The 55,376-nt window shown below is 60.3% G+C and carries 55 protein-coding genes (1 of these 55 running past the window's edge); 18 read left to right on the top strand and 37 right to left on the bottom strand.

Features of this window, described 5'->3' with window-relative positions:
* Positions 1-218: the end of a DUF1989 domain-containing protein gene (locus Q1A52_RS00275; protein WP_300009366.1), read on the top strand. It extends 628 nt beyond the left edge of the window; the window shows 218 of its 846 coding nt (coding positions 629-846); the start codon falls outside the window, past its left edge; it ends in the stop codon at positions 216-218.
* Here Q1A52_RS00275 and deoD read toward each other — a convergent pair whose 3' ends face one another.
* From deoD to Q1A52_RS00255, 4 genes are all read right to left on the bottom strand, one after another.
* Positions 219-923 (bottom strand): purine-nucleoside phosphorylase, encoded by a 705-nt coding sequence (gene deoD / locus Q1A52_RS00270; protein WP_300009363.1) that lies wholly within the window; start codon positions 921-923, stop codon positions 219-221.
* Positions 924-927: 4 nt separating this feature from the next.
* Positions 928-1,263: an H-NS histone family protein gene (locus Q1A52_RS00265; RefSeq protein ID WP_300009360.1), complete on the bottom strand. Its 336-nt coding sequence runs from the start codon at positions 1,261-1,263 to the stop codon at positions 928-930.
* Between the two features lie 88 nt (positions 1,264-1,351).
* Entirely contained in the window at positions 1,352-3,319 is a 1,968-nt protein-coding gene (locus tag Q1A52_RS00260; RefSeq protein ID WP_300009357.1) for a protein meaA, read from the bottom strand.
* 99 nt (positions 3,320-3,418) lie between these two features.
* Positions 3,419-4,012, bottom strand: coding sequence for a GNAT family N-acetyltransferase (locus Q1A52_RS00255; RefSeq protein ID WP_300009354.1), 594 nt, complete (start codon positions 4,010-4,012; stop codon positions 3,419-3,421).
* Between the two features lie 45 nt (positions 4,013-4,057).
* On the opposite strand from Q1A52_RS00255, the gene Q1A52_RS00250 reads away from it, so the two are divergent.
* From Q1A52_RS00250 to Q1A52_RS00225, 6 genes are all read left to right on the top strand, one after another.
* The gene (locus tag Q1A52_RS00250) at positions 4,058-5,425 is read left to right on the top strand and encodes a 1-acyl-sn-glycerol-3-phosphate acyltransferase (protein ID WP_300009350.1); all 1,368 of its coding nucleotides are present in this window, start codon (positions 4,058-4,060) and stop codon (positions 5,423-5,425) included.
* A 147-nt stretch (positions 5,426-5,572) separates the two neighbouring features.
* Positions 5,573-6,853, top strand: a complete 1,281-nt coding sequence (gene ccrA / locus Q1A52_RS00245) for a crotonyl-CoA carboxylase/reductase (protein WP_299781268.1) — start codon at positions 5,573-5,575, stop codon at positions 6,851-6,853.
* 371 nt (positions 6,854-7,224) lie between these two features.
* Positions 7,225-7,944, top strand: coding sequence for a LuxR family transcriptional regulator (locus Q1A52_RS00240; protein WP_300009347.1), 720 nt, complete (start codon positions 7,225-7,227; stop codon positions 7,942-7,944).
* Positions 7,945-8,059: 115 nt separating this feature from the next.
* Entirely contained in the window at positions 8,060-8,698 is a 639-nt protein-coding gene (locus tag Q1A52_RS00235; RefSeq protein WP_300009344.1) for an acyl-homoserine-lactone synthase, read from the top strand.
* A 53-nt stretch (positions 8,699-8,751) separates the two neighbouring features.
* Entirely contained in the window at positions 8,752-10,293 is a 1,542-nt protein-coding gene (locus Q1A52_RS00230) for an ATP-dependent RecD-like DNA helicase (RefSeq protein WP_300009341.1), read from the top strand.
* Positions 10,290-10,991, top strand: coding sequence for an SDR family oxidoreductase (locus Q1A52_RS00225; protein WP_300009338.1), 702 nt, complete (start codon positions 10,290-10,292; stop codon positions 10,989-10,991). The genes Q1A52_RS00230 and Q1A52_RS00225 overlap by 4 nt, the downstream gene beginning before the upstream one ends.
* Positions 10,992-11,079: 88 nt before the next feature.
* On the opposite strand, the gene Q1A52_RS00220 is transcribed toward Q1A52_RS00225, so the two are convergent.
* From Q1A52_RS00220 to Q1A52_RS00170, 11 genes are all read right to left on the bottom strand, one after another.
* Complete coding sequence (locus Q1A52_RS00220; RefSeq protein ID WP_195821764.1) at positions 11,080-11,847, bottom strand: TIGR02186 family protein; 768 nt, start codon at positions 11,845-11,847, stop codon at positions 11,080-11,082.
* 5 nt (positions 11,848-11,852) lie between these two features.
* A complete protein-coding gene (locus tag Q1A52_RS00215) occupies positions 11,853-12,767 on the bottom strand; it encodes a sulfite exporter TauE/SafE family protein (protein WP_300009336.1) in 915 nt (304 codons plus the stop codon).
* Between the two features lie 96 nt (positions 12,768-12,863).
* The gene (locus tag Q1A52_RS00210) at positions 12,864-13,832 is read right to left on the bottom strand and encodes an ABC transporter permease (RefSeq protein WP_195821766.1); all 969 of its coding nucleotides are present in this window, start codon (positions 13,830-13,832) and stop codon (positions 12,864-12,866) included.
* Positions 13,832-14,926: an ABC transporter permease gene (locus Q1A52_RS00205; RefSeq protein WP_195821767.1), complete on the bottom strand. Its 1,095-nt coding sequence runs from the start codon at positions 14,924-14,926 to the stop codon at positions 13,832-13,834. The genes Q1A52_RS00210 and Q1A52_RS00205 overlap by 1 nt, the downstream gene beginning before the upstream one ends.
* 3 nt (positions 14,927-14,929) lie before the next feature.
* Positions 14,930-16,483 (bottom strand): ABC transporter ATP-binding protein, encoded by a 1,554-nt coding sequence (locus tag Q1A52_RS00200; RefSeq protein WP_300009329.1) that lies wholly within the window; start codon positions 16,481-16,483, stop codon positions 14,930-14,932.
* A gap of 3 nt (positions 16,484-16,486) precedes the next feature.
* A complete protein-coding gene (locus tag Q1A52_RS00195) occupies positions 16,487-17,482 on the bottom strand; it encodes a BMP family ABC transporter substrate-binding protein (protein ID WP_300009326.1) in 996 nt (331 codons plus the stop codon).
* A 133-nt stretch (positions 17,483-17,615) separates the two neighbouring features.
* On the bottom strand, positions 17,616-18,053 hold the full coding sequence (locus Q1A52_RS00190; RefSeq protein ID WP_300009323.1) for a GNAT family N-acetyltransferase: 438 nt from the start codon (positions 18,051-18,053) through the stop codon (positions 17,616-17,618).
* Complete coding sequence (tsaB, locus tag Q1A52_RS00185) at positions 18,050-18,667, bottom strand: tRNA (adenosine(37)-N6)-threonylcarbamoyltransferase complex dimerization subunit type 1 TsaB (RefSeq protein ID WP_300009320.1); 618 nt, start codon at positions 18,665-18,667, stop codon at positions 18,050-18,052. Before tsaB ends, Q1A52_RS00190 begins: the two co-directional genes overlap by 4 nt.
* A complete protein-coding gene (locus tag Q1A52_RS00180; RefSeq protein WP_300009317.1) occupies positions 18,667-19,101 on the bottom strand; it encodes a GFA family protein in 435 nt (144 codons plus the stop codon). Before Q1A52_RS00180 ends, tsaB begins: the two co-directional genes overlap by 1 nt.
* 7 nt (positions 19,102-19,108) lie before the next feature.
* Positions 19,109-19,672 (bottom strand): NifU family protein, encoded by a 564-nt coding sequence (locus Q1A52_RS00175; protein ID WP_300009314.1) that lies wholly within the window; start codon positions 19,670-19,672, stop codon positions 19,109-19,111.
* Positions 19,673-19,777: 105 nt separating this feature from the next.
* The gene (locus Q1A52_RS00170; RefSeq protein ID WP_299781295.1) at positions 19,778-20,233 is read right to left on the bottom strand and encodes a universal stress protein; all 456 of its coding nucleotides are present in this window, start codon (positions 20,231-20,233) and stop codon (positions 19,778-19,780) included.
* A 134-nt stretch (positions 20,234-20,367) separates the two neighbouring features.
* On the opposite strand from Q1A52_RS00170, the gene Q1A52_RS00165 reads away from it, so the two are divergent.
* A complete protein-coding gene (locus Q1A52_RS00165; protein ID WP_299781297.1) occupies positions 20,368-20,769 on the top strand; it encodes a BLUF domain-containing protein in 402 nt (133 codons plus the stop codon).
* Here the strand turns inward: Q1A52_RS00165 and Q1A52_RS00160 are convergent.
* Both Q1A52_RS00160 and Q1A52_RS00155 read right to left on the bottom strand, forming a co-directional pair.
* Positions 20,764-21,630, bottom strand: a complete 867-nt coding sequence (locus tag Q1A52_RS00160; RefSeq protein ID WP_300009312.1) for a branched-chain amino acid aminotransferase — start codon at positions 21,628-21,630, stop codon at positions 20,764-20,766. The genes Q1A52_RS00165 and Q1A52_RS00160 overlap by 6 nt on opposite strands.
* A gap of 55 nt (positions 21,631-21,685) precedes the next feature.
* A complete protein-coding gene (locus Q1A52_RS00155) occupies positions 21,686-21,913 on the bottom strand; it encodes a hypothetical protein (RefSeq protein ID WP_299781301.1) in 228 nt (75 codons plus the stop codon).
* 121 nt (positions 21,914-22,034) lie between these two features.
* On the opposite strand from Q1A52_RS00155, the gene Q1A52_RS00150 reads away from it, so the two are divergent.
* Positions 22,035-22,745, top strand: coding sequence for a M48 family metallopeptidase (locus Q1A52_RS00150; protein WP_299781303.1), 711 nt, complete (start codon positions 22,035-22,037; stop codon positions 22,743-22,745).
* On the opposite strand, the gene Q1A52_RS00145 is transcribed toward Q1A52_RS00150, so the two are convergent.
* The 4 genes from Q1A52_RS00145 to rimO all read right to left on the bottom strand — a co-directional run bounded on the left by Q1A52_RS00145 (position 22,746) and on the right by rimO (position 25,351).
* Positions 22,746-23,147, bottom strand: a complete 402-nt coding sequence (locus Q1A52_RS00145) for a thiol-disulfide oxidoreductase DCC family protein (protein WP_300009309.1) — start codon at positions 23,145-23,147, stop codon at positions 22,746-22,748.
* A gap of 53 nt (positions 23,148-23,200) precedes the next feature.
* On the bottom strand, positions 23,201-23,551 hold the full coding sequence (locus Q1A52_RS00140; protein ID WP_300009306.1) for a hypothetical protein: 351 nt from the start codon (positions 23,549-23,551) through the stop codon (positions 23,201-23,203).
* Between the two features lie 87 nt (positions 23,552-23,638).
* Positions 23,639-23,881: a CDGSH iron-sulfur domain-containing protein gene (locus Q1A52_RS00135; RefSeq protein ID WP_300009303.1), complete on the bottom strand. Its 243-nt coding sequence runs from the start codon at positions 23,879-23,881 to the stop codon at positions 23,639-23,641.
* A 96-nt stretch (positions 23,882-23,977) separates the two neighbouring features.
* A complete protein-coding gene (rimO, locus tag Q1A52_RS00130) occupies positions 23,978-25,351 on the bottom strand; it encodes a 30S ribosomal protein S12 methylthiotransferase RimO (protein ID WP_300009300.1) in 1,374 nt (457 codons plus the stop codon).
* A 66-nt stretch (positions 25,352-25,417) separates the two neighbouring features.
* On the opposite strand from rimO, the gene Q1A52_RS00125 reads away from it, so the two are divergent.
* Positions 25,418-27,346 (top strand): AsmA family protein, encoded by a 1,929-nt coding sequence (locus tag Q1A52_RS00125; RefSeq protein ID WP_300009298.1) that lies wholly within the window; start codon positions 25,418-25,420, stop codon positions 27,344-27,346.
* A 156-nt stretch (positions 27,347-27,502) separates the two neighbouring features.
* On the opposite strand, the gene kdsA is transcribed toward Q1A52_RS00125, so the two are convergent.
* From kdsA to Q1A52_RS00100, 5 genes are all read right to left on the bottom strand, one after another.
* Positions 27,503-28,336 (bottom strand): 3-deoxy-8-phosphooctulonate synthase, encoded by an 834-nt coding sequence (gene kdsA, locus Q1A52_RS00120; protein WP_300009295.1) that lies wholly within the window; start codon positions 28,334-28,336, stop codon positions 27,503-27,505.
* Position 28,337: 1 nt separating this feature from the next.
* Positions 28,338-29,993: a capsule biosynthesis protein gene (locus Q1A52_RS00115; RefSeq protein WP_300009292.1), complete on the bottom strand. Its 1,656-nt coding sequence runs from the start codon at positions 29,991-29,993 to the stop codon at positions 28,338-28,340.
* Positions 29,971-30,630: an ABC transporter ATP-binding protein gene (locus Q1A52_RS00110; RefSeq protein WP_299781316.1), complete on the bottom strand. Its 660-nt coding sequence runs from the start codon at positions 30,628-30,630 to the stop codon at positions 29,971-29,973. The genes Q1A52_RS00115 and Q1A52_RS00110 overlap by 23 nt, the downstream gene beginning before the upstream one ends.
* A gap of 346 nt (positions 30,631-30,976) precedes the next feature.
* Positions 30,977-32,005, bottom strand: a complete 1,029-nt coding sequence (locus Q1A52_RS00105; protein WP_300009289.1) for a permease — start codon at positions 32,003-32,005, stop codon at positions 30,977-30,979.
* Complete coding sequence (locus Q1A52_RS00100) at positions 31,998-32,342, bottom strand: helix-turn-helix transcriptional regulator (RefSeq protein WP_299781319.1); 345 nt, start codon at positions 32,340-32,342, stop codon at positions 31,998-32,000. Before Q1A52_RS00100 ends, Q1A52_RS00105 begins: the two co-directional genes overlap by 8 nt.
* A 400-nt stretch (positions 32,343-32,742) precedes the next feature.
* On the opposite strand from Q1A52_RS00100, the gene Q1A52_RS00095 reads away from it, so the two are divergent.
* From Q1A52_RS00095 to Q1A52_RS00080, 4 genes are all read left to right on the top strand, one after another.
* Complete coding sequence (locus Q1A52_RS00095; protein WP_300009286.1) at positions 32,743-33,717, top strand: LysR family transcriptional regulator; 975 nt, start codon at positions 32,743-32,745, stop codon at positions 33,715-33,717.
* A 356-nt stretch (positions 33,718-34,073) separates the two neighbouring features.
* The gene (locus Q1A52_RS00090) at positions 34,074-37,277 is read left to right on the top strand and encodes a CHRD domain-containing protein (RefSeq protein WP_300009283.1); all 3,204 of its coding nucleotides are present in this window, start codon (positions 34,074-34,076) and stop codon (positions 37,275-37,277) included.
* 62 nt (positions 37,278-37,339) lie between these two features.
* Complete coding sequence (locus tag Q1A52_RS00085) at positions 37,340-39,085, top strand: type I secretion system permease/ATPase (protein ID WP_300009280.1); 1,746 nt, start codon at positions 37,340-37,342, stop codon at positions 39,083-39,085.
* Entirely contained in the window at positions 39,082-40,452 is a 1,371-nt protein-coding gene (locus Q1A52_RS00080) for an HlyD family type I secretion periplasmic adaptor subunit (RefSeq protein WP_300009277.1), read from the top strand. The genes Q1A52_RS00085 and Q1A52_RS00080 overlap by 4 nt, the downstream gene beginning before the upstream one ends.
* Before the next feature lie 88 nt (positions 40,453-40,540).
* Here the strand turns inward: Q1A52_RS00080 and Q1A52_RS00075 are convergent, their stop codons facing one another.
* The 5 genes from Q1A52_RS00075 to Q1A52_RS00055 form a co-directional block, all read right to left on the bottom strand.
* Positions 40,541-41,176 carry a LysE family transporter gene (locus Q1A52_RS00075; protein ID WP_300009274.1) on the bottom strand — a complete coding sequence of 212 codons (636 nt, stop codon included), beginning with the start codon at positions 41,174-41,176 and terminating at the stop codon, positions 40,541-40,543.
* 356 nt (positions 41,177-41,532) lie between these two features.
* The gene (locus Q1A52_RS00070; RefSeq protein ID WP_300009272.1) at positions 41,533-43,749 is read right to left on the bottom strand and encodes a PAS-domain containing protein; all 2,217 of its coding nucleotides are present in this window, start codon (positions 43,747-43,749) and stop codon (positions 41,533-41,535) included.
* Positions 43,736-44,938 (bottom strand): FIST N-terminal domain-containing protein, encoded by a 1,203-nt coding sequence (locus tag Q1A52_RS00065; protein ID WP_300009270.1) that lies wholly within the window; start codon positions 44,936-44,938, stop codon positions 43,736-43,738. Before Q1A52_RS00065 ends, Q1A52_RS00070 begins: the two co-directional genes overlap by 14 nt.
* Positions 44,939-44,973: 35 nt before the next feature.
* The gene (locus tag Q1A52_RS00060; RefSeq protein ID WP_300009268.1) at positions 44,974-45,669 is read right to left on the bottom strand and encodes a response regulator transcription factor; all 696 of its coding nucleotides are present in this window, start codon (positions 45,667-45,669) and stop codon (positions 44,974-44,976) included.
* Positions 45,670-45,778: 109 nt separating this feature from the next.
* Complete coding sequence (locus tag Q1A52_RS00055; RefSeq protein WP_300009266.1) at positions 45,779-47,542, bottom strand: PQQ-dependent methanol/ethanol family dehydrogenase; 1,764 nt, start codon at positions 47,540-47,542, stop codon at positions 45,779-45,781.
* A gap of 167 nt (positions 47,543-47,709) precedes the next feature.
* On the opposite strand from Q1A52_RS00055, the gene Q1A52_RS00050 reads away from it, so the two are divergent.
* Positions 47,710-48,231 carry a hypothetical protein gene (locus tag Q1A52_RS00050; protein ID WP_300009264.1) on the top strand — a complete coding sequence of 174 codons (522 nt, stop codon included), beginning with the start codon at positions 47,710-47,712 and terminating at the stop codon, positions 48,229-48,231.
* A gap of 4 nt (positions 48,232-48,235) precedes the next feature.
* On the opposite strand, the gene Q1A52_RS00045 is transcribed toward Q1A52_RS00050, so the two are convergent.
* Genes Q1A52_RS00045 through Q1A52_RS00020 form a run of 6 tightly spaced genes read right to left on the bottom strand, consistent with a single transcriptional unit; the run spans position 48,236 to position 52,918 of the window.
* A complete protein-coding gene (locus Q1A52_RS00045; protein WP_300009262.1) occupies positions 48,236-48,784 on the bottom strand; it encodes a sel1 repeat family protein in 549 nt (182 codons plus the stop codon).
* Between the two features lie 57 nt (positions 48,785-48,841).
* Positions 48,842-49,633, bottom strand: coding sequence for an ABC transporter permease (locus Q1A52_RS00040; protein WP_300009260.1), 792 nt, complete (start codon positions 49,631-49,633; stop codon positions 48,842-48,844).
* A complete protein-coding gene (locus Q1A52_RS00035) occupies positions 49,630-50,346 on the bottom strand; it encodes an ABC transporter ATP-binding protein (protein ID WP_300009258.1) in 717 nt (238 codons plus the stop codon). Before Q1A52_RS00035 ends, Q1A52_RS00040 begins: the two co-directional genes overlap by 4 nt.
* Positions 50,343-50,780 (bottom strand): hypothetical protein, encoded by a 438-nt coding sequence (locus Q1A52_RS00030; protein ID WP_300009256.1) that lies wholly within the window; start codon positions 50,778-50,780, stop codon positions 50,343-50,345. Before Q1A52_RS00030 ends, Q1A52_RS00035 begins: the two co-directional genes overlap by 4 nt.
* A 21-nt stretch (positions 50,781-50,801) precedes the next feature.
* Positions 50,802-51,761, bottom strand: coding sequence for a YVTN family beta-propeller repeat protein (locus Q1A52_RS00025; RefSeq protein ID WP_299410306.1), 960 nt, complete (start codon positions 51,759-51,761; stop codon positions 50,802-50,804).
* Complete coding sequence (locus Q1A52_RS00020; RefSeq protein WP_300009253.1) at positions 51,758-52,918, bottom strand: ABC transporter substrate-binding protein; 1,161 nt, start codon at positions 52,916-52,918, stop codon at positions 51,758-51,760. The genes Q1A52_RS00025 and Q1A52_RS00020 overlap by 4 nt, the downstream gene beginning before the upstream one ends.
* Positions 52,919-53,075: 157 nt before the next feature.
* On the opposite strand from Q1A52_RS00020, the gene pedF reads away from it, so the two are divergent.
* The 3 genes from pedF (at position 53,076) to Q1A52_RS00005 (ending at position 55,284) form a co-directional block, all read left to right on the top strand.
* The gene (gene pedF, locus Q1A52_RS00015; protein ID WP_300009251.1) at positions 53,076-53,777 is read left to right on the top strand and encodes a cytochrome c-550 PedF; all 702 of its coding nucleotides are present in this window, start codon (positions 53,076-53,078) and stop codon (positions 53,775-53,777) included.
* 3 nt (positions 53,778-53,780) lie between these two features.
* Positions 53,781-54,683 carry an ABC transporter substrate-binding protein gene (locus tag Q1A52_RS00010; RefSeq protein ID WP_300009249.1) on the top strand — a complete coding sequence of 301 codons (903 nt, stop codon included), beginning with the start codon at positions 53,781-53,783 and terminating at the stop codon, positions 54,681-54,683.
* 85 nt (positions 54,684-54,768) lie between these two features.
* Positions 54,769-55,284, top strand: coding sequence for a CoxG family protein (locus tag Q1A52_RS00005; RefSeq protein ID WP_300009247.1), 516 nt, complete (start codon positions 54,769-54,771; stop codon positions 55,282-55,284).
* Positions 55,285-55,376 lie beyond the last annotated feature (92 nt).

Here is a 55,376-nt window from a genome sequence, read left to right as displayed (position 1 = left end):
GCCCGGTGCGCCCGGGTGATTTCCTGGAGTTCTTTGCCGAGATTGACCTGCTCGGAAACCTCTCCGCCTGTCCGGGTGGGGACTGCTCGTCCGAGCATTCCAGCGATACCACCTCTTGCCACCCGCTGCTTGTCGAGGTTTTTCGCCCCGCGGAGGGCAGCTTGACCGGATGGCAGTCGCCGGCGGTCAACGGCTATGATCGCAGCCACGGGGCGTGATCAGCTGAACGCAGCCTCAAGCGCGATCTCGACCATGTCTCCAAAGGTCTGCTCTCGATCTTCCGCAGGCAGTGCTTCACCGGTCTGCAGGTGGTCGCTGACCGTCAGGATTGCCAAGGCCCGGCGGCCATGGCGTGCCGCGAGCGTGTAAAGCTCCGCCGCCTCCATCTCGACCCCCAGAATGCCGTGGCGCACCATCTGCTCGTCCAGATCGGGGCGCTCTGCATAGAAGACATCCGAAGAATAGATCCCGCCTACGTGGGTTGTCGTGCCGCGCGTCTTCGCCGCGGCAACGGCAGCAGCCAGCAAGTCGTAGCTGGCTGTTGGCGCAAAATTTACCTCCCTGAAAATTCCGGAGGAGGGCGAGGTGATCGTGGTCGCCGACATGGCGATGATCACGTCACGGACGGACACATGCGGCTGCATCCCGCCGCAGGAGCCGATGCGGATCAGGGTCTGTGCACTATATTGTGAGATCAACTCGTTGGCATAGATCGACAGCGACGGCATGCCCATCCCCGAGCCTTGGATCGTGACCCGGTTCCCTTTGTAGGTGCCGGTGAACCCCAGCATGCCACGAACTTCGTTGACCAACTTGGCATCGTCCAGAAATGTCTCAGCCGCCCATCTTGCACGGTACGGATCGCCCGGCATCAGAACGGTTTCGGCAATATCACCGGGGGCGGCACCGATGTGGATGGTCATGCGCTCAGATTTCCAGCGTCTTGGGATCGACGCCTGCCGCTAGAGCATCCCGGTACCAGCCGGGTTGACGCCCCATGCCACTCCATGTCTGCTTGGGGTCCGCCGGATTGGCATATTTTGGCGCGCGCGCTTTTTTAGGAGCGGCTTTTGCTGTTCGCTTTGGTGCCGGCGCGGAGCCAGTCGTGAGTTCCTCAAGCTTAAACCCGAATTTCGCAGCCGCTGCTTCAGCTGCTTTCTTTGCTTCGCGTCGCTCCTTGTTTTCGATTGTTTTCAATGCTTTATGCGCGTCTTTCACCAGTTTTTCCAACTGTTTACGCGTCATTTTCGACAGGTCTGCCATTGCGCCTCTCCCTTGAATGGTCGGCGATTGATACAACTACGTATTGGCCAGATACAAGTGCGTCTCTTCAAGTGTGTCTTGCTGGACACTATTCCGCTGCGACGGCCTGCGGGTCGGCGAGAGTCACGATGTCCATCATGATGGTATTGAGTTCGAAATCCTTGGGTGTATAGACCCGGGCGACGCCCATGGACCGCAGACGTTCCGCGTCATCATCCGGGATGATGCCGCCAACGATGACGGGCACATGGCCAAGGCCTGCCGCGCGCATCTGGTCCATCAGGTCCTCCACCAATGGGATGTGGCTGCCGGACAGGATGGACAGGCCGACCACATGGGCATTGTCTTCCTGCGCCGCCGCGACGATTTCCGCGGGTGTCAGGCGGATGCCTTCATAGGCGATGTCCATACCGCAATCCCGCGCACGCACGGCGATCTGTTCGGCCCCGTTCGAGTGACCGTCGAGCCCTGGCTTGCCGACAAGAAACTTGAGACGCCGACCAAGTTTGTCGCTCACAACGTCCACCGCCTCGCGCAGATCATCCAGACCCTCGGTCTTGTTCGACCGTGCCCCAGACACACCCGTCGGGCCGCGGTATTCGCCATGCACAGCCCGCATCTGGGCGGCCCATTCGCCGGTTGTCACACCCGCTTTCGCCGCAGCGATGGAGGGGGCCATCACATTGCGCCCGTCGGCAGCAGCCGCGCGCAGATCGGCCAGCGCCTCGTCTACCGCCCGCTCGTCCCGGTCGGCACGCCAGGCGTCCAAGCGCGCGACTTGCTCCGCCTCGACTGCCGGGTCGACCACCATGATGCCGCCGTCGCCTGTCATCAGAGGTGATGGCTCGCCCTGCTGCCACTTGTTTACGCCGACGACGATGGTTTCACCCGCCTCGATCCGGCCCAACCGTTCAGCATTGCTGTCGACCAGCCGCGCTTTCATATAGTCTATGGCTTCGATGGCGCCGCCCATGCCGTCAAGGCTGGCAAGCTCGTGCCGCGCGCCGTCTTTCAACGCCTCAACCTTGGCATCCACCGCCGGGTTGCCCTCAAAAAGATCGTCGAATTCCAGCAGGTCTGTCTCATAGGCCATGATCTGCTGCATGCGCATGGACCACTGCTGGTCCCAAGGGCGCGGCAGGCCAAGCGCCTCGTTCCACGCAGGCAATTGCACGGCGCGGGCGCGGGCCTTTTTGCTGAGCGTCACCGCCAGCATTTCGATGAGAATACGGTAGACGTTGTTCTCAGGCTGCTGTTCGGTCAGGCCCAGCGAGTTCACCTGCACGCCATAGCGGAAGCGGCGGAACTTCGGGTCCTCGACGCCATAACGCTCGCGGCAAATCTCGTCCCAGAGATCCACAAAGGCACGCATCTTGCACATCTCGGTGACGAAGCGGATGCCTGCATTCACGAAGAACGAAATGCGGCCGACCACGGCCGGGAAGTCCTCTGCAGCTACACGCGGTTTCAGCGCATCCAGCACCGCTGTCGCGGTGGCCAGCGCAAAGGCCAGTTCCTGCTCCGGCGTCGCGCCCGCCTCCTGCAAATGGTAGGAACAGACGTTCATTGGGTTCCATTTGGGCACGTTGGTATAGCAATACTCTGCCACATCCGCGATCATCTTCAGGCTGGGCGCGGGCGGGCAGATATAGGTGCCGCGACTCAGATATTCCTTGATCAGGTCGTTCTGCACCGTGCCCTGCAGCTTCGAGACATCGGCGCCCTGTTCTTCGGCCACCGCAATATAGAGCGCCAGCAGCCACGGGGCCGTGGCGTTGATCGTCATGGAGGTGTTCATCTGCTCCAGCGGGATTTGGTCGAAGAGCGTGCGCATGTCGCCCAGATGGCTGACCGGAACACCCACTTTACCCACTTCGCCCCGCGCGAGCACGTGATCGCTGTCATACCCCGTCTGGGTGGGCAGATCGAAGGCCACCGACAGGCCGGTCTGGCCCTTGGCGAGGTTCGACCGATAAAGCGCGTTGGACGCCTGGGCAGTGGAGTGACCCGCATAGGTACGGATCAACCAGGGGCGGTCTTTCTTGGCGTCGGACATGGCAACCTCGTGAATCAGGTAAAGCAATTTTATTACGTCACAAGACTGATACTTGGAATATTATGCCGATGTCAATTCGCTGCATTGCGGCATGATCGGTTATTTTACCGGGTTCTGCCAGAGCATCTGGGTCGCAGACTTGAACCGAAAAACATGGCGAAAGGGTCCGGTGTGCTCAATCCCATGCGGTACAAAGCCTTCCCGCAGATAGAGCGCTCTGGCACGCGGGTTTCTGTCAATCACATCAAGACGCACAGTGGGTTTCCCCATGGCACGGGCCTGTGATTTGACAGCTTCGAGCAGGGCTGTGCCGACACCCAGCCCGCGCGCGCTTTCATGCACACATATGCCGTCCATCAGCAGAACGTCCGGTGCCACGTCCCGTTCCACAACTGACAGCGTCAGGCCGCGCCAAACTGCTCCCCAGGAGCCGTAGACGGCCTGCAAATCCTTGAAGTCGCCGCCAACCAGCGCCCCTTCAGCCGTTTTGAACCCGGCAACACCCAGTATGCGGCCGTCCGATCCGCGTGCGACCAGCGCAAACGCCGGGTCGATCACGGCCCGCAGGAATTGCTGCGCCCGCGCATCTGGTCCCAGCACCCGCCCCAGTTTGAAACCGAAGGCCTGCCAGTAGAGAGCTGCGACGACGGGCCGTTCGCAGGCGTCGAACCCGGTTGATATCTCATATGCCATGCATTTGATATTGTTCTTGCCGTCCTGTCCTGCAAGGGTCGCCCCATGACGCAAGTCGTTGAAATACCGCTGTGGCTGTTTGTGCTGATCGTGCTCTTTGCAGCCGTGACCTTTGCGTCGCATTTTTTGTTTCCCTCTGTCCGCTGGTTTTTCAGGCGGCGGTTGGAGCGCGCGGTCACGCGCTTGAACGAGCGTCTGACCCGACCCATTGAACCCTTCAAGCTGGCGCGGCGGTACGACATGATCCAGCGGTTGATCTACGATCCGGAGGTCACGCGTGAAATCGTCAATCATGCGCGGTCCAACAAGGTGCCTGAAAATGTGGCCTTCGAGCGTGCCCGGGCCTACGCGCGGGAAATTGTGCCAAGCTTCAGCGCCTTTACCTATTTCGGCCTTGGCACACGCATGTCGCGCCTGCTGGTCAATTCGATCTATTCGGTCTGGACCGGGCCCCGCAATGACGAGATAATTCGGTCCATCCCCAAAGATGCGACTGTGGTCTTCATCATGAACCATCGGTCGAACATGGACTATGTCCTGGTGACATACCTCGCTGCGCGGACGTCGGCCCTATCTTACGCGGTAGGGGAATGGGCACGGGTCTGGCCGCTTAGCCGGCTCATTCGGATGATGGGGGCGTACTTTATCCGGCGCAAATCGCGTGGTGCGCTCTATCGCAAGGTCCTGGCGCGCTACGTCCAGATGGCCATCGCCGGTGGGGTGGCACAGGCCATCTTTCCCGAGGGCGGGCTCAGCCTGAATGGACGACTGATGCCGCCGCGCATGGGATTGCTGTCCTACGTGTTGGAAGGGCACGATCCGGAGGGCCGCGATGTGGTCTTTGTGCCCGTGGCAATCAACTACGACCGGGTGCTGGAAGACAGGGTCCTGATCGCGGCGGCAGCCCGGGGTGACCGGCGGTTCGGTGCCCGTATTTCGGTGGTCGTGCGGTTCATCCTGAGCAAGTTCTGGCAGGGCTTGCGGGGACGCGTGACGCGGTTCGGGACAGCCGCCGTTGTCTTTGGCGAGCCAGTCTCTTTGCGTACGTTTGGAGCGGACAAACCGGTGGAAGACCTCGCCCGCAGTCTGATGCAGCGGATCGAGGCCGTGATGCCAGTGCTTGTCGTACCGCTGATCTCACGCGTGCTGGCTAAAAAGGACAAACCGGTTTCTCAGTCGGAAATTGTGAGCTGCGTCAAAGACCTTGTCGAACGGGTAGAGCCATTCATGCCAGAGAAACTGGGCAAAAACCTGGACGCCGCGGTCCACAACGCGCTTGCACAGATGCGCAAGCACGGGGTGGTTAGTGAGGAGGCGCACGGGTGGCGGATCGTTCCGGGTCAGCGTCCTGTCATCGAATACTACGCGAATTCGATTGCACATCGCTTTCAGGCGGATGCGACTGCAGCATAAATGCTGTGACTGCGAGGTCATAAAATTACAAAAATAGACCTCTAGATGTTGCAATGTTGCGTGGCACTGCATATTCAATCTCCCACAAGCCGCGATTCTGCATTGCGGCATCATTAATTTGAGTATGTCGCTAAGCAGGAGGCTTGCATGGCACTGGATACCACCATCGCGCACTACGAGGCGCCGGAAAAAGACCTCTATGAAATGGGTGAAATGCCCCCCATGGGATATGTGCCCAAACAGATGTATGCATGGGCGATCCGCCGGGAACGTCACGGCGAACCCGACAGCGCAATGCTACAGGAGGTCGTGGAGGTCCCGAAGCTCGACAGCCAGGACGTGCTGGTGCTCGTGATGGCTGCCGGGGTCAACTACAACGGCGTCTGGGCCGCTCTGGGCGTGCCGATCAGTCCCTTTGACGGGCACAAGCAGCCTTACCACATCGCCGGGTCGGACGCGTCCGGCATTGTCTGGGCAGTCGGCGACCGGGTCACGCGCTGGAAAGTTGGTGACGAGGTGGTCATTCACTGCAATCAGGACGACGGTGACGATGAAGAATGTAACGGTGGCGATCCCATGTATTCGCCCAGCCAGCGCATCTGGGGCTACGAGACGCCGGATGGATCGTTTTCGCAGTTCACGCGGGTGCAGAGCCAGCAGTTGATGCCGCGGCCCAAGCATCTGACATGGGAAGAAGCCGCCTGCTACACGCTGACGCTGGCGACCGCCTACCGGATGCTGTTCGGACACGAGCCGCACGATCTCAAGCCCGGCCAGAACGTGCTGGTCTGGGGCGCATCGGGGGGGCTGGGGTCCTATGCGATCCAGTTGATCAATACGGCCGGTGCCAACGCCATCGGCGTGATCTCGGATGAAAGCAAACGCGACTTCGTCATGGATCTCGGTGCCAAGGGCGTTCTAAACCGCAAGGATTTCAACTGCTGGGGGCAGTTGCCGACTGTAAATACCCCGGAATACGCGGAGTGGTTCAAGGAAGCGCGCAAGTTCGGCAAGGCGATCTGGGACATCACCGGCAAGGGCGTGAACGTCGATATGGTGTTCGAACACCCGGGCGAGGCAACTTTCCCCGTCTCCACCTTCGTGGTGAAAAAGGGCGGCATGGTCGTGATCTGTGCGGGCACCACCGGGTTCAATCTGACATTTGACGTGCGCTACATGTGGATGCACCAGAAACGCCTGCAGGGCAGCCACTTTGCGCATTTGCAGCAGGCGTCGGCGGCCAACAAGCTGATGCTGGAACGGCGGCTCGATCCCTGCATGTCAGAGGTCTTCACTTGGGCGGACCTGCCGCAGGCGCATATGAAGATGATGCGCAACGAGCACAAACCCGGCAATATGTCCGTCTTGGTGCAGGCGCCGACCACCGGACTGCGTACCTTCGAAGATGCCCTGGAGGCAGGCCGTTAACCTAACATCGAGCCGATTAAACATGACGAACGCCCGCGAATCACGTATAGGTTGCGCGGGCGTTTCTCGTTATAGTTGTGACGCTCTTTAGTATCAATCACTTAGAAATTTCGACCTCGCTATTTCTGGGGAGTTAATAACTGCGAATTTTCAGCAGATGTTCATACATGTTAGAGTTGTGTTAATCTTTCATTAACCTTTAAGAGGCGAGTCTGCTATGCGAAGTGATTGGATTTTGGACGTTCTCACGGACTTGAAAACATTTGCGACAGCAAACGACTTGCCGGTGCTTGCCGAACAGTTGGATGACACCGCAATTGTTGCTCTTGCCGAGATCGCCGCCCTTCACGAAAGGACGCAGGGCACGGCACATGGTAGCGAACACGACGGTGGAGGAAGTCTTGGCGGAGCTGGAGCAGGCGGACACGCTTGAATCCATACAGGACGCCATCCTCAAACTCAGGGAGTATTTTCAGGTCGAGAACATGGTCTACCATTGGGTGGACAGTGCCGGGGAACAATATGGCTACGGCACCTACCCGCTCGAGTGGGCCACAAGATATCAAGAGCAGAACTACATCCGGATCGATCCGGTCATTGCCGGGTGCTACAAGCGCTTTCATCCTGTGGATTGGAAAAAGCTGGACTGGTCCAGCAAGGCTGTGCGCGCCTTTCAGGCAGAGGCGCTGGAGTACGGCATCGGCAATCAGGGCTATTCCATTCCCATCCGGGGGCCTAACGGCCAGTTCGCCCTCTTTACGGTGAATCACACCTGCGACGATGCGGACTGGGAAAAATTTACGGAGGACAACAGGCGCGAACTGATTCTGATCGCGCATTATTTTAACCAAAAGGCGCTTGAGTTCGAACCGAACCGGGCGCCGGAACAATCACAGTCACTGTCTCCCCGTGAAATTGACGCAATGACCCTGCTTGCAATCGGGTACAGCCGGGCGCAAGTGGCTGAAACGCTGTCGATTTCCGAGCATACGCTGCGGGTCTACATCGAGAGCGCGCGCTTCAAACTGGGGGCGTCGAACACCACCCACGCGGTCGCCAGGGCGCTGAGCCGCGGCCTTATTGTCGTGTAAAATCGACGCCTGAAACGGCTTCATCCGTTAACGTGACGCACGCCGTGGTTGGCCAGCGTTAAACATCCTCAAGCTAATCCTTTGCTCATCCCGCGCTCTGACCAAAGGACATAAAATGCTTCGTTACATCTACGCCGATCAGCTTTCCCGCAATAAAAAACTTGCTCAATCCATGTTTCAGGATCGTGCGGATCAGTTCAAAACGCGCCTGGGATGGGAAGTCAGCGTGGACGAACAGGGGTTCGAGCGGGACGAGTATGACGCGATGAACCCTCTCTATGTGATCTGGGAAATGCCCGACGGCACCCACGGCGGGTCCATGCGGTTCCTGCCGACAACGGAACGGACCATGGTCAACGATCACTTCACCCACCTGATGGGTGGGGGTACGATCACCAGCCCGCTCATCTGGGAATGTACGCGCTTTTGCCTGAATCGCGAGGCGCCAAGTCGTGTCGCCGCAGCCCTGATGCTGGGCGGCGGGGAAATCATGAGTGGATTTGGCGTAAAGCACTTTGTCGGGGTCTTTGACGCACGCATGGTGCGCATCTACCGGATGATCGGGTCCTCGCCAGAGGTTCTGGGCAGCGAAGGCAAAGGGCGTGACGTCATCAGCATCGGCTTGTGGGAATTTGCCCCGGAAGCACAGGCCAAGGTCGCTCTGCGTGCTGGCGTGTCGCCGGAACTCTCCCGCCTGTGGTTCGACCGGGCATTCGGACGCGAAGTGGCACGCCAATTGGCCTGCGCGGGCTAAATCCGCTCAGGTGGCATCTGGTCCCTGTCGCGCGGCCCCTGTAGGGTCGCGCCATGACCACACCCGCGCTGACTTTCTCCGACGACCAGGCTGCTGCTTATGATAGCGTGACAGAGGTCCTGCGCGGGTCCGGCATCGATCTGGACGATCAACTTCTGACATCGCCCAAAAGTTCGGTTGCCTCCGTGATGGCCATCACCGGCAAGGCGGGATCGGGCAAAACGCTGCTTTTGGCGGAGCTTTACAAGGCGCTGGAAGGCGCAGGTATCGAGGTCGTCTCGGGCGATTACGAATCCCGCAAACGCCGCGACAAGCGTACGCTGGCCATTCTTGCACCGACCAACAAGGCCGCGAGTGTTCTGCGTCTGCGCGGTGTGCCCGCGACCACGATTCACCGCATCCTTTACACGCCGGTCTACGATCCGGAATATGAACGTATCGCGGAGTGGCTGGCGGCCAATGGAGAGCGTCCTGAGATCGACGGGCTGACCGACGTGGCCCTCGACCGGGCGGCAGCCTTCTATGCCACCAACAAGTCGATTCCCGGCGCTTTGGCGGCGGCGGGTCTGCGGGGGTCGGACTTCATCACCGGCTGGAAGCGGCGGGAAGAGCCGCTGGACATCGGCTTTGTCGATGAATCGTCGATGCTGGACGACAAGCAATTTGAGGATCTCAAGGAGATTTTCCCGACGCTCTTGTTGTTCGGCGATCCTGCTCAGCTTGCGCCGGTCAACCAATCAGGCGCGATGGTGTTCGAGAAACTGCCTGAAAAACGGGTGCTGGCGTTGAACCGCATTCACCGACAGGAGGCGGATAACCCGATCCTTGATCTCGCCCATGCGCTTGGTGATCCCGATCTGGGGTTCGAGCAATTCGAGCGGATGGTGGAGGAGGCGGCAGCACGTGATGAACGGGTGGTCTGGGGCCAGCGGGTCGAGGTCGATCTGATGGCGCGCAGCCCGGTGCTGGTCTGGCGTAATGCCACGCGGATTCGCCTGATCAATGCCTTCCGCCAGGTGCACGGTGCACCAGAGGATGCGTTGCTTGAGGGCGAGCCGCTGATCTGTGACGGTTTGGAATTGCCGTTGAAACATCGCAAGAAGCGGCTTGATCTGGAGGCGCGCGGGCTGATCAAGGGCGCGCAAGTGGTCTATCTGGGGGAGGGGCGCAAACCCGGGTTCAGCCGCCTGCATGTGATGGGGGCGGAAGATCCGCAAGTCTCGGCGGCGTCGATCGTGAAGATCGAAAAGCCGGACGAGGAAGAGCCCTTTATCCCCTTTGCGGCCCGCATGGGCGCGACCTTCCTGCATGGTGCGGCGGTGACCATTCACAAGGCCCAGGGCAGCCAGTGGGACACGGTTCAGGTCTTTGCGCCTGATCTTTATGCCGCTGCACGGATGGGCCGCTCAGAAGCCGGACAGCCCCTGTGGAAACGGCTTGCTTATGTGGCGATCACACGCGCTCAGGAGCGGTTGATCTGGGTGGTCCGCAACCGGTTGTCGATGCCGACGGGGCCGCTGGCGGTCGATGACTTGCGCGCCGTGCCCACTGCGCCATTGGCGCTATCCGAACCGCAACCGGAGGAATTACTATGAAATCGATCATCATCACCGGCGCCAGTTCCGGCATTGGTCACGCAACGGCGGAGATGTTTCTGGAGGCCGGCTGGCGCGTGGGTCTGATTGCGCGGCGCGCGGACCGGCTTGAGGCGCTTGCTGACCGGTTTGAAACCGCGGTGCCGCTGCCTGCCGACGTGACGGATGCACCGGGCATGCAGGCGGCGTTCGATGCATTCGGCCATCTTGATGTGCTCTTCAACAACGCGGGACTTTTTGGACCTTCTGCGACAATCGACGAGGTCGATCTGCAGGACTGGGCCGAGGTGATGCAGGTGAACGTCGGCGGCATGTTCATTGCCGCGAAACTGGCCTTTACACAAATGCGCCGCCAGAAACCGCAGGGCGGGCGGATCATTAACAATGGTTCACTGTCAGCCTACGTGCCGCGCCCGAATTCAGTGTGCTATACCACGACCAAACATGCGGTAACGGGGCTGACCAAAACCCTGTCACTGGATGGGCGGACCTTCGGCATTGCCTGCGGGCAAATCGACATCGGCAATGCGGAAACCGATCTGCTTGCGCAATTGAAAAAGACACAGCCAGGCACGGCGACCATGGACGTTCAGAATGCCGCGCGATCTGTCCTGCATATGGCCGGGATGCCCCCGGAAGCGAATGTGCAATTCATGACCGTCATGGCGACCACAATGCCGTATATCGGGCGAGGGTGACACCAAAGGTGGCCTGAAGCCCACCTTACCTGCCGGAAACAGCGGGTGGACCCAGCAGGTAGGGTGGGCTTCAGGCCACCTTTGGAACTCAGGCGCGGAACATCCTGAAGACTGCGGAAGCAGCCCAGCCTGCGGCAATAGCGATGGCGATGGACATGATCCCGTAAAGCAATGGTTGCCCCCGCGACAACTCAAAGAGCCAGCGTTCCAAACCAACCTTCTGCACGTCGATGGTCGTGTCATAGCTGGAGATCACCTGACCATCGCGCGTCAGGAAAATGCGCGTGACGTAATCGCCCTCGGTCAGTGCAGCCGGCAGGCGGACAGCCGTGCGAAACAATGTCTGTTCGCTGACGGTAACCGCGTCCTCACGCAGTTGGTAGAGATCTGATCGGCTGCGGATGCGGATGAGTGCCTCGGTGAAGCTTTCGGCATCGCTGATGTTCGAGGGCGCACCAACCGAGCGGATGGCGCGCGGCACGGATATTTTGTGACGCAGATCCTCTACATCTTTGAGCACCTCGCGCAACGGGCCGCTGGTCTGCACGGCGTAGAAGCTGGGCGCCCGATCCACTTCGACGGCATCCGTATTCACCCAGATCCCCAGGCGTTTGGCTTTGCGCCGTACGGTCAGAGGTGTGGACGGGCCTGCAACGGTCACGATGACCTCGATCGGTGGTCCTTCGGGAATGGCCTGCTCTCGCTTCACGGCGCCGAAGATCAGGATGTCGGAGCCGTCAAAACTCGTGGTGATCGACACCTTGTCCTTGCTGAGGCCCAAGACGACTTCTTCGGCCCATAGCGGCCCTGTGCAGAGCAGCAGAAGCGTCAGGAGACCGGTCAGAAAACGGGGCATCACGCTCAATGCCCCGTGGCCGCACCGACGGAGTAGAGCTCCGACGGCATCAAAAGCAGATCGAGGGCCAGCTTGCCACAGACTGCAAGCACCATGAGGGCCAGAAGGATGCGCAGCTGTTCGGCCTTCATCTTGACGCCGATGCGCGTCCCGATCTGGGCGCCGATCACCCCCCCCACCAGAAGCAGCACCGCCAGCACGATGTCCACGGTAAAGTTCGTCGTGGCGTGCAGCAGCGTGGTAAAGCCGGTCACGAAAATGATCTGAAAAAGCGATGTGCCCACGACAACCTTTGTCGGCATCCCGAGCAGGTAGATCATGGCGGGCACCATGATAAAGCCGCCACCCACACCCATGATCGCCGCCAGAATACCAACGGCCACGCCCACCAGCAGCGGGGGGATCACGGAGATGTAGAGGCCGGAGACCCGGAACCGCATCTTGAACGGCAGGCCGTGGATCCAGTTGTGTTTTTTGCGCGCCGGCGGCTTGCCGGATTTGGTCTTGCGGATCGCGTTCAGGCTTTCGATGAACATCAGCCCGCCGATCACGCCAAGGAAGACGACATAGCAGAGCTTGACCAGCAGATCGACCTGGCCCTGCGCCTTGAGGTAGTTGAATACGACGACCCCCAGCGCAGCACCGACAAGGCCGCCTATGAGCAGCACGGTGCCCATCCTGAGATCCACTGTCTTTCGCTTCAAATGCGCCAGCACACCGGAGAAGGAAGAGGCGACAATCTGGTTGGCTTCGGTCGCCACGGCCACGGCGGGCGGGATGCCGATCATGAAAAGCAGCGGTGTCATCAGGAACCCGCCGCCCACACCGAACATGCCCGACAGGATGCCCACGATCCCACCCAAGCCCAGCAACAAAAAGGCGTTGACCGAAACTTCGGCGATGGGAAGGTAAATTTGCATGTCCTCTGTTAGAGCACAGGGGGGTGCAAAATCAATGCCCCTTGCTGCCCTGCAGCAATCAGGACTGACATAAAAGGCCGAACTGGCCTTATGGGATCAGCGCTCTTTGACGTAGGGTTCGCCTCCTGCGCGAGGTGGGATCGCTTTACCTACGAAACCGGCCAGAATGATCACGGTCATGACGTAGGGCAGCGCACCCAAGAGGGCCCCCTGTACCTTGATGCCGAATAGCGCTTCGATCACGTCCGGCCGGGTCTCCAGCGCGCCAAAAAGACCAAAGAGCAGAGTGGCATAAAGCGCGTACCACGGGCGCCATTTGGCAAAGATCAGGGCGGCGAGCGCGATGAAACCGCGACCAGCCGACATGTCCTTGACGAACCCTGCCTGCAGGGCCGTCGAAAGGTAAGCGCCCGCGATGCCGCAGAGTACCCCGCAGATCATCACAGCCGCATAGCGCAGCCCGACAACGGAGACACCTGCGGTATCCACCGCGGCAGGGTTTTCACCCACGGCGCGCAGGCGTAGGCCGAAACGCGTGCGAAACAGGATCCACCATGTCAGCGGCACCATGGCGAAAGCGAGATAGACGAGGATCGAGTGCCCCGAAATCAGTTCCTGATAGATCGGGCCGATAAAGGGCACGGACCCGAAGGCTTCGGCGAAAGGCAGGGTGATGGGTTCAAACCTTGCGCCGCCCATGAGGGAGGGGGTACGCCCGCCCTGGCTGAACCAGTCCTGCGCGATCAGCACCGTCAGCCCGGCGGCCAGGAAATTGATCGCGACGCCGGAAATCAACTGGTTGCCGCGGAAGGTGATGGAGGCCAGCCCGTGCAGCAGGCTGAACAACATCGACGCGGTGATGCCTGCGAGCAGACCGATCCAGACCGAGCCGGTGAGCGCGGCAATGGCCGCCGAGAAGAAGGCTGCCGCCAACATCTTGCCCTCAAGGCCGATGTCGAAAATGCCCGCCCGTTCAGAGAATAGCCCGGCCAGACAGGCCAGCAGCAGCGGGGTGGCCAGACGCACGGTGCTGTCGAGCAGCTGGATGAGGGTCAGGAAATCCATCAGGCATTCCTCCGCCGCATCATCAGGAACAGCCGTTCCAGCGGCATGCGCACCATATTGTCGAGCGCGCCGGTAAAGAGGATCACAAGGGCCTGAATGACCACGATCAACTCACGGGGAATCGACGTCCAGAGGGCGAGTTCGGCCCCGCCCTGATAGAGGAACCCAAAGAGGATGGCCGCCAGCAATACGCCAAACGGGTGGCTGCGCCCCATCAGGGCCACGGCGATACCGATGAAGCCCGCGCCTTCGACCGCGTTCAGGACCAGTCGTTCGGCCTCGCCCATCACGTTGTTGATCGCCATGAGGCCCGCCAGACCGCCGGAGATGAGCATGGCGATCATGGTGATGGCCGTGGGAGAGATACCGCCGTATTTGGCCGCTGGCTCCGATTTGCCATAGCTGCGGATTTCGTATCCCAACCATGTGCGCCAGAGCAGGAACCACACGAGGACACAGGCGAGCAGCGCGATCAGAAAGGTCACGTTTGCGGGTGCGGACTTGGAGAAGTTGATACCGATGGGTGCGAGGATGTCATGCAAGGTCGGCAGGTGCGTGGTTTCCGGAAAGCGCGCGGTGGCCGGGTCCATGCTGCCTGCCGGGCGCATCAGGTTCACGAGCACGTAGTTCAGCACGGCCGCGCCGATGAAGTTGAACATGATCGTGGTGATCACGATGTGACTGCCGCGTTTGGCCTGCAGGAACGCCGGTATGGCGGCCCACGCCGCCCCGAACAGCGCCGCAGCACCTGCAGCGCCCAGCAGGGCCAGCGTCCAATGCGGCCAGGGGATCAGCAGGCAGGCCAGGGCGACGCCCAGCCCGCCGAGCATGGCCTGTCCTTCGCCGCCAATGTTGAAAAGACCCGCATGAAAGGCCACGGAGACGGCGAGGCCCGTAAAGAGGAAGTTGGTCGCGTAATAAAGCGTGTAACCCCAGCCATAGGTGCTGCCCAAAGCACCCGTGACCATCAGGTTCACCGCCGCAATCGGGTCTTCCCCAATGGCAAGGATCACCAGCGCCGACAGGATCGCGGCCAGCAGCAGCGAGATGAGCGGCACGAGGGTGACCTCGGCCCATTTTGGCATCACTTCCATGCTTTAGTTCCCCACACCGGCCATCAGCAGCCCCAGTTCTTTTTCGTCCGTCTCGGCTGACATCCGTTCACCCATGATGTGCCCGTCGAACATCACCGCGACCCGGTCTGCCAGCGCGAGGATTTCTTCAAGCTCGACCGAGACCAGAAGCACGGCCTTGCCCTTGTCGCGCAGGGCCACGATCTGCTGGTGAATGAATTCGATTGCCCCGATGTCGACGCCGCGTGTGGGTTGGCCGACCAGCAGCAGATCGGGGTTGCGCTCGATCTCGCGTGCCAGCACAATCTTCTGCTGGTTCCCGCCGGAGAAGTTCTTGGCGGCCAGGCCCGGGTTTGGCGGGCGGACATCGAACCGCTCCATCTTGGCTTCGGTATCCGCGCGAATGGCCGCGTTGTTCAGCAAGACGCCCGATTGGTAATCCTGATCGCGGTGATAGCCAAAGGCGGTGTTCTCCCAGGCGGAGAAATCCATGATCAGGCCTTCGCGCTGCCGGTCTTCTGGGACATGGGCGATGCCCCGCGCCCGGCGCGAGCGTCCGTCAGAATGCTTGCCGGACAGATCGAGGGGCTGACCGTTCACACGGATCTCGCCGGTGGCATCGGCATAGCCACCAAGCACTTCGAGCAATTCGGACTGACCGTTCCCCGCCACACCGGCAATCCCGACGATCTCCCCGGCGCGCACCTGCAGGTCAATCCCCTTGAGCCGCTCGACACCCTTGTCGTCAACCACGTGCAAATCTTTGATATCCAGAACAACATCGCCAGGGACGGCGGGCTTTTTATCAACACGCAGCAGGACCTTGCGCCCCACCATCAGCTCGGCTAGCTCCGCCGGTGAGGTGTCTTTGGTCTTGACCGTTGCCGTCATCTCGCCCCGCCGCATCACGCTCACGGTATCGGTGGCTTCCATGATCTCGCGCAGCTTGTGGGTGATCAGGATGATGGTTTTGCCCTCTTCGCGCAGCCGGTCGAGGATGCGGAACAGCTGGTCGGCCTCCGCCGGGGTCAGCACGCCCGTGGGCTCATCGAGGATCAGGATATCGGCCTGCCGGTAGAGCGCTTTGAGGATTTCGACACGCTGCTGCATGCCGACACCCAGCTCTTCGATCACCGCGTCGGGGTCGACGTTGAGCCCGTATTCATGCTCCAGCTCCAGCAGCGTCTTGCGCGCCTTGGCGAGCGAGGGGGTCAGCAGCCCACCGTCTTCGGCCCCGAGAATGATATTCTCGAGCACCGTAAAATTCTCAACCAGCTTGAAGTGCTGGAAGACCATGCCGATGCCCGCGGCAATCGCCGCCTGGCTGTCGGGAATGTCGGTTTTCTTCCCGGCGATGAAAATCTCACCCTTATCGGCTTTGTAAAAGCCATAAAGGATCGACATCAGGGTCGATTTGCCTGCGCCGTTCTCACCAATGATGCCGTGAATCGTGCCGGGCATGACCCGGATGGAAATGTCCTTGTTGGCCTGAACCGGTCCAAAAGCCTTTGAAATGCCCTGGAGTTCGATGGCGGGGGCGGCAGTTTCCTGCCGCCCCGACGTATCGCTGCCGCTCATGCTTTAAAAGCTCAGAGCCGGGCAGCTGTCGTCCGATGTGTAGTCATGCACGGCCAGATCACCGGAGGCGATCTTGTCGGCGGCAGCATCAACCGCCGCCTGCATGTCCGCGCTCACCAGGTCGGCGTTGTTTTCATCCATGGCATAGCCGACGCCACCATTGGCAAGCCCCATGATGTTAAAGCCTTTTTCCATGCCCGGACCGTCGGACATCGCGTCAAAGACGGCGTTGTCGACGCGCTTGAGCATGGAGGTCAGCACTTTGCCCGGGTGCAGGTGGTTCTGGTTGCTGTCCACACCGATGGAGAGGATATCCTCATCCGCCGCCGTTTGCAGCACACCGACACCGGTGCCGCCCGCCGCGGCATAGACCACGTCAGCGCCCTGGCTGATCTGTGCCTTTGTCAACTCGGAGCCCTTCACCGGGTCATTCCAGGCGGCAGGCGTCGTGCCTGTCATGTTGGCGATCACCGTGGCGTCGGGATTGACGGCTTTGACACCCTGCGCGTAGCCACAGGCAAATTTGCGGATCAGCGGGATGTCCATGCCGCCGATGAAACCGACCGTGCCGGATTGCGAGGCTTTGGCGGCCAGCATCCCGACGAGGTAGGAGCCTTCATGCTCGTTGAAGACCACGGAACGGACGTTGGGCGCATCCACCACCATGTCGATGATCACGAAATCCGTGTCGGGATAGTCGCTGGCCACCTGACCCAGCGCATCGCCGAAGGCAAAACCGGTCATGACAATCGGGTTGGCGCCGGATTCGGCAAAGCGGCGCAGGGCCTGCTCGCGCTGCGCTTCGGACTGCAGTTCGATGTCACGGAAGGAGTTGCCGGTCTCTTCGGCCCAGCGTGTGGCCCCGTTGAACGCCGCTTCGTTAAAGGATTTGTCGAACTTGCCGCCAAGATCGAAGATCAGCGCGGGTTCGGCGAGGGCGGCACCAGCGGACAAAGCCAGTGCAGCCGTTGCGCCGAGGAATTTGTGCATAAGAGTCATTCAGGGGTCTCCCAGTTTGTGATTTTGGAGCGTCCGGCGGGCCGATCATAGCCCCAAGCCGCCCGGTATGAGCAGAGTTTATCTGTTCCTGTGCAAATTAGGGCCTAGCTGACGGGCAGGGTCAACCGGTTTTTCAGGGGGTGCGGGGGGATTCAGCCCCCTGACCGCAGGGCAACGCCGCCGTCATCAGCACAGCATCCACCATGGTGCCATCAGATCGCTTATAGTAGTCGCGTCGCCGTCCCGTTTGTGCGAATCCATGCTTGCGGTAAAGGCCTTGCGCCGCATTGTTGTCTGCCGCCACTTCAAGAAATGCCCTTTGCGCGGTTGTTTCTGCCATCCAGTCGGAGATCAGCAGGCTGGCAATGCCTTGGCGATGATGGTCTGGATGCACGGCGAGGGTTAGGATTTCCGCCTCTCCCGCGATAGTACGGATCAGGGCGAACCCTTGCGGACGGGCCATCAGGGTGACGTGTGGGCTCTGGAGCAGGGCTGCGAATCCATCTGCGGACCAGTTTCTTTCCGACCGGAAGGCGGCGCAATGCAGGCTGGCGAGCTCTGCCGGTGTCATGGCAGGATGACGGGGGGCGCGTCGCGCGCAGGCGCTGCATCCGCAGGGCGCAGGTAGAGTGGGGCCGGACGCTCGGTCGTCGTTTTGTACCGATCCGCTGCCAGGCGCGCGATTGCTTCGGCAATGGGAAAGGTGGGCGCACGTCCCGTCGCTCCAAAGAGCGGCCCTGCATGCTCGGGCAGGGCCTGCACGGGCACCAGGATCGGCGCTTCTGCGTCAGTCCCGTCAAAGCGCTGATAGTAAAGCTGTTCGCGGCGTGCAGTGATGGCGGTGGCGCAGGGTCCATCGTGGCCATATCGCAGTGCTTCGAAGCTGGACACGCCAACAGCCGGGACGCCCAGCCCCAAGGCCAGCCCGCGCGCCGCTGCGACGGAAATTCGAATGCCGGTGAAGTTTCCCGGGCCGATGCCCACGCCGATTGCCGTCAGCGCGTCAAAAGACAAATCCGCAGATGTCAGCAGATCGTCGCAGAGAGACATCAGCCGTTCGGCCTGCCCTTTCTGCATGGGTTCTTCCGCCTGCGCCACAAGCTGCCCGTCCGATAACACGGCCGCCGCGCAATATGGCGCGGCGGTGTCGAAGGCCAGCACGGTTACGGGCGCGTGTTCGGTCATTACTGCTCTGATCCGAGGCGTAGCGCATCGCGGGCGCTTGTTTCATTTCGAGGAAGCTCGTCCTGGATGTGCAACCACGGCAATCCGGACGCAGCATGGGAGTGCAGGCTGGGTGGCAGCTCTGCAGCCTGATTAATGAGGCCAAGCGGCACATAAATCTGTCCCGGCAGGTAGTCATACCGCGCGCCAAGCGGCGAGCCACAGGCATCGCAAAACCAGCGTTCTACGCCGTCAATGTGCGACACAGGCGCGCCGGGATCGGGGGTGTATTGCACTGTGCCCTCTTCGAAGGCTGCAAAAGCCGCCACCGGCGCGCCGGAGACGCGCCGACAGTCCGAGCAATGGCAGTAAGAAACGACGGACGGCAGGGCAGAAACCGAAAACCGGGTCTTGCCGCAGTAACACCGACCGGTGATCGGTGGGGTCTTGTCCATGATCTGCTTACGTGGCGACCGGGCGCACTTCGGTGACTTCGGGTATGTAGTGCCGCAGCAGGTTCTCGATCCCCATCTTCAGCGTCAGCGTGGAAGAGGGGCATCCGGCGCAGGCACCCTGCATGTGCAGGTAGACAACGCCGCGGTCAAAGCCGTGGAAGGTGATGTCGCCCCCGTCCTGCGCCACGGCAGGCCGTACGCGACTGTCCAGCAACTCCTTGATCTGGTTGACGATCGGGCCATCTTCCCCGGTGTGTTCCGCATGGCCGGAGGCCGGTGTGTGATCCCCGGCCATGACCGGCTGCCCGGATTGGAAATGTTCCATGATCGCGCCCAGAAGGGCGGGCTTGATGTGATCCCAGTCGACTGCGTCGCTTTTGGTTACGGTGACAAAGTCGGTCCCGAAGAAGACGCCGGTGACCCCTTCAACCCTAAAAACACGCGTGGCCAGCGGCGATTTATCCGCCGTTTCAGCGGTCGGGAAATCAGCCGTGCCCATCTCCAGCACGGTCTGACCGGGCAGGAATTTCAGGGTGGCGGGGTTCGGTGTCGATTCTGTCTGGATGAACATGGATTTTCTCCTGATGATGCCTCAGATATGCGGGTCGCGCCCCGTTAAGTCAAGGTTTGGAATCATTCTAATCTAGGCAGAGCCACGGCACATTAATGAAAACGCTCAGGTAATCGCCTCAAGCTTTTCCTTGCTCAGGTCGCCGGGCACAATTGTGATCGGAATGGGCAGCGTTCCCGCACTTTTTGTGAGTTGCGTGACCAGCGGGCCTGGGCCCTTCTTGTCCGTCCCGGCGCCCAGCACCAGCACGCCGATTTCCGGGTCTTCGTGAATCTGCGACAATATCTCATCCACGGGTGGGCCTTCGCGGATTACCAGTTCAGGATCAATGCCCTGCCGGTCCCGCATCCATTTGGCGAAAACCTCGTAATGCACTTCGATCCGCTCGCGCGCTTCTTCACGCATCACGGCACCAACGCCGATCCAGTGGTTGAATTCATCCGGCGGAATGACCGAGAGGATTTCGACCCCGCCGCCGGTATTGGCCGCCCGCATCGCCGCAAATCGCATGGCGTTCAGGCATTCGCGGCTGTCGTCCAGCACGACAAGAAACTTACGCATCTTACGATGTCCCCCTTTTTGGCAGATCATGACCTCAGTTTCCGGGCGGCGCAATCGCAATCTCTGTCCGGCTGCCTCTGGACAGAAGGCACGCAAGGCGCAATTCTGGCAGCACAAGCGGAAAGGTCCGGAAAATGTCCGTCTATCAGCTGATCTATACCTCGCGTCCTTTTGGGTATGACCTGAACATGCTGGCCAGTATTCTGGCAACGGCACGGTCCCGGAACGCGCGGGACGACATCACCGGCGCGCTGATCTGTCGGCCGGATGTTTTTCTGCAGCTTCTTGAGGGCCCTCGGTTGAAGGTCGAGGCCACATACGAGCGGATTTGCGCGGATGATCGGCATGTGGAAGTGACATCGCTGGTGTCCGAAGGCGTTCCGGACCGGCTCTTTCCCGATTGGGCGATGAAGCATGATCCCGCGGTGTCATGGCTCTGGTCGCCGCTGGAGGTTCATATGGGCGCGCTGCATGCGGCCTCCAAGCTGGCCATTCGCGAAGTCTTTTTCAGGTCAGCCCAGGACGATCCGTCATAGCGGTTCGGAGGCGGCCCAGTCCCAGTACATCTCGCGCAGCCGTCGCGCCATCGGACCAACCTGATACGTGGTGTCCTCCAGCGCTTTGACCGGCGTGATTTTTGACATGTTCCCAGTCATGAAAACCTCATCTGCATGATGGAAATCATCAAATGTCAGCACCTTTTCATGCAGGACAATGCCGTCAGTCTTCATGTTCGCGATGTGACGCGCCCGGGTAATCCCGGCGAGGAATGTGCCATTGGCGATGGGGGTAAAGACCTCACCATCCCGCACCATGAAGATGTTGGCTGTGGCTGTTTCCGCGACATTGCCCATCGCATCCGCAACCAGCGCGTTGCTGAAGCCGCGCGCGCGGACCTCTGCCAGCATCCGCGCGTTGTTGGGGTAAAGGCATCCCGCCTTGGCGTTGACGACATTGTCTTCCATCACCGGGCGGCGGAACCTTGTGAAACCAAGCGTGGCTGCCGCATCCGCCGGAGCCATGGGGATCTGTTCCAGGCTGATCGCGAAACCGGTCTCATCCCTACGCGGGACAATGGCGGTTTCATCCCCATGGATCGCCCAATACATCGGGCGGATATAGACAGCATCCTCAGCCCCGTAGTTTTTCAGGCCCTCGCGGACAATCTCGACCATATCGTCGGTGCTGACCGTCGGCTTGATCATCAACGCCTCGGCAGAGCGGTTGACCCGCGCGCAATGCGGCACCAGGTCCGGCGCGCGCCCCGCAAAGAACCGCGCACCATCAAAGACCGTCGTGCCCAGCCAGGCGCCATGATCAGCCGCCTGCATCACCGGCACATCGCCCTTGTGCCAGCGACCGTCGAAATAGGTGTGAATTTTGGTGCCGACGCTCATTTATTGGTCTCCGGGAGAGGGGCCAGAGTGAATTCGCAGCCCGTGTTGGTCAGGGTTACTCGGCGCGGTAGACGCCTTCCGGCAGGTTCAGCGCTGCCGTCAGATCGCGCCACTGTTCAGGGGACAGCGTGATGGAAACGGTGCGGTCCGTGCGTGGGTCGTATTGGTTCAGCAGAATGGCGCTCTCTGTCGCATGCACGCTCACGTCTTCCTGCAAGGGTGCTTTGCCATCATCCACAAGGGTCACGACCGTCGCGTCGAATTCGTGTTCGATTGTAAACATGGGGTCAGACTACGGGTTGCGACGCGCGATGCAAGGGGGACAACGCTGTGTGATCGGACTGGTCGCCGGGAGTGAAGGTGCTAAGATACCAGGCAGTAACAAGCGCGGAGAGAGCCACCCTATGCGATGGAAGCCGATAGCCACAATCATTGCCGCAATGGTGCTCGCCGGGTGCGAGGTGACAACAACGTCCGGGCCAACCGGACCCACGGCACCCGCTGCCGGACAAAGCGGTACGATTAACCGCGCGTCGGTGCAAAGCTTTGGCCAAGTGGTGCGCACAGTCGAACCGGTGGCGGAGCGGGAGTGCCGAGCGCGTACGTCACGTGTGAATTGTGACTTCAAGATCGTCGTGGACAGCAGACCGAACCAGCCCCCCAACGCATTCCAAACACTGGACAAATCCGGACGACCCATTATCGCTTTCACGCAGGCGCTTATCGCGGATGCACGCAATGTTGATGAACTGGCGTTCGTGATGGGGCATGAGGCGGCGCACCACATCGCAGGCCACATCGCGCGACAGCAGCAAAATGCTGTTGCAGGTGCCGTCATCGCGGGCAGTCTGGCGGTTCTACTAGGCGGCACCGGCGAAGCGGTAGAGTCAGCGCAGCGGACAGGTGCAAGGGTCGGTGCGCGGACCTATTCCAAGGATTTCGAATTGGAAGCGGATGCATTGGGCACCATCATTACCGCGCGGGCCGGGTACGATCCCCTGCGCGGGGCGCAGTTCTTCAGCCGCATTCCGGACCCGGGCGACCGCTTTCTCGGCACCCATCCGCCGAACAGTCAGCGGATTGAGACTGTGCGCAGAACTGCGGCAGGATTGTAGTCACTGTTTAGAATTGCGTCCGGCATCTGTCGCCGCGCTTTCACTTTGACGCTTCACATGGCGTTGGTAGAGAAGCGGCGCAAGAATCCTGTCGTATGCCCAACTCGCCACGAAGAAAATGCCCGGCAGTCGCACAAAACGAGCCAGCCATCGATATCCGGGCAACCCCTCCCAAAGCGCGATGAATGCCGGAACACCGATGTGAGTCCGGCCGTCTTTACGCACGTGCAGGCGCCGCGCGGCGTCAGCCGCATCTACGCCCCATGTCCGCAAGTTTTCCGCATCCGCCAGATCATCATAGCGGTGCGGCAAGTCGCACGCGGTGCTGAGACGCCGATAGTGCGCAATTTCGCGGCTGCAGACCGGGCAAGTGCCATTGTAGAGAATGTCCGTTTTGCTCATAACCGTGAGCTAGATCGCACCCATGATGTTTCCAGACGCCTGATTGTCGCAGACTAGCGCGGCTTGTTGCCGTCAATCCATTTCGACATCATGCCCTTGTCCCGAAAGCACTCTCGCGGGATATCACGACGCTTGATCCGGGCGATCCTTTCGGCAAAGGCAACCTGTTTGGAGGACGGGTAGTTCGCGAACCGGCCATCGGGTGTTTTGGGCTTGTGCGCTTCAATCCATGCTGAAAGCGCGGCGCGGTTGCCGTACAAGTCCTTCGGCAGCGTTGTTCCGGCTTTCTGAGCAATCGATTGCGCGTATCGCAACTGCTTTTCCGTGGCCGCCTGTGTGTTTGCGACAGGCCGCGCAGCCTGCACGTGTGCAAGGAGCCCGGGAATCTGGGGTTCAAAAGACATGGGGATGCTCCCGATCACTGTTCTGGTCAACAAATAGAACATAAAGAGAACATTTTCAAGCTCAGGGCCAGTTTGGCCTTTGCATCCTTATAGCTTTGAATGTGTTCCATCGCAGAGCGGTGCGGTTTTGGTCGCCTTGCAGCCGCAGAAAAACAGGGTTTTATCCGCCTGCGCCTCATACTTCATGGGCGAGAAGGCACTGTCCTTGTGCGAGCCATCACAAAAGGGCTGTTTCGAAGATTGGCCGCATGTGCACCAGAAGTAGGTTTTCCCGGCGCTCACTTCGACGCGGTAGGGCGATTTCTGGGCGATCTGCGGCGTGTCGGTCATAGGTGAGCTTTCTCTGGCGCAAAGACTGTGGCTTGATCAGCGTGTGACGGAGAGCATAGCGCACTGTCGCAGATCGACCAACGGACAAGGCAACTGTCAGGTTATCAACCGGCCCCAGAGATCGTATTCGCCGGCTTCGTCGACCTCGACCGTTACGATATCGCCAACGGACAAGCCCTCAAACCCCTCATCAATGAACAGGTTTCCGTCGATCTCCGGTGCATCCGCCTTGGTTCGGCAGGTGGCCGCCTCGTCGTCGATTTCATCAATGATCACGTCGAGCCGCTGCCCGACCTTGGCCGCCAGTTTCGCCTCAGAAATTGTCTGTGCCTTGGCCATGAAGCGTTCCCAGCGGTCCTGCTTAACCTCCTCGGGCACATGATCCGGCAGCGCATTTGATCGCGCGCCATCGACATTTTCGTATTGGAAGCAGCCAACGCGGTCCAGCTGCGCCTCGTCCATCCAATCCAGCAGCGTCTGGAACTCGGCCTCGGTTTCGCCGGGGTAGCCAACGATGAAGGTCGACCGCAGGGTCAGGTCCGGGCAGATGTCGCGCCATGCTGCGATTTCGTCAAGCGTGCGCGCAGCGGCGGCCGGGCGGGCCATTCGGCGCAGCACATCCGGATGCACGTGCTGGAACGGGATGTCCAGATAGGGCAACACCAGACCATCTGCCATCAGCGGGATCAATTGGCGCACATGCGGGTAAGGATAGACGTAGTGCAGCCGTACCCAGGCCCCCAGGCTCCCCAGATCTCGCGCCAGATCCGTGATGTGTGCCCGATGCCCGCGATCCGTCGCATGTTTGATGTCAACGCCATAGGCGGAGGTGTCCTGCGAGATGACCAGCAGCTCCTTGACGCCGCTTTCCACCAGCTTTTCCGCCTCGCGCAGCACCGCATGGGCGGGGCGGGATTGCAACCTGCCGCGCATGTCCGGGATGATGCAGAACTTGCACTTGTGATTGCAGCCCTCGGAAATCTTCAGGTAGCTGAAGTGCCGTGGTGTCAGGCTGACCCCGGAGGCGGGCAGCAGATCGACAAATGGATCGGGGCTGGGCGGTACCGCGTCGTGCACGGCATCCAACACCTGTTCGTATTGATGCGGCCCGGTCACGGCCAGCACGCTCGGGTGCGTGCCTGTGATGTATTCGGGCTCGGCGCCCAGACAGCCGGTGACAATCACCCGTCCGTTTTCCTGCAGCGCTTCGCCGATGGCTGTCAGGCTTTCGGCCTTCGCGCTGTCGAGAAACCCGCATGTGTTCACGATCACCGCGTTTGCCCCAGCGTAATCGGGTGAAATCCCGTAACCTTCCGCGCGCAGGCGGGTCAGAATACGTTCACTGTCGACAAGTGCCTTGGGACACCCGAGACTGACCATACCGATGGTCGGCTGTCCGGGGCGCGCAGGGTCCTGCAACCGTGCCTTTGGCGCGAGATCGGGGCGCAGATTGGGTGGGTTTGTGCTCATGACTTGCGCTATAGTGGAAGTGAGGAGCCCCGAAAAGGGCTGGTGGATCAGAGTAAAGGTGTTGTCATGAAATGGATCTTCCGTCTGTTGGGGCTGGTCGTCCTGATTATCGTGGTGGGCGTTGTCTCGATTTTCTTTTTGCCGGCGGACCGGGTGGCGCGTATCGCGGCAGAGCAATTGCGCGGCGTGACCGGACGGGATGTGTCGATCACGGGCGATGTGGCGCTGACGTTCTGGCCGGTGCTGGGGGTGCGTGCGGGCGGTTTGGAGGTGGGCAATGCTGACTGGGCGGATCAGGGCCCGATGCTGCAGGCCGCAAACGCGGCCATCGGTGTGGATGCCATGGCGCTTTTGCAAGGTGAGATTCGCATCACCAATATCGAGGCGGAAAGCCCGACCATTCGGCTGGAGCAGCGGGCGGATGGCCGCGCAAGCTGGCAATTCACCGATGCAAGCGGCGCGGCCCAGATCGAGACTGAAACCGCGCCCGATAGACCCGCCCGTCCGATCAGCATCGAGCGGCTGAAAGTAACGGATGCGCGGCTGATCTATGACGCTGAGGGCAGTGATCTTGTTTCTTACGAAGGGGTTGATCTGACCCTCGATTGGCCGGAACGGCTGGGCCCTGCCGAGATTGCCGCCGTCTTGCGGCCCACCGGTGACCCGGTGACGGTCGACGCGGTTGTCGACGGTTTTGCGGGTTTCATCGCCGGCGACACGCAGACTTTCCGCGCCAGTGTGGATGCCGATGTGGGGACGCTTTCGTTTGACGGGCGCGGTAGTACCACCGGGGCCGTTACCGGCACGCTGACTTTGAAAACCGGCAATACGGGCGCTTTCTTGCAAGTGCTTGGGTTGCCCGGCGCGGAACTACCTGAAAACCTGGGCCGAAGCATTGATCTCAGCACGGCGTTGACCCTGACGCCCGATCGCCAACTGGCGTTGAGGGACGTGGTTGCAGAATTGGGCAAAAACCGAATTACCGGCGCTGCTGACATTGGGCTGAATGGCGTGCCGCAGGTTAATGCGCAACTGAATGTGGGCGTGTTCGATCTGATGTCCGGTGCCGCGCCTGAAACCGGCGGCGATGATGGCGGTGCTGGGGCTGGCGGCAACGCCAGCAGCGGTTGGCCGAAAACACCCATCGACGCCAGCGGGCTTGCTGCGTTCAACGGCGAGATTGTATTGACGGCGCAGAGCATCGATCTGGGTCAGTTCAAGCTCGGTGCGACACGGGCGCTCTTGCGCAATGATCGGTCACGCATGGTATTCGATTTGCGGGATGTGGCCGCCTACGGTGGCAACCTGAACGGTGAGTTTGTCATCAACAACCGATCCGGCCTGTCCGTGGGGGGCAGCCTTGCGGCTCAGTCCATCCAGATGCAGCCGTTGCTGAGGGATGCCGCTGACTTGGACCGCCTGACCGGCCAGGGCAATGCGCGGCTGTCGTTTCTCGGAGCAGGGGCCTCGGTGGATGCGATCATGCGGTCTCTGTCGGGGGATGGCTCCGTTCAGATCGGGCGGGGCACGATCCTCGGGATCGACCTGGACCGCCTTATGCGCTCAGGCGATTCCAGCGGGGGGACCACCGTTTTCGATAGCCTCGGCGGGACATGGACCATCGCCTCGGGCGTGCTGAGCAACACTGATCTTCTGCTGCAGCTAAAGAACTATCGCGCTTCAGGGGAAGGCGTCGTGGGGCTTGGGACTCAAACGGTGGACTATACTTTCACCCCCGTCGCGCTTCGCGCCAATAGCGGGCGGGGCGTGTCAATCCCAGTGCGCTTCACCGGGCCGTGGTCGGACATCTCCATCAGACCGGACCTCGAGGCGGCCTTTGAGGCAGAGATCGACGCTAAAACCGACGAGCTGGAAAACAGGGCCAAGGAAAAGCTGAACGAAAGGCTCGGCATTTCCGGGCAGGATGGGCAATCCACCGAGGATGCGGTGAAGGATCAGGTTGAGGAAAAGCTTCTCAGGAAGCTTTTTGACTGAGGAGAGGCGGTCCGAACCGCTTCGCATCGGACGGCCGGATTGCAGTGCCCATGTGCACAGGTGGCCTGAAAGCCCACCCTACCTGCCACCACAGACCTTTGCGACCGGCAGGTAAAGTGGGCTTTCAGGCCACCTGTGGCTCAGGCAGTAGCGTGGTCAGAATGCCAGGGGCGTCTCCTTCGACAGCCGGTCGAAAGCCATCAGCGTTTCGACAAGCTTGGGCATCTGGTCGAGGTATATCATATTCGGCCCGTCACAGGGGGCGTTGTCGGGATCCTGATGCGTTTCCATGAAAACGGCACCTACGCCAACGGCGACGGCTGCGCGTGCCATGACCGGGGCGAATTCACGCTGACCGCCAGAGGACCCGCCGCGCCCGCCCGGCTGCTGGACCGAATGCGTGGCGTCCATCACCACCGGATAGCCGGTCTGCGCCATCTGCGGCAGCGCGCGCATATCGACGACAAGCGTGTTGTAGCCAAAGGTCGTGCCCCGCTCCGTGAGTAGAATGCGCCGGTTGCCGGTCGATTCGATCTTGGTGACGATGTTCTCCATCTCCCAGGGTGCCAGGAACTGACCTTTTTTCACGTTGATCGCTGCACCGGTGTTGCCAGCGGCGAGCAGCATGTCGGTCTGGCGGCAGAGAAAGGCAGGGATCTGGATGATGTCGACGGCCTCGGCGGCGATGGCGCATTGCGCCTCGGAATGCACATCGGTGATGACCGGCACACCGTTGGCCTTGCCGACGGACTGCAGCACCTTGAGCCCTTCGTCGATGCCCATACCGCGCGCGCCGTCAAGCGATGTGCGGTTGGCCTTGTCGTAAGAGGCCTTAAAGACATATTGCGCACCGGCCGCCGCGCAAGCCTCTTTCATCACCCCGGCAATCATCTGCGCGTGATCTGCGCTTTCCAGCTGGCAGGGGCCCGCGATCACGGTCAGCGGGCGGTCATTGCCGATCGTCAGATCGGCGACGGAAACATGCGTCATATCAGGAGGTCACCTGTTCACGGAGAATGGAAGCAGTCAAAGAGACCATCAGATATACACCTGCAAAGATCAAGAAGGCCACCAGCGTGTTCTCAAACTTCCGGGGGTAGCTTGGCTCCTCCGAGGCCAGAGGTTTTACGCTCACGGTCAGGTAGCGCACCTGCCGATTTGCCTCCATGCGCGTCTGCTCCATTTGTTGCAACGCGGATTGCAACAACATGTCCCGCGTCGCAAGATCTGCCTGTGCCATCTGGATACGCACGTTGAGCTGAGCGAGAGAGTTCTCGCCCTGACTTGCATCCGTCATCCGTGCATTAAGCTCATCAAGCTGTTCATTGAGCCGCCGCACGTCGCCACGCGCGCCATCGACGCGAGATTGGTTCGGGCGTGCATTATCGAGCAGCGCCGCCAGCTGCAGTTCTTTTTCAAGCAGTTGCAGTTCCACCTGATTGATTTGTCCGCGCAGCCCGGCGATGACCGCTTGCGGATCGAGCGTGTCACCCTGCAACTGCAAGGTGACCAGCGCTTCCTGCGCCTCTCGGCGTTCGGTTTCGGCATTTTCAAAGCTTGTCTGCGCCTCGGCCATCTGGTCGCCGCGCTTCTTCTGGCTTAGATTATTTACACGGTCTTCGGCGTAGTCGATCAAGGCTTGGCTCATATTCGCGCTGACGTTGGGATCAGCCGCAATCACCTCCATGCGCAAAACACCTTCGGTCGGATCGTACCCGACTTTCACGTTTTTCTTATAGGTTTTGTAGGCCTGCTCGTTTGAGGGGTTCTCGGCCAAGCGCTGGACCGGATCGATAACGGCTGCCGAGAAATGCGACTTGAATCCGACATCTGAATCAAGACGCAGCATGGCATCCTTGGACTGCAGATAGGATTGAACTGCGATGCTATCCTGCGAAGTGGCGAACTGTGTGCCAGACAACAGCCCGCCAATGGCGCTGCCACCTGCACTGTCTGCCTGAAGGATCAGGAATTCCGATTTCGTCGAATACATCGGCGTGGCGACCGCATAGAAATACCAGCCCGCAATCACCGTCGGCAGCATCACAAAAAATGCCAATCGTGCGAGCAGCATGCCCATCTTGCGGCGGCGGCGGCGCGTAATGTCTTGCTGAATTTCAGAGATTTGCCGATCACGCATCTCAGCCGGGCTGAGGTGTTCAGTCGATGGCAGGGTTTCACGGTCAACCGGCATTGTTTGGGGCAGTTGAATGCGCCCGGACTTCTTGTTCTCACCGTTTAGTTTGCCCTCGGTCCCGGTTTCCTGCGTGGGATCGTTCGGGTTCTTGGGCACCACGAGTTCCAGCATGTTCGACCGTTGGAAAGGATCAATGCCACGTGCGCGCAACAGGCGAACGGCGTCGAAATCCGACGTGGGTGCCAACCCGTTCTTATGCGCCACGCGCCGTGCCATGCGCAGCTGCCGGCCTGTCAGCCCTTCGCGGCGGATGGCATCCAGCTCCAGCGCCACGTTCTCGGTGTTGGTGTCAGCCGACGCGGCCGTCTTTTGCGATTGCGCCTTGGCTTCTTGTTCCTCAGCTGCAGTTTCCGGTGACAGAGGACGATCCGCCGGATTGGCGTCCTTCGCGCTCAACCCCGGTGACGTCCGCTTGATGCGGAATTTTCTAGCTGTCGGTTTCGTAGTCATAAAGCCGTTTCGCTTCTTCCAGTGTGTCGAACATATGGAGCTGACCGTTCAACAGAACTGCTGCTGATCGGGCGAACTTCTCGAGCGTACGTGCCTGATGCGACACGATGATAATGGTGGTAGTTTGCAGGCGCTCCTGCAGGATTTCCCCTGCCTTGCGGTTGAATTCTACATCCGTGGTGCCCGGCATGCCCTCGTCGATCAGGTACATGTCGAAATCAAGCGCGAGCATCAGCGCAAAGGAAAACCGGGCGCGCATGCCTGCCGAATAGGTACCGATCGGCTGGTCGAAATACTCACCCAACCCGCACAACCAGCGACAAAAGCTTTCGACATAGTCCGGATCAAGCCCGTAAAGCCGTGCAATGTATCGGGCGTTCTCCATCGCGGAGACCTTGGTCACCACTCCGCCCATGAAACCCAGGGGAAAGGAGATGTTGCAGCCACGCCTGATTTCACCCTCGTCGGGTTTCTCAAGACCTGCAATCATGTTGATCAAAGTGGTCTTGCCGGTACCATTCGGGGCCAATACGCCCAGCGAGTTGCCTAGTTCAACTTTGAACGACACCCGGTCCAGGATCACCTTGTGTTGGGATCCGGTCCAAAATGATTTTGACACGTTCTCGAAAGACAGCATCACTGCTCCGGTTGCTCTGACCGCGTAACGGGTCTGCCTGTTTTCTGTACTCAGACTTTGTCAACGGATTATCTACCGTGTTTGGCATAATTATGTCTTAATTGGAAACAAAAGTGCAATTGTAACGGTGGGGCACGGACGCAAAGACCGGCGGTAATTCGCCGCCGTGTCTCCATTGCCGCAGCGCATGACGGCCTATAGTTGTGTGGATCTGGCTGCCTCATGTATCGCGCGAGTTTTATTGCAAAGCAGTTGTATCATTCCACATCGCTCATCCCACTGGCGCGCCGTGCTTGCGTCATAAGACAACGCGTGCCGGGTTGTGAAAAGCCCTGTCCTTTTGTGGTCAGGCGATGGTCTGCCAAGCCATGCCCGCCAGCACCGCACCAACAAGGGCGTAAGAGAGGTAGGCCGCGAATACCCGTGGCTTGACCAATGCCCAGACTGCAATAGCCGCGGGGATACTGCTCACCCCGCCAGCAATCACAAAGGACATCGCGGCACCCGGTGCCATACCCTGTGCCAGCAGGGCGTCGATTAGTGGCACGGCAGCATAGCCGTTCAGATAGGCGGGTGCCCCCACCAGAGCGCCGAGGAAAATGGGCCAGATGCCGGTGCCACCCAGAACGTTGGCGATCAATTCGGCGGGCACATAGGTCAGCATCATCGCTTCGATCACGTAGGCCAATGTCAACCACTTCAACAAGAACATGCCGTTTTCGAGTGTGGTATCGCGGAAAGTGCGTGTGCGATCCGGCTCTTGCCAGAACTGCCAAAGGGGCGCGCCGCTAAAGGGTTTCTTGGCCCCGCAGCATCCGCCAACAGCGGGCCGTTCCCGCAGCGGATCAGCAAAGACAGGGGAATTGGCGAACAGCATGGTGCCAAAGCCGCCCAGGATGCCCAGCCCGACGGCGGAGAACGCCTTGGCCACCGCAAACTCCCACCCCAGTGTCCCGGAGGTGATGGCAAACATGGCCGGGTCCATCAGCGGCGAGGCCAGCCAGAACGCCATGACAGCACCCAAGGGCGCGCCTACGGCCAATAGTGCCGCGATGAAGGGGATAACCTCGCAGCTACAGAATGGGGAAAGCCCACCAAGCAAGGCAGCCATGACGATCATTCGGGCCTGATTGCCGGAAAAGGCCTTTGCAAGCAGAGTCTCTGCGCCAGATGCCTTCAGATAGGCGACGGCAAACACGGCAAAGAGAATGAAAGGTGTCGTGTGCAGTAGTGCATTGGCGGCAAAGACCACAGTCGGCACAAACTCGGACCCGTCGAAAATGGCGACCAGCGCCAAAAGGACTAAGGTTGCTCCCCAAGCACTGGGACGTGGGAGGCGTCTCGACAATATCTGTGAGTTTGTCGTGTCAGCCATGATCATGGTCTCCGCTTGGGGTGGTGCTGTCAGCGCAGCATTCGTTCAGCAAGAATTGCGACAACGTTTGCAAGTCGGCATAGGCAACGGCAGCGCAGATGATGCTGCGCCCTTGCTTTGCCTGCGTAACAAGCCCCGCCGAGTTCAGGATTTTCATGTGATGTGTGAGCGTCGACCCGGTCACACCGGTCCTGTTGCCCAACTCGCCAATGCTCAGCCCTTCGGGGCCGGCCCGTACCAATGTGCGCAACACGCTCAGCCGCTGCTCGGAGCCAAGGGCCGCAAACTGCGCTGCCGCCACTGTCAGGTCGGGGGTATCCTGTGCTTTCATTTTCATGATTCTAGAAATAGTGAAGTAATTCACGTGCCGCAAGCATTACTTCGATAAATATCGAAATAAGATATCGGCCCAGGCGTTCGCGCAACAAGATATCTGTCTTCCAGGCGCTGATGGCTTTGAAAGGGAGTTATGTCTTACGGGTTTCCTCTGGGCACCTTTTACCCAGTGTCGCGCTCTCGGGATCAGTTTTGTTTCAACTGGTTGCCGAAAATCACACGGTGTTTCACGAAGAAGAGATGTTGGTTAATACGCGTTGATTGTGTCCCTCGATACCGACAAGATTTAGGGAGCGGGTGAAGGCGGGAAGCGACATCGGGCTCTTCCATGCCCGATCGGGACCCTCGACCGTGGCCTGATAAGAGTGACCATCAAGACCGCAAGAAGGGCGACATATCGCATGAACCTGAGAGACCTCCAATACGTCATTGCCGTGGCGGAGCATCATAACTTCACCCGCGCGTCCCAGGCCGTGGCGGTCAGCCAGCCAGCGCTTTCAAACCAGATCAAAAAGCTCGAATCCGAATTGGGTGTCCCCATTTTCGAACGCAGCAAGGATGGTGTGCATCTGACTGCCTTCGGGAAGGATCTGATTGCGCAAGCCAAGCAGGTTGTCGAAATCGTCACCAACATTGGCGATCTTGCGCGCAAGCATCGGACAACTGAACTCGCGCCCATCCGTCTGGGTATGACCCCGACCTTGGCCGCCTATCTGTCGCTCTATTTTCGGGATGTGTTTGCGCAGGCCGCGCCGGGTCGAAAGATCATCGTTGTCGAAGAGTATCCTGTGGCGCTCGCCAAAATGGTCGAGGACCGCGTGATCGACATGGCTTTCATCGCGCGCAAGAGCTTTGATCACATTTATCGCGGGTCAAAACGGCCCACGGATTTCACATCGCTGTGGCTTGAGCCGCTCTATCTCGGGGTGCGATCCGGTCATCCTTTGAGCCGCAAAACCAGCATCTGGGCGCATGAGGTCCCTGCCGAGCAGTTGATCCGGTTCGATATCTCCTTTGGATATGATCTGGAAAGCAACCTGCCCGATCCCTCCGATACGGTCGCAGAGGCGACCGGGATTGACGTGAAAACGGCGCGCTTTGAGACGGTGTGCCGCTACGTGGCGCAAAGTGATGCCTGCACGATGGTGAATGCCATCGCGGCAGAGCAGTTCAAACGCGATGGGTTTGGTCTGGCCTTCATCCCGTTTGATGACGAAGGCAACATGCGGGAACTCGGGGCGTTGACCAGACCTCAATATCCCAATCCGGACATCATCGACGCGCTGGGCGGGTACGTCTGTGAGAACCCGCCGCATGGCACCGTCGCCTCCCGCAATGCGGATATGGTCCGAACGCCGGTTTCTTCCGGTACCTGAACACCTGAACTTACAGTTGATGCTGCAATCCGCGCGCGGGCGCCGGGCGCGCTGGGTCATTTGGATCCGGCGCAGACCATTGCAGTTTGCGATCAGATTGGCCGGTTCCGGATCACTTACGCCGACATTCTTGTGAGGCAGCGTCAGCGAATAAAACGCCGACCTCATCGTGGATTTTTAAGTAACTGTAATTAATTAATTTTATTGTTACCCAGCTCGCGAGCCACGTGAGTATTTGCCTTGGTTATGCCCCCTATTCGATCAAAGAATTTCTAAAACCTGAGGGGCACAGGCACCTGATTGAGCAGCGGAGGACACACCATCCGCCTAACGCAACTCAACCATGGAGCTCCCCAATGCTTTCCGAATTTCTAGCAAGTTTGCGGGCCAGACTGCTGACAACATCGTCGCTTGCGCAAGAGACAGCGCGTGACGGTCAAACACTGACAAACGGCTTTTTCCAAAGCACAGTGGTCGACAACACCCCTGCCTTTCTTCTCGACAATGATTTTGCACGTTTCCTGAATTTTGGTCAGGTCGAAACAAACAACGCCGCCGCCGCCGTCGCGGTGACCGGCGAGGACGCGCAGGTCTTCAACTTCCGTTCCGGCAGCATCGAGGCCAATTCCGGCCCGGACGCGCTGGCCACCGGCATTCAGGTAACCGGCAGTGCGGCGATCCGCAATTTCGGCGAGATCGCAGGCGACTTTAACAGCGTCCAGTTTGCGGGCGCGGGCAGCTCCGGATCGCTGGACAACTTTCGCGGCGGTGTCATCTCTTCCGACAGCCGCGCGGTGGATATCCAGGGTGAGGGCGTCAGCGTCCGCAACTTTGGCGACATCCTTGGCACCGGCGATCAGCGTAACGGCACCATCTACAGTGATGCGGGCGCCGAAGACGTCTCGATCAGCAACTTCTCCGGCGGCACCATCGACGCAGGGGCCGGCAACAACGGTGCGGGCATTTCGCTGCAAGTTGGCGATGAAGCGGGCGACCGTGTGGAAAACACGATCTTTAACGGCTTTGGCGCGACCATTCAGGGGCGCGGGCAGGCGGCTGCCAACACACCCGGCGCGGGCGACGGTATCCATATCAACAATGGCGCCGAAGGCACCGTCTCCGAGACGGACATTGTCAACAGCGGTCTGATTTCGTCCGAGAGCAATCAGGGCACAGCCGGTGGTATCCGCGTGGCCGACGGTGTTGCGGCCGAAGGGCGCATCCTGAACACCTCGACCGGCACAATCGAAGGCGTGCGCAATGGTCTCTACATCGGCAACGCCGAGCACGATCTGGACGTCCTGAACTTCGGCACGATCCAGTCGGACAGCCGCGCGGTCAACATCGATGGATCGGGCGTTGATCTGATCAACGGCGGTGACATTCTGGGCACCGGCGATCAGCGCAATGGGACCGTCTATGCCGATGACACGGCGCGTGATTTCTCCATCAACAACCTCGCGAATGGCACAATCGATGCAGGCGCGGGCAATGACGGCGCGGGTATCTCGCTTTCGCTGGCCGAAGACGGCAATGGCGACGTGGAGATCACCAACGCAGGCACCATCGCCGGGCGCGGTCAGGCCTCGGCTGCCGCAGGCACCGCGGGTGACGGTATCCGCCTGGAAGGTGTGCGCGGCGAGGCTGGCTTTGCGGCTGCCCTCTTTGACGGCACGATCACCAACGCAGGCACAGTGACCTCTGAGAGCCTCGTGGGCACAACCGGTGCGTTCCGCGCCGTAAACGGTGTCAATTTCCAGGGCGAATTGGTCAACGAAGCCAGCGGCGTCTTTGCCGGGGGGCAAAACGGCGTCTACTTCGGCACCGGCGATCACACGGGCGGTTCGTTCGTCAACCGCGGATTGGTGACCTCTGACAGCCGCGCGCTGAACATCGACGGTGAAGGTCTTGATGTGCGGAACGAGGGCGCGATCCTCGGCACGGGCAACCAGCGCAACGGCACCGTCTACGCCGATGGCACCGCCGACAACTACACCTTCACCAACACCGGTCTTGTGGACGCAGGCGAGGGCAACAACGGCTCCGCCGTGTCGCTGCAAACTGGCGATGTGGATGGCGATGTCGTCTCGGCGGCCATCTTCAACGAAGGGATCTTCCAGGGGCGCGGCGACGCCACAGAAGGCAATCAGGTGGGTGACGGTCTGCGGCTCTTCAGCAATCAGGAAGATGCAAGCTTTGCCGGACTGGTGCAGAACGACGGGCTGATCGCCGGATCGGAAGACAGCGACGCGGCTGCCGGTATCCGGATCGATGGTGGCCTGAACATCCTTGGCGCGATCATCAACGAAGGTGAAATCACCGGTCAGTTGAACGCCATCGACGCCACCGACGGCGGCTCAGTCACTTTCGTCAATGACGACGCAGGTGTAGTAAATGGTAATGTGTTACTGAGTGCCGGAGACGACATCGTTGTAGACCTCGGTCAGATCAACGGTGTCGTCAATGGCGGCGCGGGGGATGACGTGCTGATCACCGGTCAGGGCGACAACGTGATCGTCGGCGGCCTTGGCAATGACTTCATCGACGGGGGCGACGGTTTCGATACGGTCGATTTCTCCGACCTTGATGTCGCGGTCAGTGTGAACCTCGGCCCCAATGGCAACGGCACGGCGACGCGGGATACCGGGTTCACCGTGCGGGTCACCGATCAGGCGGTCTCGGCCCCCGGTCAATTCGGGTCGGCCATTGCCGATGGTGCGCAGTTCGTCGATCAGGCGGTTGCAGGCAACCTTTACTTCAACATCCACACGGCAGAATTCCCGGGCGGCGAAATCCGCGGGCAGTTGCTGGTCGATAGCGATGTGACGGTTGGCGATTTCCGCACCATCACCCTCTCGGGGGGGCTGGACGCGAGCCAGGAGCCGGGGCCGACATCAGACAGTACCGCCACGGGCGAAGGCTCGCTGGTCATCGTGCAGGAAGTGCATACCGGCGCGGTCACCTACTCCAGCGAGCTTAGCGTTGTTGGCCTGAACGAGGCCGATCTGCAGACGCCGATCCCCGGTGTGGTCTCGGCCATCCATCTGCACAATGCGCCAGCCGGTCAGAACGGGCCTGTGGTGCAGGACACGCTGGTGGACGCAGGCGCGACCCTCGATGTGATCGAACCGATCTCGCCCACCGGAGTGGTTGGTGACGATGTCATCGAAAACCAGATCGAAACCGATGTTCTCAGCTCGATCGAGAATGTCATCGGGTCTGACGATGGCGACGTGATCATCGGGAGCGACGCAGACAACGCGCTGAGCGGCGGTGCGGGTGATGACCTGCTCGACGGTCAGGGTGGCGACGACCTGCTTCTCGGTGGTGAGGGGGCTGATATTTTCTCCTTCGCGCCGGGTGACGGCAACGACATCGTTGGCGATTTCGAACTGGGTATCGACAAGATCCGTCTGACCGATTTCGGGCCAGACTTCGATCTGTCCTCCGCTGTGTCCCAAGACGGCGCAGACGCGGTTCTGTCCTTCTCCTCCGACGCCTCCGTGCGGTTCGAGGGCATCGACAGCACCCAACTGACCGAAGACGATTTCATCGCCTGATGACATCCAACGGGGCGGCGGCACTGGCCGCCGCCCCTTCACCCTGAAAAGAGATCACCCCCATGTTTCAGAAAAAATCCACCGTCAAATCAGCCTGGTCCTCCCTGCGAGGCGGCTTTCTCGCAATCGCTTTCTTCAGCCTTGTTTTGAACCTTCTCATGCTTGCCGGTCCCCTCTACATGCTGCAGGTCTATGACCGTGTGCTGACCAGCCAGAATATGGACACGCTCATCGCGCTCAGCCTTCTTCTGGCGGGCGTTTTCATCGTGACCGGCCTGCTCGACCTGATGCGCACGCGCATCCTCAACCGCCTCGGGGCCCGGTTCGAGCTGAAAATAGGCGCACCCGTCCTGCAATCCGCCATCCGCCGCCGTCTGCACGGCAAGGCCACGGCAGGCGACAGCCCAGCCACCGACATCACCGGCCTGCGCGATTTCATCTCCGGCTCCACATTGATTGCGTTCTTTGATGCGCCCTGGATTCCGATTTACCTCGGCGTGCTCTACATGCTGCACCCTTATCTCGGCGCCCTGGGTCTTGCCGGTGCGGTGCTCCTTACAATTCTGGCCCTGATCAACAACACGCGTGCCTCTGGCGTGATGCAGGATGCATCCCACGCGCGCAGCAGGTCCGACGCCTTGTTCACCTCCAGTGAGCAAAATGCAGAGCTTGTCCACGCAATGGGTATGACTGGTGATCTCGCCCGGCGCTGGACGGCTCTGCAGCTTGATGCGCACCGCCTGAAAACCCGTGTCAGTGACCGGATCGCAAGCTTTTCGGTGCTGTCCAAGACGATCCGGATGGGGCTGCAATCGGCCATGCTGGGGCTTGGTGCCGCCCTTGCCATCACCGGTGACGCCACTGCCGGTGTCATGATCGCCGCAACCATCGTGCTGGCGCGCGCGCTGGCCCCCATCGATCAGCTGATTGGCCAGTGGCGCACCTTTCTGGCAGCGCGCGGGTCCTACAAGAACCTCGCCGCGCTGAGCGAGGCGTTCCCGCAAGAGCTCAAACGTCTGGCCCTGCCGCGCCCGCAAATCTCCCTCAACGCCACCATTGCGCAGGCGGGGCCGCCGCTGGCGCAGAACGCCACCATTGGCGGCATCGACTTTGCGCTGTCGGCGGGTGACGTTCTGGCCGTGATCGGCCACAGCGGGTCCGGCAAATCCACGCTGGCGAAAATGCTCGCGGGGATCTGGACGCCCCAGCGCTGCGCCATCCGTCTGGACGGCACGCCGATGGCGAAATGGGACGCAGGAGACCTGGGGCAGCTGATCGGATACCTGCCGCAGGATGTGCAGCTCTTTGATGGCACGATCCGCGAAAACATCGCGCGCTTCTCCACCACCATTGATGACACCAAGGTGCTGGAGGCGGCGGTCGCGGCGGATGTGCACGATCTGATCAGCAATCTGCCGGATGGCTACGCCACGCAGATCGGCAAAGGTTTCCACCTCTCGGGCGGTCAACGGCAGCGGATTGCTCTGGCGCGGGCGCTTTATGATGATCCGTTTATCCTGGTGCTGGATGAACCGAACTCCGACCTCGACAGTCAGGGGGAACTGGCGCTGCGCAATGCCATCCGCGGGGCCAGCGCCCGGGGGGCCATCACCTTTGTGATGACGCACCGGCCCAGCACGCTCGAAGCGGTCAACAAGGTCCTGACTCTGAGCAAGGGCATGCAGAGTGGCTTTGGCGACAAGGAAGACATCCTGCGCCCAAGACAACAGCCCGTCATGACCAGCAAACAGAACCCACAGCTTGCCGCGCGCAAGGATCAACAGCTTCAGAAAGGAGCGGTTCAATGACCTCTCACCTTCCAACGCATCCCGCCCAGACTGTTCTTCGGCTCGAAGACTATAACCGCGTCGAAGATCGCGCCAACGAGGCGGGGATCAAGGGATTTGTTTTCGCAGGCCTGATCGTCGTGACCGGGTTCGTCGGGGGCGCGGCCTATTGGGCGGCGTCCTCCAAGCTCGACGGGGCCGTTGTCGCGCCCGCCTCTCTGGTTGTGGAAGGCAATCGCAAGACCGTGGAGCATCTGGACGGCGGTATCGTGCGCGACATCCGTGTGACAGATGGTGATCTGGTCAAGGCGGGGCAGACCCTTCTCGAACTGGACAGCACGGATCTTGATGTCGATCTGGACGTCATTCAAAGCCAGCTGGGCGATCTGATGATCCGCCGCGCGCGGCTGCTGGCGCAGCTTGAGGGAGCGGATACATTCGGCCCGGACTATGTGCAGGAGACGCTCAGGGTCGCAATGCACCGCGACGACTGGCAGGACGCCTATCAGACGCAAAGGCTGCTCTTCGATGCTGAAATGCGCACCCGCACGGCCGAAAAGGATTTGCTGGCTCAGCGGATCGCCAATTTGCAGGATCAGATGTCTGGCCTGCGCGCGCAGCGACAATCGAACACACGCCAGTTGGAGATCACGCGGGAGGAGCTTGGCAATCTCGAAACGCTTCTGGAAAAGGGCCTTGTGGCTACTGCCCGTGTGAACACCCGCCGTGTCGAGGTTGAGCGCTTGAAAGGCGTGGATGCCTCTTTGCAGACGCAGGAGGCGCAGGCCCGAAACCAGATTAGTGAATTGCAGCTGACAGGCATTGGCGAACAGACCCAGCGTGACGAGGCGGCCTCGACGGAACTCGCGCAGGTCGAAGGGCTGCTGGCGACGCTGGAGCCGCAATATGTGGGTGCCACGGAACGTTTAAAACGGGTGGTGATCACCGCGCCGGTCAGCGGGCGCGTCGTGGGGATGACGGTCTTTACCGCGGGCGGTGTCATCCGCCCCGGCGCACCTATCCTCGATATCGTGCCGGTCGATCAGCCGCTGGTGGTGGAAGCGCGGGTCAACACGGCGGACATTGAAAAGCTCTTTGTCGGCCAGTCAACCCGCGTGCGGCTGTCGGGTTTTGATCAGGCGGAAATTCCCGAGGCCACGGGCAGGATCGTCGATATTTCCGCTGACAGCCTGGAGGATGACCGCACCGGCCAAGCCTACTATACGGCGCGGGTCACATTCGACAGCGCCCAGCCCGCAGCCGTTGCCGAGCTGGATCTGGTGCCGGGCATGCCCGCGGACCTCTTTGTCAACACGGGCGAACGGTCTGCGCTCAGCTATCTGACCCAACCCCTTCAGGACAGGCTGGCGCGCACGTTTATTGAATAGAGCGGCGTACACATGAGATGGCAGAGCGCGCTGTGACGTGCGCTCTGCCTGAGGATTTAGAGGGGGGCGAGAAGGCCGCTGATATGGTTCAGGAGCCCGCCGTGTCGCGCAGGCTCTTGAGGCCCAGCAGAATGGCCGCGCCGACAAGGAACGCCCCGCCGATGCGGCCAATTGCGACCTGCGCCTTGGCCTTCAGGCGCTTGGCAAGCCAGCCAGCACTTGCCCCGTAGCTCAGCAGGAAAGCCCCGTCGATGGCGATGTATGTCGCGGAAAGGATGAAGAGCTGCAGGAAAAACGGCTGATCCGCGGTGATGAACTGCGGAAAGAGCGCCGCGAAGAACACCACGGCCTTTGGGTTGGCTGCGGAGGTCACGAAACCCTGCAGCCAGAGTTTGCGCGTTGAAGCTGAGGTGTTGGATTGCGTCGACAGGGAGCTTTTGCCCGCAGTGCGCCACATGCGGATGCCCATCCAGAGCAGATAGGCCACACCCATCCATTTGATGACCGTCAGCGCATGTTGCGAGGCCACGATTAGCGCGGCCAGCCCCAAACCCGCGGCCAGCATCTGCAGCGCATTGGCAGTCAGGTCACCGACGGCTGTCGCGATGGAGGGTTTGAACCCATGCGTCATGCTGTTTGAGAGCATCAGCAAATGGCTGGGGCCGGGTGTCAGCATGAAGAGGAACACGGTTGCGACATAGAGTGCCCAAATATCAAAACTCATCCGATGTCTCCTTCTGTACAATTACCCCGTCACTACCAAGGTTCAGCACCGTCATGGTAGTGATTGGACGGCCTGTATTAAATCTGGCCGCTGCCACCCAATCAGTAGCCCGTGCCTGCACCATACGTGATTGAAAGATATTTCGTACGAAAAGATTTCTGGGGACAGGTTTGGCCATCTGAAACGAGGTGCCTTTCCCTGTTTGCGCCGCCAAATGGTGGTCCAGGATCGCCGGTGTCATGACTTTGGGACACGGCATACCCTCATCTGGGGACGCACGCGCCCAGCGGGATAGTGGTCCCCGCGCTCGCCGAAGAGTGTTAGGCACAAGGCTGAAAGATCGTGTTATCGGTGCTTCAGGACGCGCTGCTGGTCAACTCACGGGCCCGGTCAGACAGGTGCCCCCAAAGGCGGTCGCGGTCGACGGGCTTGGACATAAGGGGCAGGCCGAGCGTTTTGCACGTCCGACGCAGCTCACGCGTGCGATCAGCGGAGACAATTGCCGCCGAGATCGGCCCGTAGGTCTTCGTGATCTCTTGGTAAAGCGCGGTGCCGGTGTTGCCCTTGTCCAACTGGTAATCGAACAAAAAAGCATCGGGAATAAGCTGAATGGCGTGCATGAGGGTCATCGCTTCATCCGCGCTGTGCGCATGGATCACCTCGCCGCCCATGTCCTCAACGACAAGCGACAGTGCACCCGCAAAGGCCGGATCGTTCTCCACCAGCAGAACGAGTAGCCCATTGAGGTCTTGCGGGGTTGTATCTCCCGACCCCGCGCGCTTGGCGTCATGCGGCAGGGCGGCGGTGTCGATGGGCACGTTCAGGGAAAAGCAACTGCCACTGCCCGGTTTCGACCACAGGCCCAGCTCGTGCCCCAACCCCTTGCAGGCGCGTTCTACGATGGCCAGCCCCAACCCCAGCCCTCCATCGGCAGGGTCGGGGTTGAGGCGGCTGAACTCCTGAAAAATCTGTTCCTGATCCGCTTCCGCGATGCCGCAGCCAGTGTCCCAGACTTCGATCCGGGCCGAGGTGCCGCTGCGCCGCACGCCCAGCAGGACGCGGCCCTTGTCCGTATAGCGCACCGCATTGGAGAGCAGGTTCTGGACGATGCGCCGCAGATAGGCCGGATCGCTGCGCACCGTCAGTGAGCTGTCGAGAATGTCCAGCGCGATGCCCTTGGCCGCAGCCGTGGCTGCCAATTCGTCGCGCAGTGGCGCCAGAATATCCGATATGCGAATGGTCTGGACCTTGAACACCGCCTTGCCCGCATCAAGCTTCGAGATGTCGAGTAGCGCCTCGATGATCTGTTGCGCGCCGTTCAGCGCGGCCTCGGTTTTGCCAATCACATCCTGCGCGTCACTGGTTGTGACCTTATCCGCAAGCGAGGAGACAAAGAGCTTGGCAGCGGAAAGCGGTTGCAGCAGGTCGTGGCTGGCAGCCGCGACGAAACGGGATTTCGAGGCATTGGCGCGTTCGGCTTCGGCCAATGCCACGCCAAGCTCCTGTGTGCGGTCGCGCACCCGGCGTTCAAGCTGCTCGTTCATCTCGAAAAGCGCGCGGGCAGCCTCGCGTTCTGCTGTTACATCGGTGAAGCTGATCACGAAACCATGGTCCGGCATTTCCTGGGCAAAGACGCTGTAGATGCGGCCATCTTCGCGGCGGATTTCAAAGGCAATGGGCGGGCGGCCATGGGCGCGGTTGGCCCAGCTGCGCAGACGCTCGGCATCCACCTTGTCGGTGAACACCAACTGATCACGCAAGCGGTTGATCAGGTAGGAGAAATTCATGCCAAGGGTGACGCGCGGTTTGGACAGGGCCAGAAAACCATCCATCTTGCTGTTCCAGCCCACCAGCGTGCGGTTGCGATCAAAGATGCAAACCCCCTGATTGAGGTGGTCGAGCGTGGCCTGCAGGATGCGGGCCTGTTCGTCGCGCAGCTTGTCGCGCTCCTGCCGTTCCAGTTGGATGATGTCGGAAACATCGGTCTGCAGGATAACGGTACCGCCGCCGGAGGTGCGGTGTTCGCTGACTTGCAGCCAGCGGTCACGCAGCAGGCTGACATTGAAGACGACGTGCGGGTCGCGGTGATGGTCAAGGCGCCGCTGTGCCCAATCCTCGGGGGTCTGGTTCTTGGGCAGCGACAGAAACCGGCTTTCTGAGACCAGCGAGACGTAGTCTTCAAACGGCAGGCCCGCGCTCAGGCCAGGCACGATGTCCAGCAGGTCCTGACAAAACCGGCTGTTGAAGAGGACAAGCCGGTCATCGGTGTCAAAGAGGGCAAAGCCTTCGTCGATGGTCTCGATGGCCTCGGCGAGGTTGGACCGTGCGGTTTCGGTTTCCGCGCGGGCCACTTCCAGACGCGCATTAGAATCCTGCAAAAGATCAAGCGTGCGCTCCAGGTCGCGGGTCCGTTCGCGCACCTGGCTTTCCAGCAGCGCCGCGCGTTCGAACTGCCGGTAGGCGAGACCGGATTCCTCGCTTTTCTGCTCTACCCGGCGCATCAGCGATTGCGCGATCACCAGCAGCTTCTCGTTCTGTTTCTCGACCGTATCGGCGGGGTTAATCAGCGACATGCGTTGTTTCATCCGCATCCGCCGGGTAGAAGGCCACCCCGCTCATAGTGTGGTTGACATGCAGCGGGCCGATCTGTTCGCCATAGGTAGAAAAGCCGATCACATTGTGGCGCGATAACACGTCAGACATGGCGCGGACGATCTGCGATTGCTCCGCCTCGATCCGGCGCAGGATACAGTCACAGCCGATGATGTCGCTCGGGGCATTTTCGGTGGAGAGTTCCTGCAGTTTGCGCTCCAGATGAGTGACCATGTTCTCAGGCCGCGCAACCGTCAGCACCATGCCTTCGTCCACTGCAGAGAAAAACACAAGGTCCCCATCTTTGGTCACCTGCTGGATGGCGCGGACATGATGCGCATCACCGATCCGCACCACCACCGGATGGGCGGCAAAGGTAAAACGGTCCAGCTGTTCGGGGTCCTTGCCGACGATCCGCGCATATTCACGCGCTGCCGGTTCGGCGTTGATGGCGCGGACGATGCGGCGGGCGGGGTCGGCCTCTGTCACCACCATCTGCTCGCCCGTGGGCACCAGATGATCTAGGCTAAAGACCTTGGTGCGCAGCCGTGTGCGCACCAGCGTCAGCACGGCGGCGTTATCGGCGACGCGCCCGTTCAGGCCCACCAGCGTCTGGCGGAAATCAGTGCCGTCTCCCGCAGAGCCGCCAAAAATCTGCGTATCCCCCAGCGCCGGGGCAATCGTCGCGCTGAGCGTATCTTCACTCAACGACAACCCGTCAACCACCAGAAACCCGAAACTATGCGGGAGCCTGGAGGCACGTTGCTGCAGCCCCATGCGCTCCAGCGTAATCTGATCCACAAGCGCCTGCGCATCCAGATCATCCACGTTTTCGATCATGATGGAGCAGGAGGCGAAATCCTCTGCCGGAAAGGCGATGGCGACAATCGTGCCCTCGTCATATCCGGCACCGGTGATTTCACCCGCCGTCGTGCAGGCGACAACATCCGTGTCGGGATAGACCCGCCGGGCTTCGGCCACCACGCCCTGAAAATCGGCGAGCGGCGTGGCCATGATCGAGATGAAGCTGAAGGGCCCCGGACCGAGCACCTCGTACAGTGCAGCCACAGGCGACGTGTTGGACCAGCACACCTGCGCGGTCCTGAGTGCACAACTCTCGTCAGGCTGCACTGGGTCGGCGGTATCCGCAAAACCAGCGTTGGCGTTCATGTTTGTAACTCTCCCTGCAGGCGAGGATAGGACGCCTAGGAAGAACTTGGCAAGACATTTGCGAACTTGGCATCCTGCGCCACCAGCACGGCCTGTGTCCGGCTTTGCACGCCCAGTTTGCGCATGATCGCGGTGACATGTGCCTTGACCGTGGTTTCCGCGATGGAGAGGTCAAAGGCGATCTGCTTGTTGAGCTTGCCTTCACAGATCAGTTCGAGAATACGCGCTTGCTGGTTGGTCAGGCTGGACAGACGCGAGACGGCCTTGGTGCCTTCCTCGCAGGCCTCGCCTTCGACGAATCCGGCAGGGGTGAAAACGCCGCCCCCCGCGATATGTTCCAGCGCTTCCTGAAACACCGACCGATGGCTGTGTTTCGGCACGAACCCCGACGCCCCGGCTTCGATGGCGCCGCTGATGATCGCGTTGTCGGTCATGGAGGACACAATGATCACCGGGGTTTTATCCGCCGCGCGCTTGAGACGAATGAGCCCGTCCAGCCCGCTGACATCCGGCAGGTTCAGATCCAGCAGGATCAGGTCTGGCGGCGTGTTCCCGTCGATCTTCTCCAGCGCATGTTCCATGCTGTCCGCCGTCACGATCTTTGCAAATTCGGCAACCGATTTCAGGGTAAGCTCCAGAGCGTCGCAAAACAGCGGATGGTCGTCCACCACGAGCGCCCAACCGCCGCGCATTTTGGCATGAGCTGAAAGGGAAGCGTCTTGCGTGTTCATGGCTTTAGGCTAGTGCCGAAACTTGCAAAAATCTACTTGGCAAAAAGTCTCATAGAAAAAGGCGCACCCCGATATGGGATGCGCCCAATTTTTTCAATACCTTACCTTGTCAGTTGGCGGCCAGCTGACGGGGCAGGCGGAACGTCCAGAGCATGCCGCCCTGATTGAGGTAGCTGACCTTCTTGGCCACTTCGCCCCCCCAGAGCGGCACCGCACCGCCCCAGCCGGAGATCACGGTGACATATTGCTCGCCATCCTGCTCCCAGGTGATCGGCTGGCCGACAATGCCGGAACCGGTCTGGAAGGACCACAGCTGCTCGCCGGTTTCGTCGTCAAAGGCGATGAACTCACCACCCGGCGTGCCAGTGAAGACAAGGCCACCTGCGGTGGTCATCACACCACCCCAAAGCGGCGCTTCGTCTTTGTACTCCCACTTCAACTCGCCCGTATCCGGGTCAATGGCTTTCAGAGAGCCAATGTGGTCTTCATAGTTCGGCTTGATGGTGAAACCGGAGCCGAGGTAGGCCGCACCTTTCTTGTAGGTGATCGGCTCGTTCCAGATGTCCATGCCCCATTCGTTGGAGGGCACATAGAAGTTGCCGGTGCGCTGGCTGAAGGCCATCGGCATCCAGTTCTTGCCGCCGAGGAAGCCCGGTGAGGAAAACACCACCTCGCCCTTCTTCCCATCGGCGGAGGCCGCAGGGTCACCGGGGCGATTGTCCTCGATAAAGATCGGGCGGCCGTTCTCATCGATACCTTCTGCCCAGGTGATGTCCTTGACGAAGGGCACGGCACTGACAAAGGCGCCGTCCTCGCGGTTGAGCACATAGAAGAACCCGTTCCGGTCGGCGGTGGCATAGCGCATGTTGCCATCGCGGTCGGTGTAGGAAACCACCTCGTTCACACCGTCATAGTCCCAGCCCTCGCGCGGGGTAGTCTGGTAGTGCCACTTGATCTCGCCGGTGGCAGGATCAACCCCGATCCGGCTGGCGGCATAGAGGTTGTCGCCCGCATTACCGTCGGTGGGTTGGCCTGCATTGCGCAGGTGGCTGTTCCAGGGTGCAGGGTTGCCCGTGCCAAAGACCAGCGTGTCGGTATCAGCGTCATAGGACCCGCCGAGCCAGGTGGCGCCGCCGCCGGTCTTCCACATGTCGCCGGGCCAGGTGGCGTTCAGCGTGCCGGTCATGGTGCTTTCTTCGCCGTTGAGCGTGCCCATGTGGCCTTCGATCACCGGACGGGTCCAGACCATGTCGCCGGTTTCCGCGTCGCGCGCCTGAATTTCACCGACGATGCCGAACTCACCGCCCGAGTTGCCGGTGATGATCAGACCGTTCACGATCAGCGGTGCGGCAGTATAGCTGTAGCCCGCCTTGTAATCCGCGATCTTCTTGTTCCAGACCACATCGCCGGTTTTCTGGTTCAGCGCGACGATGCGCGCATCCAGCGTCCCGAAATAGATGTTGTCGCCATAGATCGCCGCCCCGCGGTTGACCACGTCGCAGCAGGGCAGGATGCCTTCGGGCAGGCGCGCGTCATATTGCCAGAGTTCCTTGCCGGTCTTCACATCGATGGCGAACATCCGGGAGTAGGACCCGGTGATATACATCACGCCATCATGCACAATGGGTTGGGTTTCCTGACCGCGTTGTTTCTCACCACCGAGCGAAAACGCCCAGGCCGGTACAAGATTTTCGACATTGTCCTTGTTGAGAATATCGAGCGGCGAGTAGCGCTGCAAATGCCGCCCCATGCCGTTTGTCAGAACATCTCCCGTGGATGCCGTGTCGTTCCGCAGCATCTCCTCGGTAACCTCGGCATGAAGCGATGTCGTGGCGAGAAGCGCAGCTGTCACTGCAATCGCGAACCTTTTCATGGTTTTCCTCCCTTGAGCTTTGCAACAGGTCCAGCGCCCCAAGGACTCAACGACCGGTTGGAAAGGAGTATTCAACCAAAGGCCGTTTCTAGGTATTGGCCAATGGTCGTATGGTCAGCCGGGCCCGCGCAGGTGTGCACTGTTGGTAGGCCGTGGGAGGGGGCAAAATGAATTATGTTTTGATCTTAATGGGTTGCTGGGCGGCTTGCGCGGGCGCTGCAGAAGAGCGACAGGTCTATCTGGAAGCGCAGGATGGCACGCGGGTGCAGATCGCCTCGCTCATCCTTGCCGGTGACGGAACCTATTCGGTGCAGATGCAGGAGGCCGCTTTCACCAATCACTTCCTCTCGATGCGCCCGTTCAAATGTCTTGAAGGGCCTGCAAAACACTGGTGCCACGTACCCTATCCCTACGAGATCGCGCGGGATGTCTCGGCGGACCTGACCGATCTGGAATACGACTTCCTGTTTCTGTGGAAAGGCGCAGGGGAGTACGGGATCAACATGTGGAACGGCGTCTACTACGACTTATCCGATCAGGATGGCGTCATCGTCGGAATATTGCACGAGATGGATATGAATCTGCTTGCGGTGCCGCCCGATGCGGGAGAACTGCGCCCCTTGAAAGCCGGTGATTTGCACGCAAGCGACCCGGACAGCCATTGGCTGCCGCGCATGGTCATCGAGTGATCGTCTAGAAAAACGGGCCGTACTTTGAGTTGTCCGCATCGGGCGTAACCTCGTCGAGGTCATAGCCGGCGCCCTGCAGGCGTTTGGCAATGGCCAGCCCGTTTCGGGCCGCCTCATCCACGTACTGCCGCCCCAAGGCTTCGTCCTGCGCCACGCCGTGGCCGCGCATCAGGTCGAGGCCATAGTTGAACTTGCCCACTGGGTCGCCTGCCTCCGCGGCGCGGCGATCCCACTCTGCCGCGGCGTCGGGGTCGTACTCACCGCCCAGCCCGTTGTTGTCGAGCTGGCTCATCCAGGTCATGGCACCGGTGTATCCGGCGTTGGCGCAATTTTCAAAGAGCAGGCGCGCCGTCTCATGGTCGCCGGATTTGGTCATCATATAGCCCATGGAGCAGAGCACTATCCCGGTCTCCCCTGCATCCGCGCGCTGGCGAAAGCTCTGCCAGGTCATCTCATCGGGGTTCGTCGTGCCGAACTGGTTTGGGTCTTCGCTTTCGGCCCGGAGCGGTAAGGCTAGAAAACTTATCAGAAGGACGGGTAATGCGGGTTTCATGGGCATAGGGTACCATCGATGTCAGCATTTTTACAGGCGCCCATGGTCGTAGAGCGATTAGCCTCGACGACTCATCCCGGTTCGGCTTGGGTTGTAGCCCCAGAGTGCCGCTGCGACGAAGACGGCAGCGGCCAACAGTGTCCAGCCCAAAGCGGCGGCATTGAACTGCACGTAAAGCGCAAAACGGATGAGCTCCACCGCATGGGTGAAAGGGTTCAGCGCGCAGATATCGTGCAAAAGCTTTGAGGATTCCGCCATTTTCCAAAGCGGGTAGAGCGCGGAAGACAGGAAAAACATCGGGAAAATGACAAAATTCATCACCCCCGCGAAATTCTCCAACTGCTTGATGAAGCTGGACAGCAACAGCCCCAGCGCCCCCAGCATCAACCCGGCAACAGCGAGGGCAGGCAGCACGGTGATGTAGCCCAGTGGAGGCATATCGATGCCATAAAGCGCAGCAATCGCCAGAAACGCATAGACCTGCAGGATAGAGATGGCCGTGGCCCCGGCCAGTTTGCAAAAGAGTAGCCACCAGCGCGGCAGGGGTGCCGTGAGCAGCAGTTTCATCGAGCCCATTTCCCGATCGTAGACAAGGCTGAGCGAGGACTGCATGCCATTGAAAAGCATGATCATCCCGCAAAGGCCCGGCACGATGTATGTCTCATAGGCGATGTAGGTCTGGTACGGAGGAATGATGCTCAGACCGAGGGCGGCGCGGAAGCCGGCGGCAAAGACCAGCAGCCAGACAAGGGGGCGCACAAGGGCGGCGATGAACCGTTCACGCTGGTGGATGAACCGCAAGGCCTCCCGCCCGACGATGGCGCGCAGGGAGATGAGATAAGGGCTCATGCAGGGGTTGCCGTCATAGCGAGGAACCTGTCATGCAAGGGTATCTCGCCCGCAATGTCGGCGGCAGCGCCTTGTGCCAGAATGGCTGCCTGATGCAGGACCACGAGCTGGTCTTCGGGCCAGACTTCATCGGTCAGATGTGTGGCCCAGAGGATGGTGGTGCCGTCCTGGGCGAGGTGATGGACATGTTCGGTGATCGCCGCTCGCGCGGCAGCGTCGAGACCTACGGTGGGTTCATCCAGCAACAGGACCGCGGGTGCGTGAACGAGCGCGCGGGCAATCTCGGCGCGCCTGCGATGGCCGCCATTGAGACCGCGCGCTTTCTCCTGCGCCCGCGGCAGCATATCGAGCCGGTCCAGCGCGGCTTCGATCCTCATCCTTGCGTCCCGCCCGGAAAGACCGTGCAAGGCAGCGAAATAGCTCAGGTTCTGGCGCACACTAAGGTCGAGATCCAGCGTGGGCTGTTGAAAGACGATGCCCAGCTTTGCGAGGGCCGCGCGCGGGTCCCGCGCCAGATTGTGCCCGGCAATGTCGATCTGACCGACGGGCGCAACGAACAGTCGTGTGAGCAGGCTGAAGAGCGTCGATTTGCCGGCGCCGTTTGGTCCCAGAAGGGCACAGAAGGCGCCCTGCGGTATGTCAAAGCTCACCCCGTCCAGTGCTGTTTTGGCGCCGTATCGATAGGTGATGTCTTTGACGGACAATCCTGTCATTCGATGGTGATGTCGAGCCGCTGCGTCTCGCCTGTGGTGCCGGGAATCTTGATGTAATAACTGCCGGGCTTGATCGCGATGAAGCCGATCTCCATCTCACCGGCCTCGTCGAATTCGACGCTGTCCAGCCCCAGCGGGCGGATTTCCAGACCCTCCAAAACAATCTCGTCAATCCAGATGGCCCGAAAGAACTCCGGACCCGTCAATGCCAGTTCCTGGCTGCCGTCTCCCTGAATTTCGAACTCGTAATAGGTGCCTGATTTCAGAACCCAGGGTGCGCTGGAAATCGGCTCGCCTGCTGAGAGGATGATCGGTGGCAAGTCCTCCTTGTTATTTCCAGAGAGCAAGCCCGCGGCACCAAAGCCTTTATCGTCATCGGCAAACGCGGGGGTGGTGGCGAGGCAAAGGGCGAGGGCGGTGGCCAGTCGGGTCATGATATGCTCCAGTATAAAGGATCAGTTGGTCGGACGGAAGGCGGCCCCCCAGGGGAAGCGGCCCACCTTGATAGATTTGATGGCCTCGCGCTTGGCCACGTCGATCACGGTCACATCGCCCGACACACCGTTGGTGGTAAACAAAAGCGAGCGGTCTTCGTTGAAATCCATGTGCCAGACACGGCGACCAACGAGGATGTAATCTTCGACCTCATAAGTTTCCGCATTCACGACGGCCACGTGGTTCGACGGGCCAAGTGCCACGAAGGCGTGGGTATCCCCATCGGTGAATTCAAAGCCCACAGGCTGTACACGATCAGGATGCACGCCCTGCACCTCAAAACTGATCTTGGCTTTCTCGGCCTGGGTGGCCGTGTCGAAGATCGTCAGCGTGCCGCCGATCTCGGAGCTGACCCACATCTCGCTGCCGTCCCTTAGAAATTCCGCGTGACGCGGGCGGCTGTCGACCAGCGTATTGGCGAAAAGCTCTTGTGTTTCGGTGTCGATCCAATGTGCCATGTTGGTGGTCTCGGAGGTGGTAATGGCAATCTTGCCATCGGGTGACACCGCCATGCCCTCTGGCTCAATGCCCACATCGATCTGGGCCACGACCTTGCGCGTTTCGGTATCCACGACGGTGGTGATCGCATCATCCTCATTGGCGATGTAAAGATGGCGGTCGTCCGGGTGCAGCACGAATTGCTCCGGGTCCTCGCCCGAGGGCAGATCGTGCAGGATCTCCCCGCTGTTGGGGTCCATCACCTGCACGGCGTTGCTGTCTGACGCGCAGATATAGAGCAGGCTGAAATCCTTGGAAAAGGTGATGCCGCGCGGGCGTTCGCCGGTCTCGTAGGTCTTGATCACCTCCAGCGTCTCGGTCGAGATGACCGAGACGGTATCGTCTTTTTCGTTGGTGACCCAGATCTCGCCCGCATGGGCGGTGGTGGTCAGCAAGAGAGCGGCAAGCGTTGTTCGGATCATTGGAAGGCCTCGCATGTGCTTTCGGGTTGGTCGAGCCCGAGTGAATCCAATTCGTTGACCTGATGCAGGAACCCGTCCAGCGGTGCCTGCGCCACCAAAGCACGCGGGTGCACGATGGCGATGGGCTGGCGCAGCTGACCGTTCCAGGTGCGGTATGTCAGGGGCCGACCTTTGAACCCTGCAAGCTCAAAGGCGTCGGACAAGATGTAGTCACGTAGAGTGGTCGGATCGACGGTATTTGTCCGGGTCACCACCTCGCCCAGCGTGCGCATTGCGGCCCAGGCGGCGTAATCCTGTGATGTCATCGGGCGTTCGTGGGCCTTTTCAAACCGCGATTGCAGTTGTGCAGCCCCCCATTGCTCGATCACGGGGGACCAGGTAACGGCCGACAGCCCCTCGGACCCGGTCACGGGACGCGCCTCCCAAGTGTTGTAGAGCACGTAGCGCCCGAAATCATGCAGCTCGTCGGCGAGGATCATGGCGTCGTAATCGCCGAAATCCTGCGTAAAAAGCGGCACTTCCTGAGAGGCATTGCGGCGCATATCCGCGTCAAAGGCCCATTCCTTTTCACCGGCGAGGTCCAGGCCAAATTTGGTAAGTGACTGCCGCATCGCCTGCGCATAGGCCACGTCCTGCGGATGTGTGCCGGTGATCATCACCAGATCGGTCCAGCGCTTTTTCACAAAGACCTGCGCCAGCGCATCTGTGCGCATCGCATCCGAGGGCAGCGTGTGGAAGAGATTGTTGCGGCATTCGCCATCGCGCAGAGAAATATTGCCCGACGAGGTGTTGAAGATCAGCGCGCCCTGGGCTTCTGGCAAATCGGCGATGGCCATTTGTACCTCTGCAGGCGCGTTCAGGATGAGATAGGGGCTTGTTGCCAACAGCGCCTTGGCTGCGACAAGCGGATCCTCACCTCCGGGCACATAGGTTTCTGTCAACTCATACTTCTGATCCAAAAAACGCCCCGTCGTCTGGTTGTCCTTAAGGCCGGTCAAAACACCGGCCAGTCCGATGTTGTCCGGGATCGGGTCAAGGTTCGACAGTGTCGGGGGCAGAGGGATTTCGACGTGCAGGTAGTTTGTGTTCAACGTCACCTCAGCCGCAGTGGACATGGCGCAGCATAGCGCGAAAACAACGGCAACCAGTCGATGCATCTGAAGTTCCTCCCTCATTAAAAGTAGTGTGTCTGCACGGGAGGGTTGAATAGGACTTTAGTCCCCCACGTCGCACCCAACCAAAGTCCAATACCCTTTCTCGCGGCGCCTGATTACAACAGATGAAAACAACATATTCGATCCCGGGAGGAGAGAAATGACACACCCATTCAAGATTGCAGGTCTGGCCGCTGGCGCCCTGATCGCGGCGGCCACTTTCGTGTCGGCGCATGGCGACGTAAAGCCACAAGCGGTTGATACCGCGGGATTGCCAGAAACGGGAGATGAGTGGTTGATCGAGAACCCGTACCGGGCGGAGGCTGCCGGGGAAGAGGTCTGGCTCAAGGCCGTGGAAATCGGTGCCTCAGGCTACAATCAGAACTGTGCGCGGTGCCACGGGTTGGAGGTCGTCTCCGGCGGGCTCGCCCCGGATCTGCGCTTTCTCGAGGCCGAAGAATATGGTGACGAGTGGTACATGGAGCGCTTTCGCGAAGGCTATACGCAGAATGGCATTACCAAGATGCCCGCCTTTGGTGAGCTGCTGGGCCAGGACGCCGCCTGGGCCATTCGCACCTACATCGAAACCCGTCCCGATGGCGACGCCATGGAAGAATACGCGGACGAGTTGAAGGCGATGCGCGATCAGTTGCAGATGTATGCCGAGGGCGATGCCGAAGGGGCCGACCCTGACGCCCTGAAATCCCGCCTCAGCGAGATTGCAGGGTCGATTGAAACCCTGTCGGGCGCGCCAGTTGCGGATTCGGTCGCCTTCCGCGCAGCCAACCTGATTGATGGTACGCAGGCACGATACAAATCCGCCGCCGAGACCCTGACCATCGGATTGTCTGCGGCCCAGTAGTTGATGCGCCTGCACCGTCTGAAGCACCTCGTATTGGTTTTCTCCCTGCTGCTGCCAGCGCCCGCGCTGGCAGCAGACCCTTGTGCGGACCACGTTCCCCAGGCCCGTCCGCAAAACGCCAGCCGGGATATCGTCGGGCAGGAGATGGATGTGATCCAGGAGCAGGGTCACATGCTCTTTGCCGTCTACGAAGACTATCCGCCCTACAGCTGGGAGGAGGGGGGGCAGCCCCGCGGTGTCGACATCGAAATCGCCCGCATCATCGCCGCGGATATGGGGGTAGATGCACGGTTCAACTTCGTCGCGGCGGGCGAAAACCTGGATGCAGATTTGCGCAACAACATCTGGAGAGGCGCGCTCATCGGGGGCCGGATCGCCAATGTGATGATGCGCATTCCCTACGATTCCGCGTTCAAATGTCGGGTCGAACAGGTAGTTTTCACCGGGCAATACGCCTCGGAATCCATCGCTATTGCCTATGACAAGGCCAGCTATCCGGAGGAAAAACCTGTCCCGGCCTACTTCCGCTTTGACCCGGTTGCTGTTGAAAATGACTCGATCTCGGATTTCTATCTTTCGTCATTCGCGGGCGGTCAGCTGGCGGGCAAGGTGACCCGCTTTGCCGATATGGAGGAGGCCATGGCGACACTGCGGGCAGGGGAGACCAAGGCGGTGATGGGTCCACTGGCGCAGCTGGAGCATGGTGCCGACGAGGGGGTCGGCATCCATCAGCCGCCGCTGGCGGGTTTTGCCGTCAGCCGCTGGACCTTGGGCGTGGCGGTGAATTTCCGGTATCGCCCGCTCTCCTACGCGGTTGACGATGCAATTCGATATGCCATTGAAGATGGTCGTATTCCGCAGATTTACGCGGACCACGGGCTGACGTTTCAGCCGCCGGACAGGTAAATGCGACCTTTGTCCTACTCGGATGGTCGCATAGGCCGGGTAAACTGGCGTTGCTATGGTCCTGAAAAATTCAGGAGGAGTCGCAATGCAACTGAGTGACAGTCGAACAATCAATGCCGATGTGGCGACAGTCTGGGCGGCCTTGCTGAGCCCGGAAGTTTTGAAAGAATGCGTGCCGGGCTGTCAGGAAATGACAGGCTCGCCCGAAGAGGGGTTCGAGGCCGTTGTGGTTCAGAAGGTCGGCCCAGTGAAGGCGACGTTCAAAGGCGGTGTAGCGCTGAGCGATATGGTGGAGCCGGAAAGCCTGAAAATTTCGGGCGAAGGCAAAGGCGGTGCTGCGGGCTTTGCCAAGGGCGGTGCCGATGTCAGGCTGGAGGCCGACGCGCATCAAACCGTGCTGCACTATGACGTGGAGGCCAAGGTCGGTGGCAAGCTGGCCCAGTTGGGCAGCCGGATCATCGATGGGTTTGCCAAGAAGATGGCAGATCAGTTTTTTAACAATTTTCAGAATGCGGTTGGCGCGCCCGAGGAACTCGCGGAGGCGGATGCCGAAACAGGTGAACAGAAAAAGGGTTGGTTCAAACGTCTTTCGGGCGGATGAACTGCAGGAACTTGAAGGGAGTTATTTTATGTTTGAGGTATCGCTTTTAGTGAATGGTGTTGCGCGTTCTGGTTCTGTTGAGGGTCGGACGT

Source organism: uncultured Roseobacter sp., assembly GCF_947488185.1.
In the GTDB taxonomy this organism is placed as follows: domain Bacteria; phylum Pseudomonadota; class Alphaproteobacteria; order Rhodobacterales; family Rhodobacteraceae; genus Roseobacter.
Note: the sequence above shows the minus strand (reverse complement) of the source record. Positions and strands in the feature narration are given on the sequence as shown.

What these genes read in the sequence shown, in the direction of transcription:
- Q1A52_RS00175 (WP_300009314.1), bottom strand. Translation starts at nt 19,672, where the DNA reads ATGTTCATCCAGACAGAATCGACACCGAACCCCGCCACCCTGAAATTC.
- Q1A52_RS00215 (WP_300009336.1), bottom strand. Translation starts at nt 12,767, where the DNA reads ATGCAAATTTACCTTCCCATCGCCGAAGTTTCGGTCAACGCCTTTTTG.
- Q1A52_RS00250 (WP_300009350.1), top strand. Translation starts at nt 4,058, where the DNA reads ATGACGCAAGTCGTTGAAATACCGCTGTGGCTGTTTGTGCTGATCGTG.
- Q1A52_RS00070 (WP_300009272.1), bottom strand. Translation starts at nt 43,749, where the DNA reads ATGTCGCTGATTAACCCCGCCGATACGGTCGAGAAACAGAACGAGAAG.
- Q1A52_RS00225 (WP_300009338.1), top strand. Translation starts at nt 10,290, where the DNA reads ATGAAATCGATCATCATCACCGGCGCCAGTTCCGGCATTGGTCACGCA.
- Q1A52_RS00220 (WP_195821764.1), bottom strand. Translation starts at nt 11,847, where the DNA reads ATGCCCCGTTTTCTGACCGGTCTCCTGACGCTTCTGCTGCTCTGCACA.
- Q1A52_RS00150 (WP_299781303.1), top strand. Translation starts at nt 22,035, where the DNA reads ATGCGATGGAAGCCGATAGCCACAATCATTGCCGCAATGGTGCTCGCC.
- Q1A52_RS00160 (WP_300009312.1), bottom strand. Translation starts at nt 21,630, where the DNA reads ATGAGCGTCGGCACCAAAATTCACACCTATTTCGACGGTCGCTGGCAC.
- rimO (WP_300009300.1), bottom strand. Translation starts at nt 25,351, where the DNA reads ATGAGCACAAACCCACCCAATCTGCGCCCCGATCTCGCGCCAAAGGCA.
- kdsA (WP_300009295.1), bottom strand. Translation starts at nt 28,336, where the DNA reads ATGACGCATGTTTCCGTCGCCGATCTGACGATCGGCAATGACCGCCCG.
- Q1A52_RS00075 (WP_300009274.1), bottom strand. Translation starts at nt 41,176, where the DNA reads ATGAGTTTTGATATTTGGGCACTCTATGTCGCAACCGTGTTCCTCTTC.
- Q1A52_RS00035 (WP_300009258.1), bottom strand. Translation starts at nt 50,346, where the DNA reads ATGACAGGATTGTCCGTCAAAGACATCACCTATCGATACGGCGCCAAA.
- Q1A52_RS00165 (WP_299781297.1), top strand. Translation starts at nt 20,368, where the DNA reads ATGTCCGTCTATCAGCTGATCTATACCTCGCGTCCTTTTGGGTATGAC.
- Q1A52_RS00060 (WP_300009268.1), bottom strand. Translation starts at nt 45,669, where the DNA reads ATGAACACGCAAGACGCTTCCCTTTCAGCTCATGCCAAAATGCGCGGC.
- Q1A52_RS00050 (WP_300009264.1), top strand. Translation starts at nt 47,710, where the DNA reads ATGAATTATGTTTTGATCTTAATGGGTTGCTGGGCGGCTTGCGCGGGC.
- Q1A52_RS00085 (WP_300009280.1), top strand. Translation starts at nt 37,340, where the DNA reads ATGTTTCAGAAAAAATCCACCGTCAAATCAGCCTGGTCCTCCCTGCGA.
- Q1A52_RS00125 (WP_300009298.1), top strand. Translation starts at nt 25,418, where the DNA reads ATGAAATGGATCTTCCGTCTGTTGGGGCTGGTCGTCCTGATTATCGTG.
- Q1A52_RS00170 (WP_299781295.1), bottom strand. Translation starts at nt 20,233, where the DNA reads ATGCGTAAGTTTCTTGTCGTGCTGGACGACAGCCGCGAATGCCTGAAC.
- Q1A52_RS00140 (WP_300009306.1), bottom strand. Translation starts at nt 23,551, where the DNA reads ATGTCTTTTGAACCCCAGATTCCCGGGCTCCTTGCACACGTGCAGGCT.
- Q1A52_RS00100 (WP_299781319.1), bottom strand. Translation starts at nt 32,342, where the DNA reads ATGAAAATGAAAGCACAGGATACCCCCGACCTGACAGTGGCGGCAGCG.
- pedF (WP_300009251.1), top strand. Translation starts at nt 53,076, where the DNA reads ATGACACACCCATTCAAGATTGCAGGTCTGGCCGCTGGCGCCCTGATC.
- Q1A52_RS00235 (WP_300009344.1), top strand. Translation starts at nt 8,060, where the DNA reads ATGCTTCGTTACATCTACGCCGATCAGCTTTCCCGCAATAAAAAACTT.
- Q1A52_RS00095 (WP_300009286.1), top strand. Translation starts at nt 32,743, where the DNA reads ATGAACCTGAGAGACCTCCAATACGTCATTGCCGTGGCGGAGCATCAT.
- Q1A52_RS00190 (WP_300009323.1), bottom strand. Translation starts at nt 18,053, where the DNA reads ATGACACCGGCAGAGCTCGCCAGCCTGCATTGCGCCGCCTTCCGGTCG.
- Q1A52_RS00145 (WP_300009309.1), bottom strand. Translation starts at nt 23,147, where the DNA reads ATGAGCAAAACGGACATTCTCTACAATGGCACTTGCCCGGTCTGCAGC.
- Q1A52_RS00155 (WP_299781301.1), bottom strand. Translation starts at nt 21,913, where the DNA reads ATGTTTACAATCGAACACGAATTCGACGCGACGGTCGTGACCCTTGTG.
- Q1A52_RS00195 (WP_300009326.1), bottom strand. Translation starts at nt 17,482, where the DNA reads ATGACTCTTATGCACAAATTCCTCGGCGCAACGGCTGCACTGGCTTTG.
- Q1A52_RS00105 (WP_300009289.1), bottom strand. Translation starts at nt 32,005, where the DNA reads ATGGCTGACACGACAAACTCACAGATATTGTCGAGACGCCTCCCACGT.
- ccrA (WP_299781268.1), top strand. Translation starts at nt 5,573, where the DNA reads ATGGCACTGGATACCACCATCGCGCACTACGAGGCGCCGGAAAAAGAC.
- tsaB (WP_300009320.1), bottom strand. Translation starts at nt 18,667, where the DNA reads ATGACCGAACACGCGCCCGTAACCGTGCTGGCCTTCGACACCGCCGCG.
- Q1A52_RS00265 (WP_300009360.1), bottom strand. Translation starts at nt 1,263, where the DNA reads ATGGCAGACCTGTCGAAAATGACGCGTAAACAGTTGGAAAAACTGGTG.
- Q1A52_RS00200 (WP_300009329.1), bottom strand. Translation starts at nt 16,483, where the DNA reads ATGAGCGGCAGCGATACGTCGGGGCGGCAGGAAACTGCCGCCCCCGCC.
- Q1A52_RS00055 (WP_300009266.1), bottom strand. Translation starts at nt 47,542, where the DNA reads ATGAAAAGGTTCGCGATTGCAGTGACAGCTGCGCTTCTCGCCACGACA.
- Q1A52_RS00240 (WP_300009347.1), top strand. Translation starts at nt 7,225, where the DNA reads ATGGTAGCGAACACGACGGTGGAGGAAGTCTTGGCGGAGCTGGAGCAG.
- Q1A52_RS00010 (WP_300009249.1), top strand. Translation starts at nt 53,781, where the DNA reads ATGCGCCTGCACCGTCTGAAGCACCTCGTATTGGTTTTCTCCCTGCTG.
- Q1A52_RS00090 (WP_300009283.1), top strand. Translation starts at nt 34,074, where the DNA reads ATGCTTTCCGAATTTCTAGCAAGTTTGCGGGCCAGACTGCTGACAACA.
- Q1A52_RS00005 (WP_300009247.1), top strand. Translation starts at nt 54,769, where the DNA reads ATGCAACTGAGTGACAGTCGAACAATCAATGCCGATGTGGCGACAGTC.
- Q1A52_RS00080 (WP_300009277.1), top strand. Translation starts at nt 39,082, where the DNA reads ATGACCTCTCACCTTCCAACGCATCCCGCCCAGACTGTTCTTCGGCTC.
- Q1A52_RS00115 (WP_300009292.1), bottom strand. Translation starts at nt 29,993, where the DNA reads ATGACTACGAAACCGACAGCTAGAAAATTCCGCATCAAGCGGACGTCA.
- Q1A52_RS00210 (WP_195821766.1), bottom strand. Translation starts at nt 13,832, where the DNA reads ATGGATTTCCTGACCCTCATCCAGCTGCTCGACAGCACCGTGCGTCTG.
- Q1A52_RS00260 (WP_300009357.1), bottom strand. Translation starts at nt 3,319, where the DNA reads ATGTCCGACGCCAAGAAAGACCGCCCCTGGTTGATCCGTACCTATGCG.
- Q1A52_RS00065 (WP_300009270.1), bottom strand. Translation starts at nt 44,938, where the DNA reads ATGAACGCCAACGCTGGTTTTGCGGATACCGCCGACCCAGTGCAGCCT.
- Q1A52_RS00040 (WP_300009260.1), bottom strand. Translation starts at nt 49,633, where the DNA reads ATGAGCCCTTATCTCATCTCCCTGCGCGCCATCGTCGGGCGGGAGGCC.
- Q1A52_RS00135 (WP_300009303.1), bottom strand. Translation starts at nt 23,881, where the DNA reads ATGACCGACACGCCGCAGATCGCCCAGAAATCGCCCTACCGCGTCGAA.
- Q1A52_RS00255 (WP_300009354.1), bottom strand. Translation starts at nt 4,012, where the DNA reads ATGGCATATGAGATATCAACCGGGTTCGACGCCTGCGAACGGCCCGTC.
- Q1A52_RS00230 (WP_300009341.1), top strand. Translation starts at nt 8,752, where the DNA reads ATGACCACACCCGCGCTGACTTTCTCCGACGACCAGGCTGCTGCTTAT.
- Q1A52_RS00110 (WP_299781316.1), bottom strand. Translation starts at nt 30,630, where the DNA reads ATGCTGTCTTTCGAGAACGTGTCAAAATCATTTTGGACCGGATCCCAA.
- Q1A52_RS00045 (WP_300009262.1), bottom strand. Translation starts at nt 48,784, where the DNA reads ATGAAACCCGCATTACCCGTCCTTCTGATAAGTTTTCTAGCCTTACCG.
- Q1A52_RS00205 (WP_195821767.1), bottom strand. Translation starts at nt 14,926, where the DNA reads ATGGAAGTGATGCCAAAATGGGCCGAGGTCACCCTCGTGCCGCTCATC.
- Q1A52_RS00180 (WP_300009317.1), bottom strand. Translation starts at nt 19,101, where the DNA reads ATGGACAAGACCCCACCGATCACCGGTCGGTGTTACTGCGGCAAGACC.
- deoD (WP_300009363.1), bottom strand. Translation starts at nt 923, where the DNA reads ATGACCATCCACATCGGTGCCGCCCCCGGTGATATTGCCGAAACCGTT.
- Q1A52_RS00025 (WP_299410306.1), bottom strand. Translation starts at nt 51,761, where the DNA reads ATGATCCGAACAACGCTTGCCGCTCTCTTGCTGACCACCACCGCCCAT.
- Q1A52_RS00020 (WP_300009253.1), bottom strand. Translation starts at nt 52,918, where the DNA reads ATGCATCGACTGGTTGCCGTTGTTTTCGCGCTATGCTGCGCCATGTCC.
- Q1A52_RS00030 (WP_300009256.1), bottom strand. Translation starts at nt 50,780, where the DNA reads ATGACCCGACTGGCCACCGCCCTCGCCCTTTGCCTCGCCACCACCCCC.